Origin of the sequence: Soehngenia longivitae, from assembly GCF_004684055.1 — a bacterium.
GTDB lineage: Bacteria > Bacillota > Clostridia > Tissierellales > Tissierellaceae > Soehngenia > Soehngenia longivitae.
This window is the reverse complement of sequence record NZ_SRIB01000004.1, coordinates 57672-115342: the sequence shown is the minus strand read 5'-3', so window position 1 is coordinate 115342 and position 57671 is coordinate 57672. Positions and strand designations below refer to the sequence as shown.

Annotated in this window: 56 protein-coding genes (2 of these 56 cut by a window edge); 47 read left to right on the top strand and 9 right to left on the bottom strand. The window is 30.7% G+C overall.

Annotation, left to right across the window (positions count from 1 at the left end):
* From E4100_RS04270 to E4100_RS04245, 6 genes are all read left to right on the top strand, one after another.
* On the top strand, positions 1–473 hold the end of the coding sequence (locus E4100_RS04270) for a tryptophanase (protein ID WP_135270805.1). 907 nt of this gene lie to the left of the window's left edge; the window shows 473 of its 1380 coding nt (coding positions 908–1380); the start codon falls outside the window, past its left edge; the stop codon is at positions 471–473.
* A 171-nt stretch (positions 474–644) separates the two neighbouring features.
* Entirely contained in the window at positions 645–1247 is a 603-nt protein-coding gene (locus tag E4100_RS04265) for a superoxide dismutase (RefSeq protein ID WP_135270804.1), read from the top strand.
* A 114-nt stretch (positions 1248–1361) separates the two neighbouring features.
* Entirely contained in the window at positions 1362–2357 is a 996-nt protein-coding gene (locus tag E4100_RS04260; protein ID WP_135270803.1) for an S-layer homology domain-containing protein, read from the top strand.
* Positions 2358–2372: 15 nt separating this feature from the next.
* A complete protein-coding gene (locus tag E4100_RS04255; protein WP_135270802.1) occupies positions 2373–3266 on the top strand; it encodes a DMT family transporter in 894 nt (297 codons plus the stop codon).
* 117 nt (positions 3267–3383) lie between these two features.
* Positions 3384–4319: a class II fructose-1,6-bisphosphate aldolase gene (gene fba, locus E4100_RS04250; protein ID WP_135270801.1), complete on the top strand. Its 936-nt coding sequence runs from the start codon at positions 3384–3386 to the stop codon at positions 4317–4319.
* A gap of 89 nt (positions 4320–4408) precedes the next feature.
* Positions 4409–4789: a metallopeptidase family protein gene (locus tag E4100_RS04245; RefSeq protein WP_135270800.1), complete on the top strand. Its 381-nt coding sequence runs from the start codon at positions 4409–4411 to the stop codon at positions 4787–4789.
* Positions 4790–4956: 167 nt separating this feature from the next.
* On the opposite strand, the gene E4100_RS04240 is transcribed toward E4100_RS04245, so the two are convergent.
* The gene (locus E4100_RS04240) at positions 4957–6156 is read right to left on the bottom strand and encodes an aminotransferase-like domain-containing protein (protein WP_135270799.1); all 1200 of its coding nucleotides are present in this window, start codon (positions 6154–6156) and stop codon (positions 4957–4959) included.
* Between the two features lie 165 nt (positions 6157–6321).
* Here E4100_RS04240 and E4100_RS04235 point away from each other — a divergent pair, with 165 nt between their 5' ends.
* The 4 genes from E4100_RS04235 to E4100_RS04220 all read left to right on the top strand — a co-directional run bounded on the left by E4100_RS04235 (position 6322) and on the right by E4100_RS04220 (position 10076).
* Positions 6322–7209 (top strand): DMT family transporter, encoded by an 888-nt coding sequence (locus E4100_RS04235; RefSeq protein ID WP_135270798.1) that lies wholly within the window; start codon positions 6322–6324, stop codon positions 7207–7209.
* A 69-nt stretch (positions 7210–7278) separates the two neighbouring features.
* The gene (locus E4100_RS04230; protein ID WP_135270797.1) at positions 7279–7566 is read left to right on the top strand and encodes a phasin family protein; all 288 of its coding nucleotides are present in this window, start codon (positions 7279–7281) and stop codon (positions 7564–7566) included.
* A gap of 48 nt (positions 7567–7614) precedes the next feature.
* On the top strand, positions 7615–9204 hold the full coding sequence (locus E4100_RS04225; RefSeq protein ID WP_135270796.1) for an ABC1 kinase family protein: 1590 nt from the start codon (positions 7615–7617) through the stop codon (positions 9202–9204).
* Positions 9205–9206: 2 nt separating this feature from the next.
* Positions 9207–10076, top strand: coding sequence for a DMT family transporter (locus tag E4100_RS04220; RefSeq protein WP_135270795.1), 870 nt, complete (start codon positions 9207–9209; stop codon positions 10074–10076).
* On the opposite strand, the gene E4100_RS04215 is transcribed toward E4100_RS04220, so the two are convergent.
* Positions 10069–10608, bottom strand: coding sequence for an HD domain-containing protein (locus E4100_RS04215; protein ID WP_209315260.1), 540 nt, complete (start codon positions 10606–10608; stop codon positions 10069–10071). The two genes, E4100_RS04220 and E4100_RS04215, sit on opposite strands and share 8 nt — an antisense overlap.
* A 93-nt stretch (positions 10609–10701) precedes the next feature.
* Entirely contained in the window at positions 10702–11469 is a 768-nt protein-coding gene (locus E4100_RS04210) for an SDR family NAD(P)-dependent oxidoreductase (protein ID WP_135270794.1), read from the bottom strand.
* 237 nt (positions 11470–11706) lie between these two features.
* Between E4100_RS04210 and E4100_RS04205 the strand changes: the two genes are divergently transcribed.
* The gene (locus E4100_RS04205; protein WP_135270793.1) at positions 11707–12468 is read left to right on the top strand and encodes a putative ABC transporter permease; all 762 of its coding nucleotides are present in this window, start codon (positions 11707–11709) and stop codon (positions 12466–12468) included.
* A 12-nt stretch (positions 12469–12480) separates the two neighbouring features.
* Here the strand turns inward: E4100_RS04205 and E4100_RS04200 are convergent, their stop codons facing one another.
* Positions 12481–13836, bottom strand: a complete 1356-nt coding sequence (locus tag E4100_RS04200) for a radical SAM/SPASM domain-containing protein (protein WP_135270792.1) — start codon at positions 13834–13836, stop codon at positions 12481–12483.
* A gap of 114 nt (positions 13837–13950) precedes the next feature.
* A complete protein-coding gene (locus E4100_RS04195) occupies positions 13951–14400 on the bottom strand; it encodes an Hsp20/alpha crystallin family protein (protein ID WP_135270791.1) in 450 nt (149 codons plus the stop codon).
* A 193-nt stretch (positions 14401–14593) separates the two neighbouring features.
* On the opposite strand from E4100_RS04195, the gene E4100_RS04190 reads away from it, so the two are divergent.
* The 11 genes from E4100_RS04190 to E4100_RS04140 all read left to right on the top strand — a co-directional run bounded on the left by E4100_RS04190 (position 14594) and on the right by E4100_RS04140 (position 28595).
* Positions 14594–16417, top strand: a complete 1824-nt coding sequence (locus E4100_RS04190) for an alpha-amylase family glycosyl hydrolase (RefSeq protein WP_135270790.1) — start codon at positions 14594–14596, stop codon at positions 16415–16417.
* An 85-nt stretch (positions 16418–16502) separates the two neighbouring features.
* Entirely contained in the window at positions 16503–17759 is a 1257-nt protein-coding gene (locus E4100_RS04185) for an ABC transporter substrate-binding protein (RefSeq protein ID WP_135270789.1), read from the top strand.
* Between the two features lie 51 nt (positions 17760–17810).
* The gene (locus tag E4100_RS04180) at positions 17811–18716 is read left to right on the top strand and encodes a carbohydrate ABC transporter permease (protein ID WP_135270788.1); all 906 of its coding nucleotides are present in this window, start codon (positions 17811–17813) and stop codon (positions 18714–18716) included.
* On the top strand, positions 18716–19576 hold the full coding sequence (locus E4100_RS04175) for a carbohydrate ABC transporter permease (protein ID WP_135270787.1): 861 nt from the start codon (positions 18716–18718) through the stop codon (positions 19574–19576). Before E4100_RS04180 ends, E4100_RS04175 begins: the two co-directional genes overlap by 1 nt.
* Before the next feature lie 18 nt (positions 19577–19594).
* Positions 19595–20617 (top strand): LacI family DNA-binding transcriptional regulator, encoded by a 1023-nt coding sequence (locus E4100_RS04170; RefSeq protein WP_167792069.1) that lies wholly within the window; start codon positions 19595–19597, stop codon positions 20615–20617.
* Between the two features lie 7 nt (positions 20618–20624).
* A complete protein-coding gene (locus tag E4100_RS04165) occupies positions 20625–21545 on the top strand; it encodes a carbohydrate kinase family protein (protein ID WP_135270785.1) in 921 nt (306 codons plus the stop codon).
* A gap of 12 nt (positions 21546–21557) precedes the next feature.
* Positions 21558–22643, top strand: a complete 1086-nt coding sequence (locus E4100_RS04160; protein ID WP_135270784.1) for an ABC transporter ATP-binding protein — start codon at positions 21558–21560, stop codon at positions 22641–22643.
* A 12-nt stretch (positions 22644–22655) separates the two neighbouring features.
* Entirely contained in the window at positions 22656–24923 is a 2268-nt protein-coding gene (locus tag E4100_RS04155) for a glycoside hydrolase family 65 protein (RefSeq protein ID WP_135270783.1), read from the top strand.
* Positions 24924–25577, top strand: coding sequence for a beta-phosphoglucomutase (gene pgmB, locus E4100_RS04150; protein WP_135270782.1), 654 nt, complete (start codon positions 24924–24926; stop codon positions 25575–25577).
* A gap of 55 nt (positions 25578–25632) precedes the next feature.
* Positions 25633–26976 carry a hemolysin family protein gene (locus E4100_RS04145; RefSeq protein WP_135270781.1) on the top strand — a complete coding sequence of 448 codons (1344 nt, stop codon included), beginning with the start codon at positions 25633–25635 and terminating at the stop codon, positions 26974–26976.
* A gap of 209 nt (positions 26977–27185) precedes the next feature.
* Positions 27186–28595, top strand: coding sequence for a sodium-dependent transporter (locus E4100_RS04140; protein WP_135270780.1), 1410 nt, complete (start codon positions 27186–27188; stop codon positions 28593–28595).
* A gap of 40 nt (positions 28596–28635) precedes the next feature.
* Here E4100_RS04140 and E4100_RS04135 read toward each other — a convergent pair whose 3' ends face one another.
* Positions 28636–29520, bottom strand: a complete 885-nt coding sequence (locus E4100_RS04135; protein WP_135270779.1) for a peptidylprolyl isomerase — start codon at positions 29518–29520, stop codon at positions 28636–28638.
* 153 nt (positions 29521–29673) lie between these two features.
* Here E4100_RS04135 and E4100_RS04130 point away from each other — a divergent pair, with 153 nt between their 5' ends.
* The 7 genes from E4100_RS04130 (at position 29674) to ftsH (ending at position 40652) form a co-directional block, all read left to right on the top strand.
* Positions 29674–31422 (top strand): bifunctional diguanylate cyclase/phosphohydrolase, encoded by a 1749-nt coding sequence (locus tag E4100_RS04130; protein WP_135270778.1) that lies wholly within the window; start codon positions 29674–29676, stop codon positions 31420–31422.
* 26 nt (positions 31423–31448) lie between these two features.
* A complete protein-coding gene (locus tag E4100_RS04125; RefSeq protein WP_135270777.1) occupies positions 31449–31988 on the top strand; it encodes a GNAT family N-acetyltransferase in 540 nt (179 codons plus the stop codon).
* Positions 31989–31990: 2 nt separating this feature from the next.
* Positions 31991–34075 carry a glucosaminidase domain-containing protein gene (locus tag E4100_RS04120; RefSeq protein ID WP_135270776.1) on the top strand — a complete coding sequence of 695 codons (2085 nt, stop codon included), beginning with the start codon at positions 31991–31993 and terminating at the stop codon, positions 34073–34075.
* Positions 34076–34158: 83 nt separating this feature from the next.
* A complete protein-coding gene (locus E4100_RS09535; RefSeq protein WP_135270775.1) occupies positions 34159–34389 on the top strand; it encodes a glutaredoxin family protein in 231 nt (76 codons plus the stop codon).
* A 112-nt stretch (positions 34390–34501) separates the two neighbouring features.
* A complete protein-coding gene (locus E4100_RS04110; protein WP_135270774.1) occupies positions 34502–38206 on the top strand; it encodes an efflux RND transporter permease subunit in 3705 nt (1234 codons plus the stop codon).
* On the top strand, positions 38196–38804 hold the full coding sequence (locus E4100_RS04105; protein ID WP_135270773.1) for a TetR/AcrR family transcriptional regulator: 609 nt from the start codon (positions 38196–38198) through the stop codon (positions 38802–38804). Before E4100_RS04110 ends, E4100_RS04105 begins: the two co-directional genes overlap by 11 nt.
* Positions 38805–38813: 9 nt before the next feature.
* Complete coding sequence (gene ftsH / locus E4100_RS04100) at positions 38814–40652, top strand: ATP-dependent zinc metalloprotease FtsH (protein ID WP_135270772.1); 1839 nt, start codon at positions 38814–38816, stop codon at positions 40650–40652.
* On the opposite strand, the gene mnmH is transcribed toward ftsH, so the two are convergent.
* Positions 40649–41680 carry a tRNA 2-selenouridine(34) synthase MnmH gene (mnmH, locus tag E4100_RS04095; protein WP_135270771.1) on the bottom strand — a complete coding sequence of 344 codons (1032 nt, stop codon included), beginning with the start codon at positions 41678–41680 and terminating at the stop codon, positions 40649–40651. The two genes, ftsH and mnmH, sit on opposite strands and share 4 nt — an antisense overlap.
* A gap of 86 nt (positions 41681–41766) precedes the next feature.
* Here mnmH and E4100_RS04090 point away from each other — a divergent pair, with 86 nt between their 5' ends.
* The 5 genes from E4100_RS04090 (at position 41767) to E4100_RS04070 (ending at position 45105) form a co-directional block, all read left to right on the top strand.
* Positions 41767–42615: a DMT family transporter gene (locus tag E4100_RS04090; protein WP_135270770.1), complete on the top strand. Its 849-nt coding sequence runs from the start codon at positions 41767–41769 to the stop codon at positions 42613–42615.
* Between the two features lie 15 nt (positions 42616–42630).
* Positions 42631–43383: an acyl-[acyl-carrier-protein] thioesterase gene (locus E4100_RS04085; RefSeq protein ID WP_135270769.1), complete on the top strand. Its 753-nt coding sequence runs from the start codon at positions 42631–42633 to the stop codon at positions 43381–43383.
* Positions 43373–43879, top strand: coding sequence for a methylglyoxal synthase (locus E4100_RS04080; protein ID WP_135270768.1), 507 nt, complete (start codon positions 43373–43375; stop codon positions 43877–43879). The genes E4100_RS04085 and E4100_RS04080 overlap by 11 nt, the downstream gene beginning before the upstream one ends.
* A gap of 208 nt (positions 43880–44087) precedes the next feature.
* The gene (locus E4100_RS04075; RefSeq protein WP_135270767.1) at positions 44088–44285 is read left to right on the top strand and encodes a cold-shock protein; all 198 of its coding nucleotides are present in this window, start codon (positions 44088–44090) and stop codon (positions 44283–44285) included.
* A gap of 73 nt (positions 44286–44358) precedes the next feature.
* The gene (locus tag E4100_RS04070; protein ID WP_135270766.1) at positions 44359–45105 is read left to right on the top strand and encodes a peptidylprolyl isomerase; all 747 of its coding nucleotides are present in this window, start codon (positions 44359–44361) and stop codon (positions 45103–45105) included.
* Between the two features lie 50 nt (positions 45106–45155).
* On the opposite strand, the gene namA is transcribed toward E4100_RS04070, so the two are convergent.
* Positions 45156–46172, bottom strand: coding sequence for an NADPH dehydrogenase NamA (gene namA / locus E4100_RS04065; protein WP_135270765.1), 1017 nt, complete (start codon positions 46170–46172; stop codon positions 45156–45158).
* A 182-nt stretch (positions 46173–46354) separates the two neighbouring features.
* Between namA and guaD the strand changes: the two genes are divergently transcribed.
* Complete coding sequence (guaD, locus tag E4100_RS04060) at positions 46355–47611, top strand: guanine deaminase (protein WP_135270764.1); 1257 nt, start codon at positions 46355–46357, stop codon at positions 47609–47611.
* Positions 47612–47677: 66 nt separating this feature from the next.
* Complete coding sequence (locus E4100_RS04055) at positions 47678–49342, top strand: PucR family transcriptional regulator (protein ID WP_135270763.1); 1665 nt, start codon at positions 47678–47680, stop codon at positions 49340–49342.
* A 32-nt stretch (positions 49343–49374) separates the two neighbouring features.
* Here E4100_RS04055 and E4100_RS04050 read toward each other — a convergent pair whose 3' ends face one another.
* A complete protein-coding gene (locus tag E4100_RS04050) occupies positions 49375–50070 on the bottom strand; it encodes a cyclase family protein (protein WP_135270762.1) in 696 nt (231 codons plus the stop codon).
* A gap of 206 nt (positions 50071–50276) precedes the next feature.
* On the opposite strand from E4100_RS04050, the gene allB reads away from it, so the two are divergent.
* The 11 genes in view from allB to ade are tightly spaced (at most 50 nt apart) and all read left to right on the top strand, a layout consistent with a single transcriptional unit that may run on beyond the window.
* Positions 50277–51875, top strand: coding sequence for an allantoinase AllB (gene allB, locus E4100_RS04045; protein ID WP_245196356.1), 1599 nt, complete (start codon positions 50277–50279; stop codon positions 51873–51875).
* Positions 51876–51925: 50 nt separating this feature from the next.
* Entirely contained in the window at positions 51926–52537 is a 612-nt protein-coding gene (locus E4100_RS04040; RefSeq protein ID WP_135270760.1) for a cysteine hydrolase family protein, read from the top strand.
* Between the two features lie 50 nt (positions 52538–52587).
* Entirely contained in the window at positions 52588–53145 is a 558-nt protein-coding gene (locus E4100_RS04035) for a UbiX family flavin prenyltransferase (protein ID WP_135270759.1), read from the top strand.
* Between the two features lie 4 nt (positions 53146–53149).
* Positions 53150–54499: a UbiD family decarboxylase gene (locus E4100_RS04030; protein ID WP_245196355.1), complete on the top strand. Its 1350-nt coding sequence runs from the start codon at positions 53150–53152 to the stop codon at positions 54497–54499.
* Between the two features lie 16 nt (positions 54500–54515).
* The gene (locus E4100_RS04025) at positions 54516–54779 is read left to right on the top strand and encodes a BMC domain-containing protein (RefSeq protein ID WP_135270758.1); all 264 of its coding nucleotides are present in this window, start codon (positions 54516–54518) and stop codon (positions 54777–54779) included.
* Positions 54780–54791: 12 nt separating this feature from the next.
* The gene (locus tag E4100_RS04020; RefSeq protein ID WP_135270757.1) at positions 54792–55031 is read left to right on the top strand and encodes a hypothetical protein; all 240 of its coding nucleotides are present in this window, start codon (positions 54792–54794) and stop codon (positions 55029–55031) included.
* Positions 55032–55033: 2 nt separating this feature from the next.
* The gene (locus E4100_RS04015; RefSeq protein ID WP_135270756.1) at positions 55034–55399 is read left to right on the top strand and encodes a BMC domain-containing protein; all 366 of its coding nucleotides are present in this window, start codon (positions 55034–55036) and stop codon (positions 55397–55399) included.
* A complete protein-coding gene (locus E4100_RS04010) occupies positions 55400–55678 on the top strand; it encodes a BMC domain-containing protein (RefSeq protein ID WP_135270755.1) in 279 nt (92 codons plus the stop codon).
* 17 nt (positions 55679–55695) lie between these two features.
* Positions 55696–56442 carry a hypothetical protein gene (locus E4100_RS04005; protein ID WP_135270754.1) on the top strand — a complete coding sequence of 249 codons (747 nt, stop codon included), beginning with the start codon at positions 55696–55698 and terminating at the stop codon, positions 56440–56442.
* Positions 56439–56702, top strand: coding sequence for a EutN/CcmL family microcompartment protein (locus E4100_RS04000; protein ID WP_135270753.1), 264 nt, complete (start codon positions 56439–56441; stop codon positions 56700–56702). The genes E4100_RS04005 and E4100_RS04000 overlap by 4 nt, the downstream gene beginning before the upstream one ends.
* A 25-nt stretch (positions 56703–56727) precedes the next feature.
* On the top strand, positions 56728–57671 hold the 5' portion of the coding sequence (ade, locus tag E4100_RS03995) for an adenine deaminase (protein ID WP_245196354.1). Its footprint extends 865 nt past the window's final position; the window shows 944 of its 1809 coding nt (coding positions 1–944); it begins with the start codon at positions 56728–56730; its stop codon lies off the right edge, out of view.

Here is a 57671-nt window from a genome sequence, read left to right as displayed (position 1 = left end):
CATTAGCAATAGGATTAGAAGAAGGCATAGATATTGATTATTTGAGGTATAGAATTGGTCAAATGGAATACATGGCGGAAAGACTAGATGAAGCAGGGATTGCATATCAATACCCAGTAGGTGGACACGCAGTATTTATAGACGCAAAAAAATTACTACCTCATATTCCATATTATGAATTTCCAGCACAAGCATTAGCTGTAGAAATGTATATTGAAGCTGGAATCAGATGTTGTGATATTGGATCTTTTATGATGGGCAATGATCCAGATACAAATGAGCAAATCGAATCAGAATTTGAATTTACTAGATTAGCAATACCTAGGAGAGTTTATACTAAATCTCATCTTGACGTAGTAGTAGATGCTTTAATAGCTATAAATGAGAGAAAAGAAAGCATAAGAGGATACAGAATCACATGGGAGCCTCCTGTTTTAAGACATTTTACAGCAAAGTTAGAACCAATTAAATAAGAAATATAATATAAATTATACTTTCAACCTAATATTATTTATTAAATATAAAAATATTCGGGGAGAAAGTATTTTTTATTTTTTCTAAATGATAATGTTTATCATTTAGAAACTTGGGTAAAATATGAATAGATAACAATACATTAATATATAAATGAGGAGTGATTTTAAATGAGTTACAAATTACCAGAATTAAATTATAGTTATGATGCTTTAGAACCATTCATAGATGCTAGGACTATGGAGATTCACTATACAAAACATCATCAAACTTATATAGACAATTTAAATAAAGCACTTGAAGGAAGAGATGAATTTAAGGATATGCCAATTGAAGATTTGATTGCTTCATTAAATACTTTGCCAGATGAAATTAAAACTCCAGTAAGAAACAATGGAGGAGGGCACCTCAATCATACGATGTTTTGGCAAATCATGGGGCCAAATGCTGGAGGAGAACCAAAAGGAGAATTAGCTGAAAAAATCAAAGATACATTTGGTGGATTTGACAAATTTAAAGAAGAATTTAAGAAAGCAGCTCTTGGAAGATTTGGAAGTGGATGGGCATGGCTAGTTGTTGATGGAGAGGAATTAAAGATCGTTTCTACACCAAACCAAGACAATCCAATAACAGATGGATTAAAACCAATTCTTGGGATTGATGTATGGGAACATGCTTACTATTTAAAATATCAAAACAGAAGAGCTGATTATATTGATGCTTGGTTTAATGTAATCAATTGGGAAAAAGTTTTAGAATTTTATAACAAATAGCAAATAAAAAAGGCAAGATTTCTTGCCTTTTTTATTTTCGTGAATTCTTTATTACATATCCATTAAATGATATAATAATATAAATATTTTACCAATTTATAATGGAGGTTAAAGTTGAAAAAAATACTATTTTTAGTAATTTCGGTTGGTTTAATGATATCTTTTTTCCCAACTAATTCTCATGCAAGTGCGATTAAATTAGGGGAACCTAAATCTTTATCTGTAAATGTAGAAGATACAAGCGACTTAAAAGTTAAATTGAAGTGGAAAAATGACGATTTATTAAAACAATACATAAAGCAAAACGGGTCAAAGAATATTATTTATCAAGTAAATGTATATGTGAGAAATGGCAATTATATTGCATCAAAGAATTTGAATTTTAAATACCCAGATATTGTAATCAATAAGGACGGTTATGCTGAAGTAATTTTAAAGCTATCCAATTTAAAACTCAACATTAATTACAATGATCTTAATAGTACTTCCTATAATTTTAAAGTTAGATACGGTGTGAATTTAAAAGATATATTAGGTAGCTATACTTATTATGGAAATTTTAGCCCTCATGCAGCTATAGGATTAATCTATCCATATAATTACGCTAGCTCATGGGCTATTAAAGAATTAGACAAAGCTTTGAAATATAATTTAATTACAAGTAGAATTTCATCTGACATGGGGGAAATGATATCAAGGGAAGAGTTTTGTGAATTAGCTGTTAGATATTATGAGAAGAAACTTTCTACTGTAGCAAAATATAGTGATAACCCATTTAAAGATGTAAAGAATATTGAGATATTGAAAGCATATCAATTGGGAATAATTAAGGGATACCCAGACAAGACTTTTCGCCCAAATCTTCCAATTACAAGAGAAGATATTGCCGTAATGACAGAAAGACTTGTGAAATTGACTAAGCCAAACATTAAATTAGACTATAGTAAAATAAAAACAAGTGAGAAAATATCTAAGTATGCTATTAATAGTTTTACATCTTTATATAACGAAGGTATAATTAAAGGTAGTAATGGAAGATTAAACCCATCAGACCACACCACAAGGCAGGAGGCAGTAATTATAATTCTTAGAGCATTTGAAAAATTCTAATAAGAGAGGTCTAAAATGGATATTGTTGGACAATTAGCAGCACTAGGTACTGCATTGAGCTGGACATTGGTAGGTATTTTTTTAGGTAAATCATCTCCTAGAATTGGCAGTTTTAGTGCTAATTTTTTAAAATTGATCTTTGGATTTGTCTTTTTAAGTATTGCAGCATTGCTAACTCGTGGAATCATGCTTCCCATAGATGCTAATGCTAAGAACTGGATTTATTTATTATTATCAGGAGCTGTTGGATTTTTCATAGGGGATTACTTCATGTTAAAAGCTTATATTGAGATTGGAGTTAGAGTTTCGATGCTAATGATGGCTACAAGCCCTCCATTGACAGCACTTCTTGAATACATTATATTTGATGAATACATATCTTTAAAAAGTATTTTGGGAATGATGCTCACAATATTTGGCATATCAATTGTAATACTCAGTAAAGATGTAAGTGATGAAAAAATAAAGGTAAAATATTCATTTAAGGGGTTATTATTTGCCTTTATTGGGGCCTTTGGGCAGGCTATTGGTCTTATATTGAGCAAAGTAGGTATAGAAAATCTAAATGTTTTCGCAGCTACTCAAATAAGAATAATTGGAGGATTTTTGAGCTTTTTAATATTTGCTATTTTCAGTGGAGGATTTTATGAATTGAAGAATGCATTCAAAGATAAGCAAGCAATAGGATATACAGCATTAGGTGCTTTTTTTGGGCCATTTGTGGGAGTTAGTTTATCATTAGTGTCACTGAAATATATAACAGCTGGTATTTCTTCAACTATAACATCTATTACCCCTATAACTATAATACCTTTTTCTATAAAAATTTTTAATGAAAAAATATCTTTCAGAGAAATAGTAGGGGCAGGCATATCTGTTTTAGGAGTAGCTATACTATTTATCAACTAATTCTTTGGATATGCTGTAGTAATATGTTAAAATGTGATAATATAGTAATAACAAATAGTTTTTCTTAACCCATTTAATGGGTATAAACTAAATAATTAAATTAAAGGAGTGAATAATATGGCATTAGTAACATCAACTGAAATGTTTAAGAAAGCCCAAGCAGGTGGTTATGCAATTGGCGCTTTTAACGTAAACAATATGGAAATAATTCAAGGTATTGTAGAAGCTGCAAAAGAAGAACAGTCTGCAATAATACTACAAGTTTCTGCGGGAGCAAGAAAATATGCAAATTCTATTTATTTGAGAAAATTGGTAGAAGCAGCAGTAGAAGATAGTGGGTTGGACATTGTTTTACATTTAGATCACGGTGAAAATTTTGATATTGTAAAACAATGTATTGAAGATGGATTTACATCAGTAATGATAGATGCTTCGCATTATCCTTTTGAAGAGAATATACGAATTACCAAAGAAGTAGTTGACTATGCACATGCTCATGGAGTAGTAGTAGAGGCTGAATTAGGTAGATTAGCAGGTGTTGAGGATGCTGTGAAAGTAAAGAAAGAGGATGCTACCTATACTGATCCAGATGAAGCAGTTGAATTTGTCGAAAGAACAGGAGTAGACTCCCTTGCTGTGGCTATAGGTACAAGTCATGGGGCATATAAATTTAAAGGAGAACCAAGATTAGATTTTGAAAGGTTAGAGATTATTGGCAAAAAATTGCCTAATACACCTCTTGTTCTTCATGGAGCATCAACAGTTCTTCCAGAGTTTGTAGAGCTTTGCAATAAATATGGCGGCAATATTCCTGGAGCACAAGGAGTTCCTGAAGAAATGCTTAGAAGAGCAGCAAGTATGAATGTAGCTAAGATAAATATAGATACTGACTTAAGACTTGCTATGACTGCTGCTATTAGAAAGTTTATGTATGAAAATCCTTCAGAGTTTGATCCAAGAAAATATTTAGGGCCTGCAAGAGAAGCAATAAAAGGAATGGTTAAACACAAAATCAAAGATGTATTGGGATCAAGCGGATCAAATTTAAAATAAGTTATGAAATTTGGCATTCAAAGTTTATTTTTGAATGCCTTTTTAAAACTAAGATTTTAGTTTAAAATATTAAAATGAGGAAAAACAAAATGAATGGCTTCCCGAGCATTGAAGAAATTAATGAAATCCTTGATGAAATAACTTTAGAAATACCTAATGAATTATTTAGGGACTTAAATGAGGGAATTGTACTATTGCCTGAGCATAAGCTTCATAAAAAGAGTAAAGAGGGTTCTCCGCTTTATGTTTTAGGAGAATACCATAGTAGTATTACTGGGAGGCACATTAGAATTTACTACGGTTCATTTAAGAAAGTTTATGATAATTGCACTGTTGAATTTATACGTGAAAAATTAAAAGATACGCTTTTACATGAATTCACTCATCATTTAGAGTCACTGGCTGGAGAATCTGATTTAGAGAAGAAGGACATGAGTGATTTACAAAGATATTTACGTAGATGGCAATGATTTTTTGACTTAAGTAAAGATTATACGACTGAGAATAATTTATATATTAACCCTACCAAGCTTTGTAAAAGCGAGTGCTATTACAATAATAAGCTTAGTAGGGTTTTTTACAATGATTGTAATGATTTTATTTGTGGTCATCATACAGTGGATTGGGAATTATATCATTAAAAAGACAAGCCACTGATATAATCTTTAAAAACCATACTCAATCTTTTCATACCAAGCTCGATTGTGGATTCATCATTTGAAGAGAAATTGAGTCTAATATAATTTTTACATTCTGATTGATTTATGAAAAAAATAGAGCCGGGAACATATGAAACTTTATATTTTTGAGATGATATTTGAAGTAATGCTTGTGTATCAATTTTATTGGGTAGCCCTAGCCAAATAAAAAGTCCTCCTTCTGGTTTAATCATTTGTATATTCTCAGGGAAGAACTGTTCTATGCAGTCCACCATTTTGTTGAGTCTATTTAGGTACAGTGGAAAAATTTCAGTTAAATGCGACTCATAGAACCCACTTTCTAGAAATTCTGAGCATATACCTTGAGATAAAAGACTTGTATTTGTATCTGCGCCACTTTTAGCTAGAACCAATTTTTCAACTATCTCTTTATTGGCAACGATTACTCCAACTCTAAGTCCTGGTGCTAGTATTTTAGAAAAACTACTCAGGTATATCACATTATCATATTTGTCAAAAGATTTAATTGGCAGTACAGGCTCTCCAATAAATCTAAGATCGTAATAGGGATCATCTTCTAGTATTACAGTTTTGTATTTATCAGCTAATTCACAGATGTCAATTCTTCTTTCTTTGGATAAAGAAATGCCAGTTGGATTTTGAAAAGTGGGTATTATGTATAATAGCTTAGGATTATATTTTTTTAATTTAGTCTCTAAATCATTTAAGTCAATGCCTTCATAATCCATCTTCACGGGAATTACTGTTGCACCATATTTTTTAAATACAGGTAATGCAGCGAAAAAAGTTGGAGATTCAACTAATACTACATCGCCATCTTGAATAAAAGTTTGAGACACAAGCTCAATTCCCTGTGTAGCTCCTGTAGTTATTAAAACATTTTCTAACTTTGCATTTATATTTCTTTTTTTTGCAATATGTTCAATGAAATTTTTTCTCAATGGCACATATCCTTCTTGAAGGCCATAAGATAATATACTCACAGGATCTTCGGTAAGAAGCTTATTTGTAGCGTTTATTATAAATTGTGTCGGGTATGCTTCTTTTGAAGGGCTACCTAAGCTAAATGATATGACATCTCTATCTGATGACAATTTCATAATTTCATTTAGCGGATCATCAGGTATTTTTAGAATTCTGTCAGCAAATTTTACCATAGTATCACCTCTGTTTAAAATATACTTAATATTATATAAATTCTATATATTAATACAAATATTGTCAATCCTATTGATGTTATGTATAAAAGTGCTAAAATTATTAATATAATATTATAATGATTATATGTAATTTTATAGAAAATCTTAAATAGGGGGGAACAAATGAAGAACAAACAGATTCAGTCTAATTTATTATTGCTTTTAACAGCAGCAATTTGGGGATTAGCATTTGTCGCACAAAGAGTAGGAATGGATTATATTGGGCCATTCACATTTAATGCAGTTAGATTTTTATTAGGTAGTATTTCGTTAATACCTGCCATAAGAATTTTTTATTCTAATGAGAGCGATAGGAAAATTGATAAGAGAGTAATAAAATACGGAATAATTGCAGGAATCTTTTTATTTGCTGGATCTAGTCTTCAACAAGTTGGTTTAATATATACAACTGCCGCAAAAGCAGGTTTTATTACGAGTTTATACATAATATTGGTACCAATCATAGGAATTTTCATTGGACAAAAAACAAGTAAAAATATATGGATAGGTGCAGTTATTGCGGTTATTGGATTATATTTGTTAAGCGTGAAAGAGGACTTAACTATTGGGTTTGGAGATTTACTACAACTTATAGGAGCCTTTTTTTGGGCTATGCATATAATATTAATTGGAGAATTTTCAAATAAAGTAAATCCACTTAGGCTATCACAGATACAATTTGCAACATGTTCATTGCTCTCATTTATAGTAGCTTTGCTATTTGAAAATATAGAGGTTTCATCAATAGTTTCGGCTTATGCACCGATACTTTACGGTGGGATTCTTTCTGTTGGAGTAGCATATACCTTGCAAGTTGTAGCACAAAAAAATGCAAAAGCAGGCCCAGCAGCTATAGCATTGAGCATGGAGGCGGTTTTTGCAGTAATTGGAGGGATATTATTTCTTAACGAAAGTTTGGATATAAGAGGATATGTTGGCTGTGGATTGATGTTGGCTGGAATGCTCATATCTCAATTAGATGCGTTTAAACTGAATAAACAATATCAATGAGGGTTTAATGCATATAAAACTTGACAGAGTATTTTTTTGAAAGTAAGATATATGAAAGGAGGCGATATTATGGAATTTAATTTAAGTAATATTTTGCTAGCTGGGATTGGGAGTTTAGCTTTTACTTACGAAAAAGCTACTGAGATTATTGATGAACTTGTAAAAAAAGGTGAGTTAACTGTAAAACAAGGCAAAGAACTCAATGAAGAGCTAAAAAGAAAAATGACAAAGAACATTACTAAAGATGCTTTATTGACAAAGGAAGACGTAAAAGAAATAATAGCTGAACTTAATTTAGCTACGAAACTAGATATTGAAGAATTAAAAACTAGACTTGATAAGTTAGAAAACAAATAATAGAATACCCTGCATTTTGCAGGGTATTCTTCAAATGCAGGTGATAAAATGGATAACACTAGGACAACTTCTAGGCTTAGAGAGATCATAGCAGTTTTTGTTAAACATGGTTTAAATAATGGAATACAGGGGTTTAATAATCCTTATGAGTTGAGAAAAGCATTTGAAGAACTTGGCCCAACTTTTGTTAAAATTGGCCAAATATTATCAACACGACCAGATTTAATCCCAGGTCCATATATTGAAGAGTTTAATAAACTGCTAGATGATGTGAAACCTGAAGAGTTTAATTATTTAAAACCAATCATTGAAGAAGAGCTTAATAAGAATATAGAAGATATTTTTATAAAAATATATGAAATTCCTTTAGCTTCAGCATCAATGGCACAAGTTCATCTTGCTTTACTCCTTACTGGAGAGGAAGTAGCTGTTAAGATTCAAAGACCTTACATTAAAGAAAAAATGCTTGGGGATATACATATTTTAAAGAGAATATCGAGATTTATTAAGAGAGTAATACCTGAGGATTTAGTAGATATTGACAATGTAATTGAGGAACTTGAAAAAAGCGCTATAAACGAGTTGAATTTTTTAGTTGAAGCTGAAAATATGGATAAGTTTAGAAATTATAATAAAGATGTAAAATATATATATTGCCCTGAAGTTTATAGAGATTATACAACTGAGAAGATTTTGACAATGGGATATGTAAAAGGCATTAAAATATCGGATATAGATAAGATAAATTCAGAAGGTTATGACTTGAATGATATAGCTGTAAAACTAGTCCAAAATTACATGAAACAGGTACTGGAAGATGGATTTTTTCACGGTGATCCTCACCCAGGAAATTTGATGATTTATAAAAACAGGATAGCATACCTTGATTTCGGTATAATGGGATTTTTAGAAATTAGTTTGAGAAGAAAGTTCAATGCCCTAATAACCGCTATTGCAATGAAGGACTTGGATATGATGACAAATGCTGTTATCAGGATAGGGGATTTTAATTCAGATATAGATAAATTAAATTTAAAAAAAGACATTTCAATGATATATGACAAATATATTGAGAGTTCACTTGAAGAGATTGAGTTATCTAAAGTTATGGAAGAAATTTTTAATGTAGCAAAGAAAAATCATATAAAAATGCCAAAAGATATGGTAATTTTTTCTAAGAGTTTACTCACGGTAGAAGGACTTGTGACTATTTTAGATCCAACTATAACAATGATGGATATAGTAATTCCATATGTAAAGTCGAAATTAATGAATAGTGATAATTTAAAGAAAGAGTTAAGGGAAAATTTATTGGAAAGTTATTTGGCATATAAAGCAGGTCTAAAGATACCGGTGTCTTTGCAGAAATTGATAGAAAAGATAAATAATGATGATACCAAGTTGGGATTAAATGTTAAAGATCTTGATGAAATAATTAGCGAAACAAATAGAATGATAAATAGAGTTGTTTTTGCTATCATAGTTTCTGCAATAATCCTTAGTTCTTCACTTATACTAAATAGAAATTTAGGGCCAAAGATTATGGATATATCGATATTGGGCTTAGGCGGTTATTTATTCGCAGGTGTTCTAGGGTTTTGGCTTTTGATTTCAATCTTAAAATCTGGGAGAATGTGAAAATGGACAAGAAGAAGATAATATCTATTGTATTTTTATTAATAACAGTGTTAGCGTGGGGAATATCTTTTTTGAGCATTAAAATATCTCTTACAGTTTTTCCGCCGGTTAGTTTAGCGTTTTATAGATTTTTAATTGCAGGTGTTATACAATTTTTATTAATTAAAATGTTAGGTATAAATGAGAAAATAGATAAAAAAGACCTGCCATTGTTAATTGTAGCAGGACTAACAGGTATAACTATTTATTATATTTTAGAGAATAACGGTTTGATGAGAATAAGTGCAAATGATGCATCGATCATAGTCGCTATGTTGCCAGTTTTTGCAGCTATAATTGAAAAATTAATACTAAAGAAAAAAATGAATTTTATTGTTATAAGCGGCATAATATTGTCTATAATTGGTGTATTTCTAGTGATTGGGGCAAAGTTAGAAGGAGGCAGTTTAGTTGGTTATTTATTGATGTTTTTATCTGCAATTTCTTTTGCAATTTACATTGTAGTAACTAAGCCGTTATTTCAAAAATATTCTGATATAACAATCGCATTTTATCAAAGCATTATTGGGTGTATAGGCTTTATCCCATTTTTATTTTTTGAAGAAGTTAAATGGGAACTAATGGATTTCAATATATTAATCAATTTCTTGTTTTTAGCAATAATTTGTTCTGCCATAGCAAATTATATTTATCTGTATGCTTTAAATAATACATCAGTTTCAGTAGCTTCGATATTTCTAAATTTAATACCTGTGGTAACTTTTATCAGTAGCTTTATAATCTATGATGAAAAATTAAGCGGCATTCAATTATTTGGAGCTCTAATCGTAATTGCATCAGTAACTATGGTTACGAGTTCAGAGTCTAGCTAAATTTTAGCAAATTTTTTACAAATGACTTTTTAACTAAGCTCCAATGGTAAATTCTATTTAAGTTACTAATGACAATTTCTGTTAACGAACAGTATTTGTCTACGAAACACACTATATATGATTCTTTATGTCTGGGCAACTTTAAAGTCAATGGCCACATATGTTTTATTATTATATCTTTTTCTAATTCATTTAATTGAAAATTTTCTTCAGCATTTCTTAATGCTATGAGTGGATGAGCAAATCCATGGAGTGTATCCATGGGTTCATGATTATGCCAATCATACAAGAAAAAATCATGTAGAAGACCAGCTCTAGCACATGAATTACAGTCTAGATTTAATTTTTTGCTTATCAAAAAACTTTTATAAGAAACGTTTAAACAGTGATTTAGTGTTGTTATATCCCCATGCTGAATATATTCATTCATAGATTTTACTTTAGGGTGGTTAATCAAGTCATAAACTGTATCGACATAATCAAAATAATCTTCATTAACTTTGTTTATTTTTAGAATGGAAATTAAATTCATTTTAATTCTCCTATGCAATAATTATTTTCAATTATATTTTATCCATCATTACGAAAGATTGCAATAGGAAAAAAGCACTGCAAAAGCAGTGCTTTATTTAGCTCCCATACCACCATCTACTCTGTAAATGCCTCCTGTCAAAAATGAGGCTTGATCTGATGCTAAAAAGATTATCATATTAGCGATATCTTCATTAGTAGCATATCTACCTAGAGGGATATTTTTTTCAAACTCTTTTTTAGCCATCTCACCCTTACCGCCAGTAATTGCATCTTCTATTGATCTCATCATTCTGTTATCGACTGGAGAAGGAGCAACAGCATTAACTCGAATTCCGAATTGTGCAACTTCTAGAGCTGCTGTTTTAGTTAAACCTACGACTGCATGTTTACTTGCAGTATATGCAGCAAGCCCGGGAGAACCCATTAAACCAGCAACAGAAGCAGTATTTACAATTACGCCTGATTTTCTAGGAATCATATGTTTAAGAACATATTTCATCCCATTGAAAACTCCCTCTACATTTATTCCAATTACCCTTTTAAAGTCATCGATTGGTGTGTCAACAATTGGCGTAACTTTGCTTTCATAACCAGCATTGTTTATTAATATGTCTATTTGGCCAAAAGCTTCAATAGTTTTTTCTACATAGTTTATTACATCTTCTTCTTTTGATACATCAGCAGGAACGGCAATAAATTGACCTTCCTTCAAATTTAAATCTTTTGCTAATTTATCTAACTTTTCTTGACTTGTTCCTACAAGAGTAAGTTTTGCACCCTTCTCACTTAATTGTTTTACAACCGCACTGCCTATGCCACCACTAGCGCCTGTAACAATAGCTACTTTACCTTCAAACATAATTATACACCTCCATGTATATTTATTTATATTATGTATACCCAAAATTTAATACAATAAGCTATCATGTATTAAACAAAAAGAGAATACTATTATAATTTATAGTTATTTAATGTATTGATAATATTTACCAAATGCTATAGTATTATAAGCAGACTGATATGATAATTCTTAATAGGGATAAAAGAAACAATATGGAAGGTATATTAAAAACTACTAGATTTAAAGAGGTGTAATATGAACTACAGGGAGATATTTTTTAATTATTTTTTATATTTTATTATTTATTCAATGCTTGGCTGGGTTGTAGAAGTATTATTTCATATATATACTGAAAAAAAGCTTGTCAACCGCGGCTTTTTAAATGGTCCATGGTGCCCTATATATGGAGTAGCCGCAATTATTATGATAACTTTATTAAATAGATTACCTCAAAATCCAATCTTAATTTTTTTAGCTGGGGCAATATTAGCTTCATTAATTGAATTTATAACTGGGCTAATACTAGAAAAGGTATTTGGCAATAAGTGGTGGGATTATAGTGATGATAAATTTAATATAAAAGGCTACATATCACTCAAATTTTCAATTCTATGGGGAATTGCTACAATAATCTTAATAAAGTTCTTACAGCCAACCATAGAAATGTTTTTATCAATCTTTAGTTTACCTACACTTGTAATTATTCATAATATAACACTAATTGTGTTTGTGGTAGATGTAACTTTAACTATTAGTTCGCTTATAGAGCTAAAGAATATTCTAGCTGAATTAAAAAATATAGCAGGTGAATTAAATTTGCAAAAAATTCAGGATGAACTATTAAACAATAAAATTTTAAATTTAGCTACAAGAATTAAAAATAGACAGATATATTTAATTAAAATATATCCTAAATTAACAAAAGACAAACTAGAAAGTTTGATAGATCAAGTTATTGATATTAAACAAAAAATATATGAAAAACTTGATGAACAAAAAAACAACCCTGTACAATAGGGTTGTTTAAATTTATCTATTTTGTTTTATTTTTTTATCATACCATATATCATCCGCTACACTTGCCCAATTATCAGCTATAATGGAACATTTTTCAAAAAGCTCCTCAGGCTTTTCTTTATCAATTGGTTGAGTTGAGATTGCACCACTTTCATTAACAATCTCTACTATATAATTCGGATTATCAAGAATAGGACATGGTCTTAAGTGATTTTCATTGAATGGTTGTCTTTTTTGATAAGCTTTGAATATATTACTATTTAAAGCTTCAATTAAAGATACATTTTTAATATTTGTATCTGAGTAATGAACAAATGCACAAGGTTCTACATCTCCATGGGCATTTATGTGGAAATATTGTCTTCCTCCAGCTATACACCCATTTACATATTCACCATCATTCCAAAAATCCATTAAAAATATTGGTTTTTCATTTCTAAGAGCATGAACTTTTCTATACATATAAGCTCTTTCATCTGGTCTTACGCAAAGATCAATATCAGCATCCTTTCCTATTGGCATATATGTGAATAACCATACAAAGTAAGCGCCTTTATCTATTAGAAAATCAATAAATTCTTCTGAAACAATTTCTTTGTAATTATAATGATGATAACACATAGATGTACCAAAAATTACCCCAGCCTCCTTGAGATTGTCCATCCCTTGAAGGACCTTTTTATAAGTTCCGTTTCCTCTTCTAAAATCTGTGTCCTTTTCAAAACCTTCGATTGAAATTCCAGGTGCAAAATTACTTACTTCTGCAATTTTTTTAGCAACTTCTTTTGTAATCAGTGTACCATTAGTAAAACAAGTAAAGTAACAGTCTTGATGTTCTTCACATAATTTGAGAATTTCATCTATCTTAATAAAAGGTTCACCACCAGAGAAAAGGTAAACATAAATTCCTAATTCTTTTCCTTCGTTTATGATTCTATTCATTGTTTCATATGAAAGATCATCTTTTTGGTCATAGCTTGCTGCCCAACATCCAGTGCATTTGAGATTACATCTAGAAGTAGGATCCATCAATATTGCCCATGGTATTGATATTTCTAACTCAGCTTTTTTTTCATTTCTCAATTGAGTTCCATATATATTTGAATTGATTAAAAAATTATTGATAAATTTTTTTTGACAATTCAAGGTAGTCTGTTCAAAGAACCTGTCTGTTAATTGTTTCCAATTACTATCTTCATTGCTCACTGCGTTTCTTAACATATACAGCACTTTTATATCTCTTGGATTTGTTAAGAACTTTTCACTAAGATTTAATATCTTGTTAAGGTTTTCCTTAGGGTTTTTATCTATGTAATTTATAACTTGATTAACAGCGATGTTTGATGCAAACTGTTTTAAAGAAGTCATTTTAGTACCTCCTATAATTGATATCTTTAGTTAATTATATACACATAATTATCACAATTTAATCATATTTATGTAATACAAAAAATAATGAAAAGAGCATAAATGCTCTTTTCATTATTCGATAGCTACTTTTACTTTATTCTCTTTTATTTCTTCTTTAGGGACGGTTATTTTCAATACCCCATTCTCTAATTTTGCTTTTAATCCTTCATTTTTAGCATCAGCTAGATATATAGATCTAGACATTGAACTGTAATATCTTTCTTTGTGAATATAGTTTTTATCTTTTTCTTCTTTACTTTCATCTTTTGTAACAGATATTTCTAATCGACCATCAACCATTTCAATATTTATGTCTTTTTTATCTACACCTGGCAATTCTGCTTCTATAAGATATTCATTTCCGTTATCAACAACATCTAACTTAAAGGTGTCGCTTTCAAGGCTTCTTCTAAATGGCCAATCACTTGTGAAGAAGTCATCTAACATATTGTAGAATTCATCAATTCCTGAACCTCTTGTAGCTAAATCTCTTCTTCTGTTGAAAGGAATTAAGCCAGCCATAGTAACAACCCCCTTTAATTTTATTAATATTTTATTTTTATTAGCACTCTCACTTCCTGAGTGCTAATTATTATATATCATATAAGTTATAAAATGTCAATATTTTTTTACAAAAAAATTTATAAAAGTTGAGTAAAAATGTATTGACATCATGAAACCGGTTACATAAAATTATTATAAAGGAGGAAGAGATTTGGCGCTAAACATTGATAAATTAAAAGAACTTATATTAGATGATTATTTGAAGTTATATCCAGATAGGATTTCTGATTTCAATAGCCTTTTAGAAATGATAATAAAAAACTACTCATTACGAGAAGAAAATCAATTGATATCTAACTCACCAGAATGGATACATTCAGCTAATACAGTAGGTATGATGCTTTATGTAGATTTATTCAATAATGACATTGAAGGACTAGTGAGTAAAACAGAATATTTCAAAAATCTCGGAATTACCTTAATTCATTTAATGCCTTTAGTTCAACCTAGAAATGGAGAAAATGACGGTGGGTATGCTGTCCGTGATTATAGAGAAGTAAATCCAAAATTAGGAAACGTAGAATCTTTAAAGAAAGCAATAAAAATTTTTCATGATAATGGAATTAGAATTTGTATTGATTATGTTATAAACCATACTTCCGATGATCATGAATGGGCAATTAAAGCTAAATCTGGAGATAAAAAGTATCAAGACTATTATTTTATGTATGATGATTATACGATACCAAGACAATATGAAGCTACTATGAATCAAGTTTTTCCTAAAGTTGCACCTGGAAATTTCACCTACGTTAAAGACCTTGATAAGTGGGTAATGACGACTTTTTATGATTTTCAATGGGATTTGAATTATCGAAATCCTAAAGTGCTTGAAGAAATGACTTCTATATTATTATACTACACTAATTTGGGTGTAGATATGATAAGATTAGATGCTATTCCATATATATGGAAAACAATAGGCACTTCATGTAGAAATTTACCAGAAGTACATATAATATTAAAAATATTTAGAACTATTTTGGCTCAATATTCTCCATCTACAGTTCTATTAGGTGAGTCGATAGTAGCCCCAGAAATAATTACTAGATATTTCGGCAGTGAAGCTAGTTTAGAATGCGATCTTTTGTACAATGCATCATATATGGTTGAGATTTGGAATTCTTTAGCAACAAGAGATGCAAGACATATATCTAAAATGCCAATCGTTAACAACAATTTGCCTACTGAATGGATAAATTACGCAAGGTGTCATGATGATATAGGATGGGGCTTAAATGAAGATAATTTAAGGAGACTCGGGTTTGATCCATTTTTGCATAAACAATTTCTGATTGATTTTTACTTGGGGAGTTATAAAGACAGTTTTTCTATTGGAGAGCTATATGAGTATGATCCTGTCACTAAAGATGCCAGAAATTGTGGAACGCTTGCTAGTTTAGCTGGTCTAGAAAAGGCATTGTTAGAAAAAGATAATTATAAGTTGGAATTAGCACTAAAACGAATAAACCTAATAAATTCACTTATTATTTTAAGAAAAGGTATTCCAATGATATACAGTGGCGATGAAATAGGCTTATTAAATAATTATGAATATAAGAATGATCCTGATAAAAAACATGATTCTAGATGGATTCATAGACAAAAATTCAATTGGGAAAAATCATATAATACTGAAAAATGCGATTCATATGAGAGAGTAATTTTTAATAATCTAATAAAGCTAATTAATATCAGGAAAGAAATCAATTTAGACAGTAGCATAAAAAACGAAAGAGCAATCCAAGTTGATAACAAACATATTTTAGTTATTCAGCAATTAAAAGAAAATGATGATAACTTACTATTGATATTTAATTTTTCGGAGGATAGACAATTTTTAAGCACATCACAGTTAATAAGGCATGGCATAAATGCTCATATGGTCGAATTATTACAAGGAAAGGAGTTGAATTTAACAGATGATTTTGTGCAAATTGGACCATATGAATTTCTTATATTAAAAAATAAATAAAAAATAGTTGCAATTATGTAACCGGTTACATATAATGTAATTAAGGTACCGTTGCAGCACACTCAATTATTAAAGGGGGATAATAATGAAAAAAGGTTATGTATTATTACTAATGAGTTTAGTGTTAACGATTTCACTTTTAGCAGGATGTACAACATCTAGTAATGAGGAAGATATGTCAGTTGTAATTTATCAGAACAAAGTAGAAATAGGTGAACAATTAACTGCATTTGCTAAACAATATGAAGAAGCAACAGGTAATAAGATTATTGTAAAAACAACAGGAGGAGACACACCTTATCAGGATAGCTTAAAAGCAGAATTTCAATCTGATAGAGAACCAGATATTTTTGTAATAGAAGGTATGGGTGGTTATAATACTTGGAATTCAAAAATTATTGAATTTACAGACGACGAATGGATTGATTTAACTGATCTTGAATTTACTGTAGATGGAAAAGTTTACGGATTTCCAGTATCGGTTGAAGCTTGGGGTTTAGCTTACAATAAAGATTTACTTGATAAAGCAGGGGTAGACCCAGCAACTTTAACAAGCCAAGATGCTTATAGAGAAGCATTTGAAAAAATTGATAGTATGAAAGAAGAATTGGGAATTGATTCAGTAGTAGCTATGGCTGCTGGACCTGATATGAGATGGGTAACAGGGCTTCATAATTTCAATGGATATCTTTCTGCAGGGCTTCCATATGGAGATAGAACAGTACTTGATAAGCTGAACAATGGCGAAGTTGATATGCAACGCTTGACAGAATATGCTGATTGGGTTGAGTTGTTATTCGAATATGCAGATGAAACGGTTCTTATTACAGGGAATTATGACTCACAAGTTGGGCAATTTGCAACTGGTAAGTCCGTATTTATTCATCAAGGCAACTGGATAGATCCATGGTTTGTACAAAACGGTGTAGATTTTCCAATGGGTTTTGCACCTCATGCTTCTGTAAAGGGTGAGCATAATGCGATATTTATTGGGGCACCTTCATTTTATGTAATTAATAAAGACAGCAAAAATATAGAAGCAGCAAAAGACTTCTTAAATTATATGGCAACAAGTGAAGAAGGGCACAACTATATGGTTAATGAAGCAAAAATGGTGCCTGCTTTTAACAATGTAACTTTAAAGCCAACCACACCATTATCAGCTAATGTCACTGAATGGATGGCTAAAGAAAATGGATCTTATACTTGGTTACAAAATGATATGCCTGATGGTTTTGGAATGGGTACTCTTGGACCAATATATGAAAGTTATGCAAAAGGAGATCTTGATAAAGAAGGTTTTATTGAACAAATTGCTAAAGCAATCGAAGCATTAAAATAAATATGAAAGGGTTTAATACCCTTTCATATATTTATATAAGAGGTGGAATTTATGAAAAGACAAACTAAAGATAAATTGGTTTTTTGGTTATTTTTATCACCTGCTTTGATTTCTTTCATTATAGTAGTAATAGTTCCATTTTTTATGGGAATTTACTATTCTATGACTGATTGGCAAGCGGTTCCAGGAATCCCAGTAAATTGGGTAGGACTTGGAAATTATAGATCTATGTTTTCAGATATAAAATTCCAATATTCATTGTTTAGAACTTTTACATTTACATTGATAAGTGTGATAACTATAAATCTAGTAGCACTAATATTTGCTTTCTTAGTTACACGCGAGATAAAATTTAGAAATTTTTTTAGAGCAGGATTCTTTATACCAAATCTAATCGGAGGGTTAGTACTTGGGTATATATGGCAGTTTATTTTTAAGAGTGTAGTACCACAAATAGGGGGAAGCCTAGGTATTGATTTTATCGAAAATTTGTTGATATTAGCGAATCCAGATTTAACACTTATTGGGTTAATCACTGCTTATACTTGGCAATATGCTGGATATATTATGATGATTTATGTGGCAGCTTTATTGAATGTTCCTCAAGAGTTGCTTGAAGCAAGTGAGATTGACGGTGCAAACTCATGGCATAAATTCAAAAGCATAACCATGCCAATGATTGCTCAGGCATTTACTATAACTTCATTTTTAACTCTTGTCACTTCATTTAAACAATACGATATCATTGTAGCATTAACCAATGGAGGACCAACGGATATATTTAAAGGAGAAGTTGTCAATTCAACAGAAATGCTTGCTGTTCACATATATAACGTAGCTTTTAAATATAATAATATGGCTGAAGGACAAGCAAGAGCAGTAATTTTCTTTTTAATACTTTCAGTTGTTTCTATTGCACAAGTATACAATAATAAAAAGAAGGAGATTGAGATGTGATGATTACAAAGAAAAGAGTATCGAAGTTATTGCTTGGATTAATAACTGTAGTATTATTCTTAATAGTACTATTTCCGTTTTTTATAGTTATTATTAATTCGGCCAAGTCTTCATTGGAAATAATCACAAATCCTATTGCTCTTCCAGCTAGATGGGGTCAATTAATTGATAACATAGCTAATATTTGGACAAACCCTAGCATTAACTATGCATCGAGTGTTTATGCTTCAACAATAATCACTGTCTTGTCATTGTTGTTTATTTCGGTATTTTCAGCAATGGCTGCATGGGTACTTGTGAGAACTAAAACTAAATTATCTAGTTTTATATTCTTAATATTTATCAGCGGCTTAGTAATACCTTTTCAAGTTGTAATGTTTCCATTAGTATCTCTATTTAGAATTATTGGTAACAATTTAAATATTCAACTACTAAGATCTTATCAAGGGATGATTTTTGCTTATATTGGTTTCGGTGCACCATTAGCTGTTTTTATGTTTCATGGTTTCATAAAATCAATTCCCTATGAGCTAGAAGAAGCTGCTTTAATAGATGGCTGTTCTAAACCTAGAATATTTTTTTCAATCATAATGCCAATATTAAAACCTATATTTGTTACTATCTGTATACTAAATGCAATTTGGATTTGGAACGATTTTCTACTTCCTTCTTTAATATTAGGCATAGGACAACCGCTGCAAACTATACCACTAGCTATATCAGCGTTTGCAGGATCATTTGTAAAACAATGGGACTTAATTATGACTGCCGCATTAATGGCAGCAGCACCAATTATAATAGGATTTTTATTTGGGCAAAAACACATAATAAAAGGCATGGTATCTGGGTCTATTAAGTAGTTATAAAGGAGTGAAATGATGAAACTGACGATTAGAGAGATCGCTGAGGCGGCAGGTGTATCAAAAGCAACTGTATCAAGAGTCATAAACGATTCTGATGCAGTTAGTGAAGAAACTAGGAAAAAAGTACTAGAAATCATAAAAGAAACTAATTTTAAGCCAAGTTCAGTCGCGAGAAGTTTGTCAATGAAAAAGTCACATCTGATTGGGATTATACTTCCGGATTTATCAAACCCAGTATTCTCTAAAATAATCGCAGGAGCTGAATCTTATATTAGAAATAAGGATTATTCATTGTTAATCACTGCCACTGACTTTGATATTGACATGAAGATAAAGCATATTAATATCATGAAGGATAAGGGTGTGGATGGACTAATATTGGTTACGGATCACGGGAGTGAAGAATTTCAAAAGACATTGATTGAATTTGAAAAGCCAATCATAATGATAGGTTCAGATAGTTCTTTGCCTTATATACCGACAATAAAAATAGATAATTATAAAGCAAGTCAAGATGCTACTCAGTATTTAATAGACCTAGGGCATAAAAATATTGCAATGATAAGAGGGCCGCTTTCAGATTATCATTCAGGGAAACAAAGATTTCTGGGTTATAGGGATAAGCTAAATTGTTATGGGTATTATTCTGAACGGTTGGTTGAAGAAGGCTGGTATACATTTGATGATGGGTATTCTGCAATGGAGGCATTGATAAAAAAAGGGAATTTGCCGACAGCGATTTTCTGTGCTTCTGACTTACTTGCAATTGGAGCAATCAAGTGTTGTATAGAACATGGCATAAATGTACCAGATGATATTTCTTTTGTAGGATTTGATGATGTTGACATAGCAAGAATGTACAATCCATCACTTACAACAATAAGACAACCATTTGAAGAACAAGGGGATTTAGCTATAAGAATTATGATAGATATGATTGAAAATAAAAATTCAATTCCAAATGACGAAGACAGTAAATTCACGACATCAATGAAATATAAACTTGTTATTAGAGAAAGTACTAAAAATATAAAGTAGGTGTATTATGGACAGCATTCTTTGTGTTGGTGAAATGTTGATTGATTTTATTGAGGATAAAACATCAGAAGAAAAAAGATTTATATTAAACCCTGGAGGAGCTCCAGCAAATGTTGCACAAGTTATTGGGGCTCTTGGAGGGATAGCTTTTATCCTCGGGAGTGTAGGGAAAGATGCTTTTGGTGATGAAATTGAAAAAACTTTGATTAAAAACAAAGTGTTTACTGAATATTTAGTAAAGGTTGAAACTCCAACTACAATTTCGTTTGTAACGATAGACGATAGTGGCGAAAGAGATTTTATTTTTTACAGAGGGGCAGACAGAGATCTTAATTTATCCCAAGTTGGAATAAGTGAATTAAAAAAATTTGATATAGTTCATTTTGGTTCAGCGACTGCCTTTTTAGATGGAGAGTTAAATAATAGCTATCATAGATTGTTAGAACTAAGTTTTAAGGAAAATAGATTTATATCATTTGATCCAAATTACAGGAGCTTTTTTTGGAGTAAAGATAAGGATAAGTTTAGAAAATATGCAATACCTTTTATTGAAAAATCAGATTTAGTAAAATTTAATGAAGAAGAGTTATTAATTATTACACAAAGTGAGTCAATATCAGAAGCAATTAATTTTTTAAGTAAAGAATATGATGCAACTTTTGCTATAACGCTTGGGAAAAATGGAAGTATTGTTTTTAATAAGAATTATAAAATTAATATTGAGGCTGAAAAAGTTAATGTTATTGATACTACTGGAGCTGGAGATGCGTATATTGGGTCATTTCTGTACAAAATCTCTCAGTTTGAAAATAAAAAAATGTTGTTAGGGGATAAAGATGAGATTAGAAGAATTACATATTATTCTAATAACATCGCAGGTAAAATTTGTACTAGATACGGAGCGTTGACTGCTCTAATTGATTTATAGGAGAGGATATATATGGCAAATGTAAAATTGATAAATGTCAATAAAAAATATCCTAATGGATACCATGCTGTTAAAAATGTTAATTTGGAAATTGCAAACAAAGAGTTTATGGTATTGGTAGGGCCTTCAGGGTGTGGAAAAACAACAACTTTGAGAATGATTGCAGGACTTGAAGAAATAACAGAGGGTGAAATATTTATTGGTGATAAAATGGTTAATGATGTTTCTCCAAAAGACAGAGATATAGCTATGGTGTTTCAAAATTATGCACTGTATCCTCACATGAGTGTTTACGATAATATGGCTTTTGGGTTAAAACTATCTAAAACACCTAAAAAAGAAATAAATGATAGAATAAATTGGGCATCAGAAATTCTTGGAATAACAGAGCTTTTAAAGAGAAAGCCAAAGCAATTATCAGGCGGACAAAGACAAAGGGTCGCATTAGGACGGGCTATCGTTAGAAAACCACAAGTATTTTTAATGGATGAACCTTTATCAAACTTAGATGCAAAATTAAGAGTTCAAATGAGAACTGAATTAATTAAGTTGCATAAAGATTTGGAAACAACATTTATTTATGTAACTCATGATCAAACTGAAGCAATGACCATGGGGACAAGAATTTGTGTAATGAATAATGGCGAAATACAGCAAGTAGATGATCCGCGGGTAATATATAATTCGCCTGCAAATTTATTTGTTGCAGGATTTATCGGAGCTCCTCAAATGAACTTTTTCAATGGAAAGGTAGTAGAAGGAAAAGTTTTAGATGTATATGGTTTAAAACTTGAATTGCCTGAAAGATTAAAACAAGCAGTTAAAAATAAAAATAAAGAAAATTCAGAAGTTATTGTGGGAGTACGCCCTGAGGATGTATTTATTTCTGAAGGTGAAGATGGTCTAAAGACTGTAGTAGAATTTACTGAATTGCTTGGTAGCGATTTAAATATCTATTTTAAAATTGATGGGAAACAATATGTTTTAAGGACTCAACACACTTCAAATTTAAAAATGGATGATGAAGTTAAAGTTATATTTGATAAAGAAAAGATACATCTTTTTGATATTGAAACAGAAAAATCATTGACATATTGAAGGTGATGGCATATGTATAAATATGAAGATAATAACTATGATCCATCATTTCAACTGAAGAATGAAAGTATATTTATGGTTGGAAATGGATATGTTGGCATAAGGGGAGCTTTTGAAGAAGGGTATCCAACAGGTGATAGTATCAGAGGAAGCTATATAAATGGCCTTTACGATAGAGTTGAAATGGTTCACGCAGAAAGCGCTGTAGGATTCCCTGAAGAGTATGATAAACAGCCTAAGATAGCCGACACACAGACTTGTATGGTTTTTTTAGATGGGGAACCTGCACAATTGGTAAATACGAAGTATGAAAACTACAAACGTTATGTAGATTATAGTAACGGGGAGACTGTAAGATCATATGAGTTCATAACAAGATCTAATAAAAGAGCATATCTAACTTTTAGGAGATTAGCTTCCTTTGTGTATTATAATGTTGCATCCTATAGAATCGAGATAACATATGATGGAGAGATAGAGCTATTAAGCGTGCTTGACGGTGATGTTAGGACATATGCAAATCCCAATGATCCTAGAACAAGTAATGAGCAAAAACAATTATTGAAAGTAAAGGATCTAGGGGAAAACTTAGATACAACTTTTCTACTCATGGAAACTGGCAGAACAAATTTAAGTCAAGCAACATTGGTTAAACATATTATTATATCAGAAAACGAATATACTCTTGAGAATTCGATTAAAGATACAAAAATTGAAACTAAAATAACATCAAATCTTCATCTTGTACTTGATAAAGTTTGTGTTTTTACTGATAGTTTAAGGTATACTGAGCCATTAAGATCAGCATACGAAACATTAGAACATTTGGCATACGAAAATTATGAAACTCTTTTAGAAATACAGAAAAATTATTTAAATGATTTTTGGACAAATTCTGGAATTGAAATTTATGGTAATGACAATGATCAAAAATCTATTAGATTTATGCAATACCAATTATTACAAAATGTAGGTATTGATTCGTATTCCAATGTATCAGCAAAGGGATTATCTGGAGAAGGCTATGAAGGACATTATTTTTGGGATACAGAAATATATATATTTCCTGTTTTAGTTGTAAATCAACCCCAAAGAGCGAAAAGCCTTCTTGAATATAGATATAATATCCTTGACAGTGCGAGAAAAAGATCATTAGAACTTGGGCATACTAAAGGAGCTGCTTACCCTTGGAGAACTATCTCGGGTATAGAATGTTCTGGATATTTCCCTGCTAGTACAGCTCAATATCATATAAATGCTGATATTGCATATGCTTTTTATATGTATTATCAATATACTAATGATATTTTGTTTATGGTTGAAAAAGGTTTGGAAGTTATTTTTGAAACAGCTAGAATATGGATTCAAATTGGTAATTTCTTCAATGGCGAATTTCACATTCATGAAGTAACTGGGCCTGATGAATATACAGCTATAGTAAGTGATAATTACTTTACAAATATGATGGCTAAGTTTAATCTAGAGATTGCTTATAAGCTTTACAATTATTTTTCTAAGATAGAAGACGAGGTCATCTTAGAAAAATTTAGAGTTCTAGTAGACAAAATTAATTTATCTGAAGAAGAAATAGAGATTATGAAAAAAGCTTCAGATAATATGTTGCTTTTATATGATAGCAATCTAGACATTTATGCACAAGATTCTACATTTTTGAGTAAGCCAATGTGGAATTTAGACTTTGATAAAAGACCATTGCTATTATATTATCACCCATTAACTATATACCGTTATCAAATCTTAAAGCAAGCAGATGTAGTTTTAGCTCATCTTCTGCTTGAAGAGTATGCGGATCTAAAAAAGATGGAAAATAGTTACAACTATTATGAAGAAATAACGACCCATGATTCTTCACTATCATACTGTATTTATGGAATAATGGCTTGTAGATATAAATTTTTAGACAAAGCTTATTATTATTTTATACAATCTATTTCTTTGGATTTACATGACACTCATCAAAATACAAAAGATGGATTACATTTGGCAAATATTGGAGGTACTGTATTAAGTATTATTCAAGGTTTTGCTGGGTTAAGGTTACAAAATGATAAGCTTATAATTAGGCCTTCTGTGCCTGAGCAGTGGGAAGGATATAGTTTTAAAATTAATTTTAGAGATTGCGTACTTGATGTCAAAGTTGAAGAAGAAATTATAATAAGACTGATTGTTGGAGATAAAATGAATTTACTTGTTTATGATAAAGAATATAAAGTAGTAAAAGATAAAGAATTACGAATACCTTTAGCGGAGGATTTTTAAATGATTAATTTTGATGCAGCTATATTTGATTTGGATGGAGTAATTACTGAAACTTCAACAGCTCACTTCTATGCTTGGAAAGAATTGGCTAATGAGATGGGGTTTGATATTCCCTTAGAAGTTATGGATAAAGTAAGAGGAATTCCACGAATGGAAGCTTTAGATATAGTTCTAAGCTACAATAAAAGTAATAATGACTTTGATTTAGACTATAAAGAGAAATTAGCAAATAGAAAAAATCAAATATATCTTAATAAAATATCAAATTATGATAGATCAAATTTAAATGATGGCGTAATTGAACTATTTAGTTTTTTAAAAAAACATAATAAAAAGATAGCATTGGCATCTTCAAGTCGCAATGCAGAGTATTTGTTAAAAGCACTTAAAATAGAAGAATATTTTGACGCTGTCGTAGATCCTAGTACTATAAAAAATGCAAAACCCGCACCAGATATATTTTTGAAAGCGTGCGATCTATTAAATATTCCACCTGAAAAAAGTATTGGAGTGGAAGATTCTCAAGCTGGGATTGAGAGCATCATAAAAGCAGGCCTGACACCAATTGGAATTGGCGAAAATATTCAATGTGAAATAAAATTTAAAAATATAAAAGAATTTTACGAGTATATAATTAAGCACTCCATTGATTAGTAATTTTTAATTATGGGAATATATATAGCGAATATATGTTAAAGGAGTGTTGAATTTGTCAGAAAGTGAAGCCAATATAGTTGGAAGACTTATATTAATATTATTTTTAACATTAGTAAATGCTTTTTTTGCGGCCTCTGAAATGGCAATAGTTTCTGCTGATAGATATAGGTTATCTTCAAAAGCTGATGAAGGAGATAATAAAGCAAAATTAATACTTGATATTTTGAATGAACCATCGAAATTTCTATCATCGATCCAAGTGGGAATAACTTTTGCTGGATTTTTTTCATCAGCTTCTGCAGCGGTTAGCATTTCAAAAGTATTGGGAGATTTCCTAGCAGAGTTTTCTATACCATTTGCACAAGATTTATCTTTCATAGTAATCACTTTATTGTTATCGTACATAACATTAGTATTTGGGGAGCTTGTACCAAAGAGAATTGCCCTAAAAAATCCTGAAAAATTTGCAATGTTTGTTGTTAAACCAATATCAAGTTTTTCGAAAATCATGAAACCATTTGTAAATTTTTTATCTTTTTCAACCAATAAAATACTTCAAATTATTGGTTTTAACCAAGAAAATATTGAGCAAAAAATCACAATAGAGGAAATCAGTTCATTAATTGAAGTTGGCCATGAACAAGGAGTTATAAACCCGATTGAACGGGATATGATAAAAAGTGTCATAAGTTTTGATAATAGTAAAGCTTCTGAAATAATGACGCCGAGAACAGAAGTTTTTATGATTGACATTAATAGAGATATTAAAGATTACATCGAGGAATTATTGAATTTAAAATATTCAAGAATACCTGTTTATAAAGAAGATATTGACAATATAATAGGAATTCTGTATTTAAAAGATTATTTACTTGAGGCATACAAATATGGATTTTATGATGTAAATATATTAAATATATTGAGAGAACCTTATTTCGTTCCTGAAAATAAATCTATAGACGAATTGTTTATAGATATGAAACGAAAGAAAATCCACATGGCAATACTTATTGATGAGTATGGAGGTTTTTCTGGAATTGTAACTATGGAGGATTTGATTGAAGAAATTGTAGGAGACATTGATGACGAATATGATTACGATGAGCCAGATATTTTGCAGTTGAGTAACAATTCATATTTAGTGAGAGGATCTACTTCAATTAGAGAATTAAATAATTTATTAGATTTAGAGATAATAGATGAAGAAAATGAATTTTATGACACTGTGGGGGGTTTTTTGATATATAAATTAGGATATATTCCTGAGGACAATAGTAAGGTATCAATTACAGAACAAGACGTTATTTTTACAATAGAAGAAATAAAAGAAAAAAAGATTGAGAAAGTAAAGATTGAATTGACAAAACAATTTGAAAATAAGAAACTAGAGAGCTAAATTGCTCTCTAGTTTCTTTATAAAGCAAATTATTTTTTTCTCTTTATCTTTAAGTTAAGATATTGAAACATAGTGAAATAACTAACAAACATTTCAAAATAATCAGAAAAATATATAGACAAAACCAAAAAATTGTATTAATATATTTTCATAGCAATGTAATACTATAAAACAAAACAGTGCTAAATAATAATTAAGGAGGAAAAAGGATGGAGGGTAAACAAAGAGATAATTGGAGTAGTAGAATTGGATTTATATTTGCTGCAGCAGGTTCAGCCGTAGGATTAGGAAATATTTGGAGATTTCCATATTTAGCTGCAGAAAATGGCGGTAGCGCATTTATTTTTATTTATTTGTTATTTGTACTTGGAATTGGTTTAAACGTAATGATTGCAGAATTTGCTATAGGAAGACGAACTCAATTGGCAGCTGTAGGAGCATACAAGAAATTAGACAAGAGATTTACTTTTGCGGGTGTTATTGGTGTTTTGAGTGCATTTCTTATAATGGGATTTTATCCAGTTGTCGGCGGATGGTCTGTCGCGTATATTGTTAAATCATTTACTGGACTTTTATCTGATCAAGCATTGATTGCTGATGCTTTTGGTGGCTTTATTACAAGTTCGTATGAACCACTTTTATGGATGCTCTTATATATGGCTATTAATATATATATAGTAGCAAAAGGTGTAACAAGTGGTATTGAAAAAGCAGGGAAGATCCTGATGCCTACATTGTTAGTTCTATTTATTTTTGTAGCTATAAGGAGTGTAACTCTTGATGGAGCATTTGAAGGATTAAAATTCTTATTTAAACCTGATTTTAGCAAAGTTACAGGGGAAACTTTTTTAGCCGCTTTAGGTCAACAATTTTTTTCATTGAGTTTAGGCATGGGCTGCATGATAACATATGGTAGCTATATAAGCAAAAAAGAAGCATTGCCAAAGAATGCTCTTATAATAACTCTTATTGATACATCAGTAGCTATATTGGCAAGTATAGCAATAATTCCAGCTCTTTTCGCATTTGGGTTAGAAGTAAACCAAGGCCCTGGACTAGTATTTATAGTAGTTCCTCAGATATTTGCTGGAATGGGGGCTTTAGGGCCTATAATATCTGCAATATTCTTTATCGCACTAGCGATTGCGGCATTAACATCATCAATATCATTATTAGAAGTAGTAGTTGCTTACTTAATTGATGAGAGAAAGATGAAAAGAAAGAATGCTGTTGCAGTTACTGGTCTAGTAATGACCGTTATGTCAGTTTTATCATCTTTATCTTTAGGTGCATTTCCTAGCTTAAAGCTTTTTGGCGTAGCAGTTTTCGATTTCTTTGATATAATAACTGATAAAATATTCTTAGCAATTGGTGGGTTATTGATAGCTTTATTCGTTGGTTGGTTCATGAAGAAAGAGGATATGAAAGATGAACTAACAAACGGAGGCACACTAGAATTTGGACTATTCAATGTCTGGTATACTCTTATAAAATATGTCGTTCCTGTTGCGATAGCATTGGTAGCAATCTTTGGAATCATAGCAATAGAGCAAACAAGTCTGATGATATTTGGATTACTAGTAATATTAGTATTAGCGATATTTTCTAAGAAGCTATAAAAAAAATCACCCTAATGCATTAGGGTGATTTTTTTATAGTCTAATTTGTTTTTAAGTTATTTTTTATCGTGTATTTTGTTTGTACATTTTGATACCAAGTTGGATATTGTTCTTGAATTTTTTGATCTTTTAATATTTCTCTTATTTCTTCTTTGGAATCTTCTAAAGTTGCTACCTTAGCTTCTTTTTTATCTGTTACTTTTATAATATGATATCCATAAGTGGTTTTAATTGGTTCACTAATTTCATCTTTATTTAATGAAAATGCTGCGTTAGAAAATTCTTCAACCATTTCATCTTTTGTAAAGTAGCCTAAATCTCCACCATTTGTTGCAGTTGCTGTATCTGTTGAATATTCTTTAGCTAGGTCCTCAAAAGAATCGCCAGATTGAATTTTCGCCAATACATCTTTTGCTTCTTCTTCAGTATCTAAAAGAATATGACTGGCTTTAACTTGTTCAGCTTCATTAAAATCATCTTTATTCTCTTCAAAATATGCTTCTATTTCCTCATCTGTAATTGTTATAGATGGTTCAATTAAAGCTTCTATGCTAAGATTCATTTTTATATTTTTTAAAAATTCATCTTTTGTATACCCATAATATGCTAGAGCTTGCTCCATAGTAGCTTCATCGCCATAAGATTCAACAGCTTTTTGATATTCAGCATCTATTTGGTCTTGCGTAATCTCTATATTGTTTTCTTCTAGCTCTAATTCTATTATTTTGTCTAGTATTAAAGCGTTTAATGCCTCATCCCCATTTTGACTAACTAAATAGTCATAAAACTCTTCTTTTGTAATTTTAACATCATTTACCTCAGCCACTATCTCATCTGAACTAGAGCTACTACAACCTATAAGTAAAATACTAGTTATACTAATTAGAAGTAGCAAAACAACTAATTTTTTTGCATTAAATTTCATTATATTTCTCCTCTCATCAATTAATTACTATGTAAGTATAACACAAAAACAATTTAAATTCATAACATATTTGTGAAATTTAGATGAAAATTCTTTATAAGATGGAAATTGGGTATATAAAATAAAATAAATAAACTTTAAGGGGTCCTAATTATGGATAAATTAGGTGAAAGAACAAAGAATAATAAATTTGAATACGCATTAATACAAGCCCTATTAGATAAAGATACTATATGTGGGTTTGATTTAATTGAATCAAGTATAGGATTTGATGATGTCTGTAAGGTCTTTTTTAAAACTTGTAATTCAGAATTAAACTATTCGGACAATATAGATTTTTATGACTTATATAATTACATAAGTGATAATTTAAAATCAAATTACATTATAAAGGATAACATGGTTTACATCATGAAATTATTACCATTGCAAGCGTATAAATATATGATTATTATTGAAATCTATGATTTAATCAATACTATTAATGAGATCATAGATATGAAAATTAAAGAATTACCATTTGCATTTTACATTATAGACTTAGATACAAAAATTCCTTTCTATTTTTCAGAAAATTTTAATAGTTTTTTTGGAATTAACAAGAATCATGAGAATATAGATTTAATGTATTATTTAGATGAATTGGAAGATAAGGAAAACAGAGAGTTTAGAGAAATTAGAGTTGCAAATGCAATTAAAAATGAAGAGCATTATATGATAAAATATCAAATTTTAAATGATTCTAATAAATATAAGTATTTATTAGAAATAGGATTTCCAATAGTAGACAAACAACATCATATAAATTACATGGTTACTATTTTAATGGATTTGTCAAAAGTAGAAAAATCTAAATTAGATGAAGAAAGTTTTGTAAATATAGATAAATTATCAAATGTTTATAATAGAAACTATCTAGACATTATAACAAAAAGTATAAATGAAGATAGGTTTATACCATTATCCATTATTTTTGCAGACATAGATGGACTTAAATTTGTAAATGACGGGTTTGGACACGTATATGGTGATAAGTTAATAAAAGACGTTGCTCAAATATTAAAGAATTCTACTAGAAATAGTGATATAATTATAAGATATGGAGGAGATGAATTTATAATTTTTCTTCCAAACACTGACAAAAAAGAATGCAATAAAGTAATTGAGAGAATTAAAAAGAATATTGAAGGATTCAATAGTTCTAATCAATTAAACCCTATAAAAATTAGTTTGTCAATTGGTGGGCATACTATGGATTCGTTTGAATCCGGTATAGAAGAAAGTATAGAAATAGCAGAAGATTTAATGTATACTGAAAAATTAAATCGAAGAAAAAATCTACAGAAGACTTATATTGAAGCGATCAGAGAAGTATTAGAATATAAAGAGCCGACACCATATGATTTAAGTGAATTTTTTGATGACTTAATTTTAAAACTTGGAATAAAACTTGGTTGGGAACAAGACTTAATAGATATGATTACTACACTTTGCTCAGTAAATGATGTTGGGAAAATAACCATAGATTCTGAAATATTGAATAAACCTGAAAAACTAACTGACGATGAGTGGGAGATTATTAAAAAACATCCAGAGATGGGATATAGAATAGCAATGGCATCTAAGGAATTATCCAATATAGCAGATTATATTTTGTACCATCATGAAAGATGGGATGGAAAAGGATATCCAAGGGGGATAAGTGGTGAATCAATACCCCTATATTCAAGGATAGCATCTATAATTGATGCTTTTGATTCTATGATTAAAGATAAACCGTACAAGAAAAAGCTTACTATTGAACAAGCAATTGAAGAAATACGTAAAAATTCTGGTACGCAATTTGACCCAAATTTAGTAGATATCTTAATAGATATTATCAAAGAGGATTTTAGGAGATAAAAACAATATAGTAAGGATGTGGTAAATTGAAAGATATAGAGACGGATAGATTAATACTTAGGAGATTTAAATTATCAGATTTAAGCGATTTTTATGAATATGCTAAAAATCCAAATGTTGGGCCAAATGCTGGTTGGGATTTTCATAAATCAAAAGAAGAATCATTACTGATTTTAAGAAATTTTATTTTAAGTGATGAAGTATGGGCAATTGAATTGAAAACTGAAAAGAAAGTCATTGGCTCCATTGGATTACATAGAGACAGAAAAAGGGATAACAAAGAAGCAAAAATGCTAGGGTATGTCTTAAGCGAAAATTATTGGGGAAAGGGTTACGCTACTGAAGCTTCAAAGGCTCTTATAGAATATGCTTTTATGGAATTATCTACCGATATTCTTTCTGTTTACCACTACCCTTTTAATGAAAGATCAAAAAATGTTATTTTAAAATGTGGATTTGTTTATGAAGGAACTTTGAGAAAAGCTACAGTTAACTATGACGGGAATATCTATGACGATTGTTGTTATTCAATGACAAGGGAAGAATTTTTTATGCAAAGGGGATAAGGATGAATAAATATAATAAACATAATAAATATTTAGTTATAATTACAATGTTTTTAATACTAGCATTTACTGGTTGCAATGAAAGCCAAGCAGCTGAATTAAAAATACTAATCGATGGTAAAGATTATACACAATTAGCACAACCAATCATTAGAGATGACAGAACTTTAGTCCCAATAAGGTTTATCACAGAAAATTTAGGCGGGGATGTTGAGTGGGATGAATCAAATAGACGTGTTTTTGCAAAGATGGGTGAAAGATCAATTGGCTTAGTGATAGATAGCCAAATTGTAAAATATGACGATTTGGATTATGAAGTAATTGATACTAAACCAATAATACACAATAATCTTACTTATGTACCTATTAGAATTATGGGAGAAGCTTTTAACATAGGCATTAAATACAATGAAGCCACAAAGACCGTTGAGATAAATTCGCAAAATAGCTCTAATAGAAATAAGTATTATGATTTAGATATATTGTCTATTAAAAATAATCAAATAATTAATGGAAGAACCAATATTACTTATAAAATAGGGGGAAATATCAAAAATGATACTAGCTACATCAGACTACTAGTTCTTGATCCTAATAACCATACAGGACATGTGGCTTTTCAGTCAAAATTAATCGACGATATGATAGAATTTCTTCCATATACAGAACACAATGGAGAAAAAATACTAGTCTTAGCTGCATATGATGCTAATAACAAGTTATTAGCTGCTTCAGCTGAAAAAGTAATAATTGATGTAAATCCCCAAATATCGATATTGGAGTTAGAAAATAATAATGAATTTAGAAATCAATTAAAATTAACTCCACAGACTAATTTTTCATTATTAAAAGTAGAATATGTTCTTACTAATATAACAACTGGGAAAATTAAAACTTTAGATAATTTTGATCCATACGGGACTACTACTTGGGCACCTAATTATAATGAAAAGGGTGATTATTTAATAACTGTAAATGCTTACGATTTAAATTCAAATATAGTGGCAAGCAAAGATTATGATATCTCTATTGGTGTAGATAAGTCTTTGTCTTTAACGGGGGTTAAAGAAAATTCTATCGTAAATAAACCAATTACACTTAATGCAGTAAGAAATTTTGATTGTATAGAAACACAATATGTTTTAAGAGCTCCAAATACGAATACAGAAAAAATATTAACTACGATTCCTTATGGGAGTTTTAAATACATTCCTTCACCAAGTGACTCTGGAGAAAAAGAATTATTAGTGAGAGTAAAAGATACTTCTGGAAAACAAATAAATTCTAAGCCTATTAAAGTTGTCATAGATGGCAAGCCAAGTCTTTATTTGAACGGAATTGGACCTAATGAAGTTGTACTTTCTAATGGCAAGTCCATTAATGTTTTAAGCAATGTAAAAGTTAGTGATGTAAAATTCGTTTTCATCAATAGCGAAAAAAATATTAAGAAAATAATAACTGCAAATAATTTTGAAAGTCAATTTAAACCATTAGCTAATGAAACTGGAAATTGGTATGTATATGCTACTGCAAACTATAATGGGAATTTAATAGAAAGTGAAAAAATTAATTTCAAAGTATACACTGGTAATGTTTATGGACCATATAGCATTACAGAAAAGAACAATTACATCAATTTTGTCACTAATTTAGCAAAAAATTCAAACAATAAATTAATTTCTCAGTCTTTTAAAATAGCACAATCTATCTTAGAAACTGGTTGGGGACAAAGTGTTCCTTCGGATAAATACAGTGGGCAAAAGTCTAATAATTTATTTGGAATAAAAAGTAAGAATAATGAACCTTATATAATTTCAACAACTTGGGAAGTATATAATGGAGTAAGATATGTAGTGGATGCTAAGTTTAAAAAATACACCTCTCCACAGCAAAGTTGGGATGATCATATAAAGTTCTTATTAGATAATGATAGATATAATCCATTTGAAGATGTAATGAATGATCCTTATAAAGCAGCTTGGGCAATCAGGAGATCTGGTTATGCGACGGATCCATTATATTCTCTTAAAATTATTGATCTCATTCATAGATATAATTTGGATGAATTTGATAAAAAGATTTTTTGATTTTATAATTTATATTACATCAGAAATGTTTGAACATGCTAAAATGTTGGTATAATAATAAAAAGATAAACGGGGGGATTATCATGGATATTAAAATTTATTCAACTCCAACTTGACCTTGGTGTACTAAAGTAAAGGATTACTTAAGACAAAAAGGTATAAATTTTACTGAGTATGATGTTACAAAGGACTATGAAAAAGCTGTTGAAATGGTTCAAAAATCTGGGCAAAGAGGAGTGCCAGTAATCGACATTGGAGGCAATATCATAGTCGGTTTCGATAAAGCTAGGATTGATGAATTATTAGGTTTATAGAAAGTGGATTTCCACTTTCTATAAATTTTTTTATTTTCGTTGACAAACAAAAGATTAAATTTTATAATTAAGCATGACCGACCAGTCAGTCAAAAAATAAAGGAGGACTAAAATGCTACCAAAATCAAGTGTAAAAAGGCCTTATACAGTAATTGTTGCAGTAATACTCGTACTTGTGTTAGGGGCCGTTTCATTTATGAACTTAAAGACAGATTTATTACCTAATCTAGAACTGCCTTATGTTGTAATAATGACGGTGTATCCAGGCGCAAGTCCTGAGGAAGTAGAAGTAGCTGTGACTAGACCAATTGAACAGGCAGTTTCTACAATTAATGATGTAAAAAATGTTGAGTCAACATCTAATGAAAACCAGTCAATGGTAATAATTGAATTCAATTCTACTGTGAATATGGATTCAGCTATAATAGAAATAAGTAGTAATCTTGATATGGTGAAAGCTGGATTTAATGATTATGTACAAAGCCCTATGGTAATGAGATTAAATCCTGATATGTTACCTATTATGGTTTCTTCAGTAGATATTGAAGGTAAGGATACAAGAGAAATTTCAAAGATTGTAAATGAAGAGATTATTCCTCAATTCGAGAGCGTTGCTGGTGTAGCATCTGTTACTGGTCAAGGATTGATTGAGGAAAATGTTGAAATTATGATTGATCAATCAAAGATTGATAATCTTAATAGCGAGATATTAAAAAAAGTAGATGCAAAATTAGCGGAAACAGAAAGTAGTTTAAATGATGGAAAGAAAGAAATAGAAAATGGATTAGCTCAAATAGACACAGAAAGAGAGCAACAATTAACTCAAATCAATCTTGGGTTAGAAACTGTTGTGAGTGCAAAAACAGAAATCAATAAGGCTGAAGAATCCATTAACAATGGCCTTCAAGAGCTATATTCTAATAAGAAAGTAATTGTAAATAGCATTGATGAAATTGATAATCAATTAGATAAATTAAAAATAATTGAAGCTGCGTTAATTGCTGGAGGGGGAACGAGTCCAGAGTATCCAGGACAAACTTTAGATTCTATTAGGGCTCAGAAAGATATACTAGAAGCTCAAAAAACTGAGCTAAGAAATTCTTTAGATACTATAAATGATAAAATTAGCGAATTAGATAAACAAAGTAAAGAGATACAAAATCAAAAAATGGATCTAATAGCTCAAGAAGCAAACCTGAATAATGCAAAATTGGCATTAACTACGCAACTTGACAATGCAAAGACAAACTTATTAAATGCTCAAAAAGAACTAGATGAAGGATATGCAGAATTTGAAAAAGCGCGAGAAGATGCCTTTAAACAAGCATCTTTAGACGGTGTGATTACTAAGGATATGATTTCCCAAATTCTATCAGCTCAGAATTTCTCAATGCCAGCAGGATACGTTAGCGACGAGGATCAGGAATATGTAGTTAAAATTGGGGATAAACTCTCTGATATTGAAGAAATTAAAAATCTATTGTTATTTGACACTGGCGATGACATGATAGGGAAGATATATTTAAGTGATGTTGCTGAAATAAATATGTTAAATAATTTAGACGAAAATTATACCAAGGTAAATAATAATGACGCTGTTATGCTAACAATGCAAAAGCAAAGCGATTATTCAACCAGTGAAGTTGCTAAAGGCATAAGAGATAAAATGGAAGAAATTTCAGCAAAGGATCCTTCTATTCATTTTACTCCGTTATTAGATCAAGGTATTTATATTGACATTGTAATAAATTCAGTATTAGATAATATCATTTATGGTGGTATATTAGCTATATTTGTGCTGTTTATATTTTTGAGGGATATAAGGCCAACTTTGATCATTGCGTTGGCGATACCAATTAGTATTGTGTTTGCAATTGCACTAATGTATTTTGGCAATATTAGCTTGAATGTTATCTCTCTTGCAGGATTGGCACTTGGTGTTGGAATGCTCGTTGACAATTCAATTGTTGCTATAGAAAATATTTATAGACTCAGAGGCGAGGGATATTCTTCTATAAAAGCTTCTGTTATTGGGGCTAATGAGATTGCTGGAGCAATAACTGCATCAACCTTGACAACTGCTGTAGTGTTTTTACCAATTGTATTTACTCAAGGGATTTCAAGACAATTATTCACTGATATGGGTTTAACAATTGCATTTTCGTTATTTGCTAGTTTGTTAGTAGCTTTAACATTGGTACCAACAATGTCATCAACAATATTAGCTAAGTCAAGCAGCAAAGAATCAAAGCTTTTTTATAAATTCATAAATATCTACGAAAAAATTCTAAGATGGACTTTAAAAAGAAAAGCTATAGTTTTGATTGTAGTAGCATTGCTGTTGGCTTTAAGTGGTGTTTTATCATATTCTAAGGGAACTGAATTTATTCCTGCAATGGAATCACCTCAGATGCTTGTCACTTTAGATGCTCCAAGTGAATATGATACAGATGAAGTCAAAGAACTTGGTAATTCTGTGGTAGCTGAAATTCTCAATTTAGAGGGAATAGATACTGTAGGAGCATTTTTAGGTGGCATACAAGGGTTTGGACAAAATACAAATCAAATTTCACTATACGTTCTCTTAGATGAGGAAAGTGGAGTTAAAAATAGTGAAATAAAAGCTGAGATAGAAAAAATAGCTAATGATATGGGCGTAAAATTGAATGTTTCTGAATCAAATATGGATATTTCTGCAATTGCAGGGTCAGGTATGGAAATTATAGTAAAAGGTCCTGAACTAGATACTTTAAATACTATATCTGAAGAAGTTATGGAAGTTATGAATTCTGTTGAAGGGATATCTAATGTTTCAAATGGACTAGATGATCAAAACAAAGAAATAAATATTACGGTAAATAAAGAATTAGCTATGGAAAACAATTTAACTGTAGCACAAGTATATGCTCAAATTTCTAATATAATATCAACACCTCGAGCAGCTACTACACTTTCAAATATTCAAGATGAATATCCGGTTATCGTAGTGGAAAGTGCAAGTAAAAATTTCACTAGATCTGATTTAGAAAATCTTGAATTAGAAATAACAAATTCTGATGATAAGATTAAACTTACTGAAATAGCAACCATAACCGAGTCTGATAGTATGAACTCAATTAATAGATCTAATCAATCGAGATATATATCTGTTACTGGGGATATTAAAACTGGCTACAATATTGGGATTTTAAGTAGAGAAATCGAGCAAAAATTAGACCAAATAAATGTTCCTGATGGATATGCAGTACAAATTGCTGGACAACAAGAGTTAATTACAAGCTCTATGCAAGACCTTGTAAATATGCTGATATTAGCAATAATATTCGTATATTTAATTATGGTAGCACAATTTCAATCACTTTTATTACCATTTATCGTCATGTTCACTGTACCGTTAGCTTTCACAGGAGGATTGTTTGCTTTATACTTTACAAATAAACCTATTAGTTTGATAGCAATGCTTGGGTTATTGATTTTGACTGGAGTGGTTGTAAATAATGGTATTGTGTTTGTTGATTACACTAATCAATTAAGAGATAAGGGCTTGGAAAAGAAAGAAGCTTTGGTTTTAGCTGGTAAAACACGTATGAGACCAATATTGATGACTGCGATTACTACCATTTTAGGCCTTATCACTTTATCGTTTGGAGTGGGAATGGGAGCAGAAATTTTACAGCCACTTGCACTAGTCGTGGTTGGAGGATTAAGTTACGCAACAATTTTGACTCTATTTGTAGTTCCATGTATGTATGATATTTTAGTAAGGGATAAGAGAAGAAAAGTTGCTGAATTAGAGGAGGAGCTAAATGAGATCTAATCAGTACTCGGATAAAGAAATTGCTGTATTTAACGGTTTAGTCGGATTGTTAAAACAAGGTAAAAGTCTGTACAAAATAAAAGTATCAGAAATAGCCAAAGCAGCAAATATTGGTAAGGGTACTATCTATGACTATTTTAGCAGTAAAGAAGAGGCCATATATCTGGCTCTTCTTTACTATTTAAACAATGAAATGACAAGAGTTGTGTCTGAGGTTGAAAGTACTTCTAGTTTTAAAAATAAAATCTATAAGTTATTAGACATAACGGAAGAAAATATTGAAAGCAAATACTCTTCACTTAAGACTGTATTATCAGCAAAAGATATTAGCTCTATGTATGATTTAATAGAAGGCAATGAAAATTTAATTGATTCATTTATTAACTACATGGGTAAAATAATGGAGTCTATTGTAACTGCAGGAGAAAATGAAGGGTACATCAATAAGTCATACTCATCTTATTATAAGAAATCTGCAATAAGATGTATTTTAATTGGATTTGCACAGTTTGTTAGTCATAAAGAATGTTATAAAGATGTAAATGTTGACTTAGCTAAAGAAGTAGCTTATACTCAATTGATAAAGATGTTAAGATAGGGTGAAAATATGAAAAAACCAAATAAACCTAAAAATCCTAAAAGACCGATTATTTTTTATTATTTAATTGCTTTAATAATTATAATAGTAATAAATTCCATCGTTCTGCCAAGGGTTTTAGGACCAGATGTGAAAGAAATTGATTATGGCAGTTTCTTAGATAAATTAGAAAAAGGCGAAATAGAAGAGGTAGAGGTAACAGACACAGAAATTTTTATTAAAGAGAAAACTGATCAAGATACAGTTTATACTACAGGATTAATAAATGATCCGGATTTAGTTAACAGGCTGTATGATTCAGGTGTCAAATTCACAAAGATAGTTTCTAATACGACTCCATCGATTTTTACGACAATAATCTCATGGACCATTTCCATTTTATTTTTTGTTTTACTAGGGAGATTATTAGGTAGAATGATGCAGAAAAGAATGGGTGGCGGAGATGTACTATCTATTGGCAAAAGTAATGCAAAGATATATGTGGAATCAAAAACTGGAAAGACTTTTGAAGATGTTGCAGGTCAAGAGGAAGCAAAAGATGCACTTAAGGAAATAGTAGATTTTTTGCATAATCCAGGGAAATACAAATCAATAGGTGCAAACCTTCCAAAAGGAGTTTTGTTAGTTGGCCCTCCTGGCACTGGAAAAACTTTACTTGCAAGAGCTGTGGCAGGTGAAGCAAATGTACCTTTCTTCTCAATCTCTGGTTCTGAATTTGTTCAAATGTTTGTTGGAATGGGTGCTGCGAAAGTTAGAGATTTATTTAAACAAGCTCAAGAAAAGGCCCCATGTATCGTATTTATCGATGAGATAGATACAATTGGAAAGAAAAGAGACGACTCTGGATTTAATAGCAATGATGAGAGGGAGCAAACATTAAATCAACTTCTGTCTGAAATGGATGGATTTGATGGGAAAGAAGGAGTAGTAATTTTAGCTGCAACAAATAGACCTGAGTCTTTAGATAAAGCACTATTAAGACCGGGAAGATTTGATAGAAGAATTCCAGTAGAACTTCCAGATTTAGCTGGTAGAGAAGCGATATTAAAAGTGCATGCTAAGAAAGTGAAAACAGACGATAACCTTGATTTTAATGCAATAGCAAGAGCTACTGCAGGAGCATCTGGTGCTGATTTAGCTAACATAATTAATGAAGCTGCTTTAAGGGCAGTGAGGATGGGCAGACAAAAAGTATCGCAAGAAGATTTAGATGAATCAGTAGAAGTTGTAATTGCGGGTTATCAGAGGAAAGGTGCTGTTATTTCAACGAAAGAGAAACGAATTATTGCATTTCACGAAATAGGACATGCTCTAGTTGCCGCTTTGCAAACTAATTCTGATCCGGTTCATAAAATTACTATTATACCAAGAACATCTGGTGCATTGGGCTATACTATGCAATTGGCAGAAGAAGAGAGCGTATTGATGTCTAAAGAAGAATTATTTAATAGAATTGTAACTATTACAGGAGGTAGAGCCGCTGAAGAAATTGTATTTGGCAGTATTACCTCAGGAGCCTCAAATGATATAGAGCAAGCGACTAAAATCGCTAGAGCAATGGTTACAAGATTTGGAATGAGTGAAGAATTTGATATGATGGCTTTAGAAACCGTAACATCAAAATACCTTTCTGCAGATCCAGCTTTAGCTTGTTCAGAGGAAACTTCTTCAAGGATAGATTCTGAAGTATTAAGAATTATAAAAGAAGCGCATGAGAAAGCAAAGGCGATTCTTAAAGATAATATGGAAAAGCTCATAGAGCTTGCTAACTATTTATTGGAAATGGAGACAATGACTGGAACTGAATTTATGAATATATTAAATAAAAAAGATGAAAGCTTTGCTTAGCTTTCATCTTTTTTAATATAGTCATATAATATTTTTGCAGTATCAGATGGGTTGTTATTTTCGAGAGTTAATGCGTATTCTTTTTTGTTTTTTTGGTAAAGCGGATCATAATAATATAATATTAAATCTTTAATAGCATCTTTGTAATTTTTGCTTTTAACTAAGTTGATTTTTTGATCAACCCAATAATTTCCCATACGATTTCTTAAGTTTTCCAAAGATTTTATGATATTCTCATCATCTCCACATATATAATCTTCATAGATGTTATCAATTCTATCTTCAATAGATGATGTAATATTAACGTGAATTCCATTTTTGATTTTATCGAATAACTTATCTGGTATTGTAGACTTTCCGATAGTTTTACTTTCACCTTCAACAAATAGTAAATTCGATTTACGATTATAAAGAATATCAAATATAAGCGATTCAAACATTTTTTGGCTATTTGGTTTATCTAAACCTACGCTTCCTAAAACAGAACCCCTATGATTTGCACAATACTCTAGGTCTAACACATCAGCACCTAATTTTTTCAATTCATTTAATACTTTTGTTTTGCCAGTACCTGTATTCCCATAAAGTACAACAAGTTCAATAGGTTCTATTAGGGAATTCAGGTTTTTATTGATGTAATTTCTATACCCCTTATACCCACCGATTAATTTATTTGCATTTATACCTATGCTTTGCATTAGAACTGTAATACTGGAACTTCTATACCCGCCTCTAGCACAAAAAAATATGAGGTTAGTATATTTATCTTGTAAAGAAAGTATTTCTTTAAAAATTGTAGGAAGTTTCCTAGACACATACTCTATACCTAATATTTTTGCTTCTTCCTTACTTACCTTTGTATAAGCATAGCCAACAGCTTCTCTTTCTTTGTCTGACAATATTGGAATATTTATTGAACCTGGTATTGTGTATTCTGAGAACTCAGACTCTGATCTCACATCAATCATTATATAATTTAAATTCTTATATTTACACAATAATTCTTCATAAGTTAAAGATATTTGCATAATTTACCTCTTTCAACTAGAAATTTCGCAATTAATATTATATACTTATTTTATTATTAGTAAAGTAATTTTAATTGGAGGACAATATGAAAGACATTCACAAAAAATCAGTACTTTACATAATATTATCTGCTGTTTTATTAAGCACAGGAGGAGTATTATTAAAATATGTTGATTTAAAGCCAATGGAAATCGCAGGAGCTAGAGCTATAGTTTCTTCTATAGTAGTATTTGCATATGTGAAAAAACCAAAATTCACATTTTCTAAAGCACAGGTAGCTGGTGCTATAAGTTATTCTATGATGGTTATAGGATTTATAGCAGCTAATAAACTTACTACAGCAGCAAATGCAATTGTACTTCAATATACAGCTCCTATTTGGGTAGCGATATTAAGTTACTTTATACTTAAGGAGAAAATACACTACTATGATGTGATGTCAATAGTATTTATTATTGTAGGTATGGTGTTAGTATTCTTTGATGACGTGGGAGGAGGAAACATAAAAGGAGATATCATAGCGATTATTAGTGGAATTTTCTTAGCTATAGTAACTATATCTTTAAGGTTTCAAAAAGATGAGTCCCCAGTTGAAACTACACTTTTAGGACATTTATTGACAGCTTTTATAGGAATATTTTTCTTATGGGGAGTACATTTTTCCCTAACAGATTTAATAGGGATATTATTATTAGGGATATTTCAATTAGGGATATCATATATATTATATTCAGAAGCTATAAAACATGTAAATGCTATTGAAGCTAGTGTTCTCATGTTTATTGAACCTATATTAAATCCTGTGTGGGTGTATTTGGCATTTGGAGAAAAACCTGGTAGTTTAGCTTTGATTGGCTGTCTTATTGTATTGGCAACAATATTAGTAAGATCCGTAATAGCTAGTAGAGCTAATAGACAAGATATAATTAATTAATATTAGGAGCTATATATGAAAAAATACTATAAGAATTATGTTATACCATATTATGATACAGGAACTAATAACTATTTAAAGCCAGAAATGATTTTATCATACATGGCAGAAACATCAACATGGCACATTGATTCACTTGGATTAGGTAATGATACTTTGGACAAATACAATTATGCATGGTTATTAAATAGGTGGGAAGTAGATATATCCGATTACCCTAGAGCAAAAGAAGAAGTCATAGTGTCTACGTGGACTACGGGATTTAATAAATTTTATGCTTATCGTGAGTTTATCATGAAATCAAGTGACAATATGGAATTAGCAAGAGCATCTACTATATGGATATTAGTTGATTCGATCACAAAAAAACCAAAGAGAATTCCTACCGAAATGATTCATATTTTTTCAACAAATAATGAAAAAATGGTTGAAAGAAAAGTAGATTTTAAGCATTACAATGATTATTTGTATTCAGAAGAAAAGAATATTTATATTAGAAAGTCTGACATAGATAATAATAATCATGTGAATAATGTTAAATATTTAGAATGGATGCTAGACTCAACTGATGATGATATATTAAATAATCATAATATAAAAAGCATATCTATTGAATACAAGAAAGAAGTTTTATATATTGATAAACCTTCAGTTCATTCACTTTTTAAAGTAGATAATAGCGAGATAACATCTAAGTATAAGATAACAACTGAAAATATTGACCATGCATATGGACAAATAATATGGAGGGAAATAGATGTTAAATAAAGAATTAGAAACAAAGGAAGAAATAATTAAAATGATGTCTAAAAAAAATATTGCTTTAATAGCACATGATAATATGAAAGATGATTTAATCAAATGGGTGAAAGCAAACAGAGATGAACTTTCAAAGCATAATTTATCTGGGACTGGAACTACTGCATCATTGGTCGAAAAAAATACTGGTTTAAATGTGAAAAAATATAAATCAGGGCCACTTGGGGGTGATCAGCAGATAGGTGCGAGAATAGCAGAAGGCGATATAGATTTTATGATATTTTTTTGGGATCCACTTGAAGCGCAACCACATGATCCTGATGTAAAAGCATTACTGAGAATAGCTGTTTTATATGATATTCCAGTAGCAAATAATAGAGCAACAGCTGATTTTTTGCTGTCATCATCTCTTATGAGTAAAGAATATGATAGGCACATATTAAGCACTGAGTATATTGCTGAGAGAAGGATAAACAAATTTAATAATGAGATAAAGACAGAATAATCAGAATAACATATTTAAATAATTATAAAATAATTTAATAAAATAGTTGATTTTTGAATGAATAGGTGTTACAATAATATTGAGCTTTAATTCAGGAGTAATAAAGAGTAACAATAATTCGGTTTACCTTTTGTGTGTATAACTAGAAATTTATTGTTTTAGGTTACATGAATTAAAGAAATATTAATAAATTTTTGGAGGTTGTACAATGAAAGGTACAGTAAAATGGTTTAACGCAGAAAAAGGTTTTGGTTTTATTACTACTGAAGAAGGCAATGATGTTTTTGCACATTATTCACAAATCAAGAAAGATGGTTTCAAAACATTAGAAGAAGGCCAAGCAGTTGAGTTTAACGTAGTAGAAGGTCAAAAAGGATTACAAGCTGAAGAAATAGTTATAATATAATTAAAGCTTCTAAAACCTCTTAGATATCTAAGAGGTTTTCTGTTAATTAAAAATAATTATTTGGAGGATAGCTATGTATAATGAGAATGTTGTTGCTATTGTAAATGGCAAAGAGATAACTACAAATGACATATTGAAATTCTTAAATGAAATGAATCCACAGACTGCGGCACAATTTCAATCCGAAGAAGGCATTAAAAAGATCATAGAGGAACTAGTCAATCAAGAACTCCTTTATTTGGATGCTATAGAAAATAGCTATGAAAACGATTTAGAATTTAAAGAAGTTTTAAAAACTGTTAAAGATAATTTGTTAAAAGGATATGCCTTTAATAAGATTGTAGATGGAGTTAAAGTGACAGATGAAGAGATAACCACATACTACAATGAACATTTAGAGATGTTTAGAAAACAGGAGACAATGAATGCTAGTCATATTCTAGTTGAAGATGAAGAGAAAGCATATGATATCATAGATATGATAAATGAAGGATTGGAGTTCGAAAAAGCTGCAGAACAATATTCTACTTGCCCTTCTAAAGAAGTAGGTGGCAATTTAGGAGAATTTGGAAAAGGCCAAATGGTTCCTGAGTTTGAGAATGCTGCTTTCAATTTGGAAATTGGAGAAATTTCAGAGCCAATTAAGACACAATTTGGCTATCATATTATTAAAGTAAATGAGAAATTTGCGGAAAATGTTTATTCTTTAGAAGAAGTTAGAGATGAAATTGAAAAACAATTATTAATGGCAAAACAAGAAGAAAAGTACTTAAATAAAGTAAATTCACTAAAAATTAAATATCCCGTTGAAATACTATAGCTATAAAAATAAGTCACAAATAGGTGGTAAGCCCGTTTGTGACTTATTTTTTATTTATATGCTCGTAAATATTGTGGGGGATATTGAATTTTAACATCAGATGAATTTGCATTGTTTAAAACCCAATTCGGATTTCTCAATAGTTCTCTTCCTAAAGCAACTAAATCTGCCCTATTATTTCCTAATATCTCTTCGACTTGTTCAATATTTGTTATTAATCCAACAGCAATAGTAGGTAAGCCTGTTTCTATTTTAAGATATTCTGCAAATTTAACCTGGTACCCAGGGAATATATTTATATGAGCTAAAACAAGCCCTCCTGAACTTACATGTACGATATCAATTAGATCCTTGATTTGATTTATAATATCTTTCATCATATAAACGTCAATACCATCTTTTACATAATCGCTCGCTGATACTCTTAATATAATCGGTCTATCATTAGGCCAAACTTGATGCACAGAAATCAGTATTTCTTTGAGTAATTTAACCCTATTGGTTAAGCTCCCACCATATTCATCACTCCTATGATTAGTTATTGGAGAAAGAAATTGATGGATCAAATAACCGTGGGCTGCATGTATCTCTAATGCATCATAATCTGCTTCTAAAGCTCTTATCGCAGCTAATTTGAAAGATTCGACTACTGTCTTTATGTCATCAATTGTCATTTCACGTGCTACTTTATAGTCATCATTGAAATTAATAGGAGAGCACGATATTATATCTTCATTTTTAACTCCACATTTTCTCCCTGCGTGAGCAAGTTGAATAGCAACTTTTGAATCATGTTTCTTGATACCACTTACTAATTCTTTTAGTCCTTCTACTTGATCATCTTCCCAAATTCCCAAGTCGTTTTCTGATATTCTCCCTCTTTTTTCTACGCTCGTGGCTTCTTGAATTATCAGACCAACTCCTCCTATAGCTCTCGAAATGTAATGAACTTTGTGAAACTCATTTACGAAACCACTGTCGTCACTTGAGTACATGCACATAGGGGGCATTACAATTCTATTTTTTAAAGATAGATTACTTATTTTTATTGGTTGAAAAGTTAACATTATATCACCTCTTGTAATATATACCACAATAATACATAAATTATCACCAAATAGTTTAAATATGATAAAATAATATTTGATGCTAAGTTTGTTTTGTAGTAGATATACATACTATGATGATATTAAAGAATATATAATATATAATAATTGTAACAGTCAATAATAATTCAAGGAGAGAGATTATGAAAAAAATATTTAAAGGGGATATTATCTATACTAAAAATTCAAATTCGTTTGAAGTTCACAAAGATTCATATCTCGTTGTAGAGGATGGAGTGGTAAAAGACATATTGCATTACATAGAAAGTATTCCAAGTGATTACGAATATTTAGATTATACAAATAAATTAATTATTCCAGGATTTGTTGATATTCATCTTCATTCATCTCAGTTTTTAAACATGGGTTTAGGTATGGATAAAGAACTAATACCATGGTTAAACACATACACATTTCCAGAGGAAGCAAAGTTTAGAGATTTAGAATATGCCAAAACAGCATATACTAAATTTGTATCTGATCTCATAAACAAAGGGACAACCAGCTCAGTAATCTATTCAACAATTCACAAAGAAAGCACAATGTTTTTAATGGATTTATTGGATAAGGCTAAATTAAGAGCATATGTTGGGAAAGTAAATATGGACAGAAATACAATTGATGAATTATGTGAGAACACCAATTATTCTATTGAAGAAACTGAAGAAATAATATTGAGTTCAAAAAGTAACAGAGTAAAACCTATTATTACACCAAGATTTGTGCCATCCTGTTCACCTGAATTGATGGAAGGGTTGTCAAAACTAGCTATTAAGTACAATGTACCAGTTCAATCGCATTTAAGTGAAAATACAAATGAAGTCAAGTGGGTTAAGGAATTGCATCCTGATATTGAGAACTATGCTAGCGTTTACAATAAGTTTGGGTTGTTCGGGCAAACCAAAACTGTAATGGCTCATTGCATATACACTTCTGATGAAGAAATTGAATTGATGAAAAAGAATGGAGTTTTTGCTGCTCATTGTGCAATATCTAATTTCAATTTATCCAGTGGCATAATGCCTGTTAGAAAATATTTAGATTATGGTGTAGATGTTGGTTTAGGGAGTGATATTTCTGGCGGAAACACTTTAAGCATACCCCAATCAATAGTAAGTACAATTCAAGCTTCTAAGATTAAGTGGTTAGAATCTAATAAGGAATTATATCCTCTTTCATTTTCTGAAGTCTTTTATATGGCAACTAAAGGTGGAGGTAAATTTTTTGAACACGTTGGTAGTTTTGAAAGAGGTTATAATGCAGATTTATTGATAATAGATGATAGTAATTTATCAGACATTAACAAATTTGATGTTTTAGATAGACTACAAAAGTACATCTATTCAGGAAATGAAAATAATATTATAGGAGTATATGTAGATGCTGATAAGGTAAGCTGATAGACTTCTACTTATCGCTGTGCTATACTTAAAAAAAAGTATAGAAAATTAAGAGGTGGTAGTAATATGCCTAGGCAAAATGGTATTAGTTTAGAAGATGTTTTAAACTTACCTTTGATGAGTAAATGTAAATTGATATCAGGTTTTAAAGGAATAAGAAATACTGTTTCTAGAGTGAATATAATTGCAGACCCAGACATTTTTGATTGGGTAAAAAGCGGAGAACTTCTATTGACTACTGCTTATTCTTTCAATAAAGCTGATAAAGACTATCAAAAAAGTATAATATTAAATGCTAAAGAACAGAACTTAGCTGGTATTGGCATAAAAATATCTCCTTACTTGACAAATATGAGTGATGAAATATTAGCATATGCAGAAGAATTAAATTTTCCAATTATCGAAATAGATCCTTCTTTACCACTATCTGAAATTCTTATGGAGGTTATGAAACAAATATACAATAAGCAAACATCTCTCCTTGAAAGGATCGAGAAAGCTCATGAAAAGTTCATGGAAATAATGCTTGATGGCAAATCGATGGAAGATGTTTTAGATGTTGTTTATAACAATATTAAAAATCCAGTTGCGCTTAAAATGAAACATCAAGACGTTGCTTATGAGTTATTTCAAGATATTCCAGAGAACACGACAATAGATTTAAAGAAAGATTTAAAAAAATTTTCCGATAATAGCATTAATTTTAGATCCAAAAAGATGTATGAAGATAAGGTTATTATATCAGGTAAGTATGTCGATAGAATGGCTATTCCAATAATATTAAAAGAAGAGGTACATGGATATATTATATCTTGGTCTATCAATACTCCACTTGGAGGATTTGACTTATCCATTATGGAATCAGCTTCTACAATTATTTCATTATTTATACTTCAAGAGTTAAATGTAAAAGAGGTAGAAATAAACTATAGATCAGAATTTTTTGAGGATTTAATTTCATCTGACACGAAGAGAAAAAGGAAAGCACTAGACAGAGCACACTTTTTCAATTTAGCGCCTAATGATTATTATGTTGTAGAAGTTATGAGTTTTAAATTTCCTAACTTAGATAATGAAGATGATGATTTTTTATTTGATTATTTGAGAAAACATTCTAATCAAGTAGTCTCATCTATTGAGGAAGCTATGAAGAATTTCTACTTAAATGGCATAGTATCAACTAAACTAAATGGGATACAGATACTATTAGAATTTGTTAATACTAACGATTATAAGAAAAAACTCAATGATTTTAATTTAAATATATATGAAGCTATAAAGAAAAGACTAGATAATGTAGACTTGAGAATAGGTGTTGGAAGGATATATCGAGGATTGGATAATGCGAATAAGAGCTTTTCTGATGCTTTAAGGACTATAAGAACTGGTAAAGAGTTAACGAATAGGACAATAATAACATATGAAGAACTTGGAGTGTTTAAAATACTTTGTCAAGATTCTTTAACTGAAGAATTATATGATTTTTACAATACTACTCTTAAACCACTTGTAGATTACGATGAAAAGAAATCTACTGAACTGGTAAAAACTCTTAATTGTTATTTTGAATGCAATGGAAATTTAACAAAAATGTCAGAAACCTTATACACGCATTATAATACTATTCTATATAGAATTAATCGCATACAAGAAATAACAGGAACTAATTTAAACGATTCAAATGATAGGCTAAATCTTGAAATTGCGTTGAAAATAAAACAAATGATATAAAAGTATTTTATTAGAAGAATAAGACTTAAGTCTTATTCTTCTAATACAGCGATAGCTCTAATTGGAGAACCGGAACCATCTCTGATTTTTAATGGTAATCCAATATAAAGAAATCTCTTGTTAACTAACTTGTCGAGGTTACATAAATTTTCAGTATTTGTTATATCGTATTCTGCACAGATCATATGACCTGAAAAATTTATATCATCTGGTGTCAAATCAATGGCAGGTGAATCAACTCCAATATTTATAACTCCACTTTCAGCTAAAAACTTTGCAGCTTCATAGCTAAGGCCGGTATATTGTTTTTGGTAGTTTTCGGTACCGTAAAAACGGTCATAATGGCCAGTATAAAGTAATACAATGTCATTCTTTCTTATTTCTTGTTTTGATTTTTCCAAAGCTTTTCTTAAATCTTTAACTTCAATATAATCTGGATATGTTACACTGCTTAAGTCTAAGCATATGGCAGAACCAAAAAAGTAATCTAAAGACATCTTATCAATAGTCAAAGCATTTTCTTTAAATTCACTTATTCCGTCACTATGTGTACCACAATGTTCACTGATAAGTAAATTTCTTGCTGAAAACCCCAACGTTTTACTCCCCGTTTCCATCATGTTTTCTTCATATGTCATATTGGTCATAATAAAAGTTTTTTGGTGCATTGGAAAAATTGACATTCCTTGAAAAATCTCTTGGGATAAATCTACAATTTTAAGGGCCATAAAATCACCTCTTTCATATGTTAATAATATTATATGATATTTATTTTTTTTATCTATATAAATGTTTTACAAATCATTATAATAAATCAACAAAGTAAAAATATATTATACTGTTTTTATTATAAAAATTTATTAAATATTCACAAAGTTTATTATATGTAATTGTGATAGTATAAATATGTAAATATATTTTAGGAGGGATTATGATGTATGATGTAATTATCAAAAATGCAAGAATACCACAAGCAGATGAAACTACATTGACAAACATATTGGTAAAAGATGAGAAGATTGCTGGGTTTATTGATAACATCGACGGAATAGATGCGAAAGAAATAATTGATGCAAATGGTCACTTGACATTACCTGGATGTATTGATTCACACACACATTTTATGTATCAAGGGTTTCCTCACAGAGAAAATTTTCTAACAGGTACTGCTTCTGCAGCTGCTGGAGGAGTGACAACAATTATTGATATGCCTTGTTGTTCTGTGCCATCAGTTAGATCAGTAGAACAATTAAAATTGAAGTTAGATGCTGTCAGCCCGCAAGCTCTGGTAGATTTTGCATTTTGGGGTGGGGTCACTGGTGAGGATGTTAGAAACGGGTGGCTACATAATGTTGAAGAACAAGCAGAGTATGGCGTGGTTGCATATAAAGCCTATATGACACCTTCTGTTCCAACATATCCTAGAGTTGATGATCCAGAGATGCTAGAAGCATTCACAGAAGTTGCAAAGACAGGATTACCTATAGGGATTCATGCAGAAAATTATGCTATGTGCGATTATTATGTAAAAAAATTACAAAGAGAAGGAAGGACAGATGGGCCAGCATGGGCTGAAGCAAGGTTAGAACTTGCTGAAAAGGTTGCTATAGAACTAGGAATTAGCTTTGCTGAACATACAGGTGCTAGACTCCATATAGTTCATATGAGCACAGGAATAGGCGCAAAATTGATTGGTGAAGGTAAGAAAAGAGGACTCAATGTAACAAGTGAGACATGTCCACATTATTTAACCTTAAACTATCAGGAAGCAATGACAAAATACGGTCCATTAGCTAAAATTGCTCCACCTCTTAGAACTAAAAAGGACAATGAAGAGTTATGGGAGGGTTTAAGAAACGGCAGCGTTGATTTTATGGCTACTGACCACGCTCCCTACGAGTTAGAGAGTGAGAAATTTAGCAAAGGAATGAACATATGGACATCTTTCCCTGGGATTCCTGGTGTTGAAACGATGGTGCCAGTATTAATTAGTGAAGGCTACAATAAAGGTAGATTATCATTAAGTAAATTAGTAGAAGTATTATCAACAAATGCAGCAAAACATTATGGAATTTATCCTAAAAAGGGAGCAATGAATATAGGCTCAGATGCAGATTTCACAATCATTGATTTGGATAAGAGATGGAAAGTTGATCCTAAGAAACTTGCTTCAATGTGTGGATATACTCCTTTGGAAGGTATGGAACTAAAGGGTAAAGTTGCTAAAACTATTTTAAGAGGGACTTTAATTTATGAAGACAATGATGAAAGCGAATTAGCAAAAATGACTGATGAAGATTTACAAAGAATTGTTCACAATTATCCTGAAGGATTAGAGGAAAGATACAAAGACATATTAAAAGAATATCCACACTTGCATAGTAAAGAATATGAAAACAGTTACAGGAAAAACCATCCAGAAGTAATTGATAAGCACATAAGAGGTATAAGAGGTATAAAAGTAAAACCGGGATTTGGTCAATTTGTTAAGAGACAAAGCATACAGGTGCTTCCAAGAAGATTGACTTTTTAATATATTATTGAATAAATCTCTAAACTAAAATATAATGGAGGAAGAATAAAATGGCTAAACACGCAATTTTAGTAATAGATATGCTTAATGATTTTGCTGACCCAAATGGAGTTTTGTATTGCCCTAATAGCAGAAAAATAATACCTACAATGCAAAAATTATTTAATTGGGTAAGAGAGAGAAATAAAAATGGAAATGATGATATTCAACTTATTTTCATCCAAGAAGCTCATAGAAAAAATGATGCTGATTTCAAAGTTAGACCAGTTCATGCTGTAAAAGGTACATGGGGCTCTGATTTTATAGATGAATTAAGACCATTAGAAAATGAATACATTGTACAAAAAAGAAGACATAGTGCATTTGCTCACACTGACTTAGATTTATATTGCAGAGAAGAAAAAATTGATACAATTGTCGTCACAGGAACATGGACAAATGTATGTGTTAGAAGTTCTGCTTCAGACGCATTGTATTATGCTTATAAAGTCATTACTCTAAGTGATGCAGTACAATCTAAAACTGAAGAAATGCATCAATCTGGATTAAGAGATTTGAGCATATTTACAAAAGTTATGACAGTTGATGAATATATGGAAGCGTGGGATAAAGGACTTGATCCATGGGAAGGTGGAGGAGACAAAGAGAATAAAGTTGAATAACTAAGGCGAGCAATTGCTCGCCTAGTATTTAAACGAAAGTGGGGACAGAAATGCGCGTTATAGTTGGAATTACAGGAGGAAGCGGAGCTATATATGCAGTATCTTTACTTAAAGCATTAAAAGAACTGAATATCGAAACACATTTGGTTGTCTCAAAGATGGGGGAATTCGTTTTAAAACACGAATGCGATTTAAGCATTGAGGAAATATCCAAATTAGCAAATTATTATTATAATAATGATGACTTTAGAGCTCCTATTGCCAGCGGATCATTTAAAGTAGATGGAATGGTTGTTGTACCGTGTTCAATGAAAACTTTGTCTGCTATTGCTAACGGATATTCTGACAGCTTATTAACTAGAGCTTGTGATGTAATTATTAAAGAAAGTAAGAAATTAGTGTTGGTTCCACGTGAAACGCCTTTAAGCCCTATACATCTAGAGAACATGCTAAAACTTAGTAAACTAGGGATTAAAATATTACCCCCTATAGCTAGCTTCTATAATCATCCTAGCACTATCGAAGATATAATTATACAGTTTACTGGTAGAATTTTAGATAATTTAAATATTGAGAATAATTTAGTAAACCGATGGGATGGGAGGTGATATTGTGGAAACACAAATGCTTAGAGCAACTCTGGAAAAACTTAAAGCTTCAAAGGATATGCTCATATGTCAGCAAAATGTATCTTCTGAATATGAACTTGGAGCTATATTAAAACATTTCAACAATAAAACACCTATTTTATTTAATAGTGTTGATGGAGCTAAAAAAAGAGCAATAGGTGGTTTATACGGGGATAGGAATATAATATATAATTTAATGGGAATAGATAAAGAGACGCGAATTGATAAATTTATTAGTGCGTTGGTAAATCCAAGGGATTACAAGATAGTCAATGATGGACCTGTCAGAGAAAACATTGTCAAGCATAACATAGACTTAAAAAGGTTTTTTCCTATTCCTAAATTCAATGAAAAAGATTCTGCAAGATACATAACAGCAGGGGTATTAGTTGTTAAAGATAAAGAAAAAAACAATTATTACACCTCCATAAGAAGATTCCAATATCTAGGAGGCAATAAACTATCGGTATTAATTGCATCGAAGAAATTAATGAACGATTTTTTAAAAATGGAAAAACAAAATGAATCCATGGAAGTTGCAATAGTACTTGGATATGATGCTGAATTTCTATTATCAAGCCAATATAGCACAGATTTATATGGTGTTGATAAATATAGAATAGATAGTGCATTAAGAGGTGAACCGTTGGAGCTCGTAAAATGCGAAACCGTCGATTTATTAGTTCCAGCTTATTGTGAAATAGTCTTGGAAGGCAAGATCATATCAGGTAAAAGAGAACCAGAAGGACCATTTGGTGAATTAATGGGATACTATGGCATTGAAAAACCACAGCCTGTTATTGAAATAAATTCAATAATGTATAGAAACGACCCTATTTTTCAAATTGCTTTTCCTTGTAGAGAGGAGCATGTTTCTAATGGGCTGATTAGGGAGATTGAACTATACACAAATTTAAATAAGATTGTAGATGTATCAGATGTATACGTGACAGAAGGAGGAGGATATAGGTTCAATGCTGTAGCTTCAATTAAAAAACACAACGATGGAGATGGAAAATCTGCAATAATATCAGGGTTAGGGTATAACAGCGAATTAAAACAAATAGTGATTGTTGATGATGATGTAAATATTTATGATCCTCAAGAAATTGAATGGGCGATAACAACTAGAGCACAAGCAAGCAATGACTTTGTCATCATTAAATCTGCACTAGGGTCAGCTTTAGAACCATCACATACGATAAGCGGTACATCTGACAAAGTTGGGATAGATGCTACAAAACCTATAACAGGAGATATAGAAAGATTTGAAAGAACAAAGATACCAGGATATGATAAAATAGACATAAATAAGTACTTTCCAACTATATAAATAAGAAGGTGATTAAATGTTACAAGCCATGGGGATAGTTGAAGTTAAATCCTTAGTCGGAGCGATTGAAGCTGCTGATGCAATGTTAAAGGCAGCTAACGTAAATTTAGCAGATTTTCAAATTGTTGGTTCTGGGATAGTATGCGTTACAGTAACTGGTGACGTAGGTGCAGTAATCGCATCTGTAGAAAGCGGGAAAGAGCATGCGCAAAAGATTGCTGAGATAATATCTGTAAATGTGATTCCAAGACCACACGACGAAGTAGGAAAGATTATATAGGCGGTGAGATAGGTGGTAAATCCATTAGCGAGAGTCATCATGAGCAATATGACAAAAGATAATTTGATAGACAAAAGTCCATCAGAAAGCATAAGAAATACTGATTTTCTAGAAGCTAAAGATGAAAAAATAATAAGAGATTTAATTAAAGGCAACACAAAGCAATTTAAAGTGAATGAAGAATCAGAAAGCGTTTTATCAGAAACTATTACATTAGAACAATTGGCTGATAAACAAGTTAGGGAGGAATAATAATGGAAAATGCCCTAGGACATATTGAAACATTGGGACTTGGAACTGCAATAGCTGCTTTAGACGCTTCGTGTAAAGCTGCTGATGTTACATTGATTGGATTTGAGAAAATAATAGGAGTAGCACAAGGTGTTGGAGTAAATATCCAAATAGCAGGTGAAGTGTCAGCTGTAAAAGCTGCTGTTGAAGCTGGTGTTGAGGCTGGGAACAAAGTTGGCAGAGTTATTTCAAGCAATGTAATTCCTAGACCTCATGAAGAAGTAGATAAATTGATAGAGAAATTCAAAATATCTATAACTGAGGATAGTTTATTAGAGGGTAAAAATAATAAACCTGAAAAAAAAGATATTAAAAAGGAGGAAAAATAAATGAGTCAAGCACTAGGTATGGTAGAAACAAAAGGGTTAGTAGGAGCAATTGAAGCTGCAGATGCTATGGTTAAAGCAGCAAATGTAACAATAGTAGGATATGATAAGATTGGATTTGGATTAGTTACAGTAATGGTAAGAGGAGATGTAGGTGCTGTTAAAGCAGCAGTAGATGCTGGAGCAGAAGCAGCAAGAGCAGTTGGTGAGTTACATTCCGTTCATGTAATACCAAGACCACATGCAGAGGTAGAAAGAGTCATTTTATCAAAATACGAGTAACCATTGGAGTGTTTTAGATGCCAAAAGACAATTTGGTCTCAAATATTTTAAATCAAATAGGTTATAAACTAAGTACTGAACAACCTAATGGATTAACTAAAAATATATTGGTTGCTATAAATGGAGCTGATGCTAATTTAGAAAGAAAACTTTCTAATATATACTCCCATTTTTCAAAAGAATATAACTTTATTTTGGGATATTCTTTCACTGCCTCAAAAATCTTCGACAAAGGGTCTATAAGTCAAATACTAAAGCCAAAATATGTTTTTACTGAAGAAAGTTTATTTGATCTTAATGAAAATATAAAACTATTTGATTTATTGATTTGCCCAAACATAACTATAAACACACTATCAAAAGTGGTATCTGGAAATATAGATACATATATTTCAAATGTTATATGGGCTGCTCTTTATTTTAATAAACCTGTTTATATAGATTTTGAGAATTGCAGGAAGTTTATGTCACATGAAACCAAAAATAAAGTTATGAGTAACCAAGTTGTAGAGAAAATAAAAGAGATAATAACCATGGGAGCAGTTGAGATTGAGTATCCTACGTATAATTTTAAAAATTCAAAAAACAAAATATTAGTAAATGACATTCAATCAAAGATAGTGTTAACCGATAAAGATGTTGATGGAATAAATAAAGGAGAAGAGTTGCATTTGCCATATGGAAGCATTATAACTCCTCTTGCTAAAGATAAAATAAGGGAAAAAAACATTAAAATTGTTTTTGATCTGGAGGCTAAAAAATGAATTTAGGGAAAGTAGTAGGAACTGTAGTAGCTACTAGGAAAGATGAAAAATTAATAGGAACTAAGTTGATGTTAACTCAGCCTCTAAATATTGATTTAGAACCAATAGGGGAAGCTATTATAGCTGTAGATACTGTAGGGGCGGGAATTGAAGAATTGGTTATTTATGTAAAAGGTACAGCAAGCAGAATTGCAGCTAGAAAAACGGATTCACCAATAGATGCTGCTATTGTTGGAATTGTAGATGAAATATCAAAGTGATTAAAATCATTAGGTGGTGAACCGAGTGTATACAGACTATTTAAAAAAATCATTAGAATACAGAAAAATGATAGATGTTTTGATGGGTAAAAATTTTGCTGATTTAGTTTTATTAAATGGCAATGTAATTAATGTTATAACTAAAGAGATTTATAAAGCAGATATAGCAATAAAAGGCAAATATATTTTGTTAGTAGGTGATTGTAGTAGCCTTATTGGGCCAAATACAGTAAAAGTAGATGTTAAAGATAAGTATTTATCACCAGGGTTTATAGATTCTCATATGCATTTTGAATCTAGTATGCTTACAATTACTGAGTTTTCAAGATTGTCTATTCCATCGGGGACAACAACTCTTGTAGCTGATCCTCATGAAATTGGTAATGCGTTAGGCCCAGTAGGTATAAAAGCTATGGCTGACGAAATAGATAATGTACCAAATAAAGTTTTTTTGGTAGTACCTGCTTTAACTCCAGATAGTCCAAGCCTAGAGACGGCTGGATGCGATATAAATTCTAAAGACATGGAAGATTTACTAAATTATAAACATATAATTGGAATTGGAGAACTACAAGGGTTTAGCAATGCTAGACATGTTTTTAATAACACACCTGAAATAATAGATGATTTGTTGTCATCAACTATGTATGCAAAGTCTAAAAACATGGTTGTTGATGGGAATGCTCCAGAATTATTTGGAAATGAATTAGCTGCTCATATTTTAGCTACTGGTGGAAAATGTTCATGCCATGAAACAACAACAAAAGAAGAAGCAGTTGAGAAATTGAGACAGGGAGTATATCTCTTCATGAGAGAAGGATCAACTCAGAAAAACATGAGTGAATGTATAAAGGCTGTAACTGAAGAAAATATGGATTCTAGAAGATGTATACTTGCTACAGATGATATGTTAGCAAATGATTTAGAAACACTAGGTCATATGAATGAAATAATTCGTCGTACAATATC

Coding starts and splice junctions, on each gene's coding strand:
- namA (WP_135270765.1), bottom strand. CDS start 46,172: ATGTTAACTTTTCAACCAATAAAAATAAGTAATCTATCTTTAAAAAAT.
- pgmB (WP_135270782.1), top strand. CDS start 24,924: ATGATTAATTTTGATGCAGCTATATTTGATTTGGATGGAGTAATTACT.
- E4100_RS04040 (WP_135270760.1), top strand. CDS start 51,926: ATGGCTAAACACGCAATTTTAGTAATAGATATGCTTAATGATTTTGCT.
- E4100_RS04015 (WP_135270756.1), top strand. CDS start 55,034: ATGGAAAATGCCCTAGGACATATTGAAACATTGGGACTTGGAACTGCA.
- E4100_RS04140 (WP_135270780.1), top strand. CDS start 27,186: ATGGAGGGTAAACAAAGAGATAATTGGAGTAGTAGAATTGGATTTATA.
- E4100_RS04155 (WP_135270783.1), top strand. CDS start 22,656: ATGTATAAATATGAAGATAATAACTATGATCCATCATTTCAACTGAAG.
- E4100_RS04230 (WP_135270797.1), top strand. CDS start 7,279: ATGGAATTTAATTTAAGTAATATTTTGCTAGCTGGGATTGGGAGTTTA.
- E4100_RS04080 (WP_135270768.1), top strand. CDS start 43,373: ATGTTAAATAAAGAATTAGAAACAAAGGAAGAAATAATTAAAATGATG.
- E4100_RS04105 (WP_135270773.1), top strand. CDS start 38,196: ATGAGATCTAATCAGTACTCGGATAAAGAAATTGCTGTATTTAACGGT.
- E4100_RS04070 (WP_135270766.1), top strand. CDS start 44,359: ATGTATAATGAGAATGTTGTTGCTATTGTAAATGGCAAAGAGATAACT.
- E4100_RS04235 (WP_135270798.1), top strand. CDS start 6,322: ATGAAGAACAAACAGATTCAGTCTAATTTATTATTGCTTTTAACAGCA.
- E4100_RS04035 (WP_135270759.1), top strand. CDS start 52,588: ATGCGCGTTATAGTTGGAATTACAGGAGGAAGCGGAGCTATATATGCA.
- E4100_RS04195 (WP_135270791.1), bottom strand. CDS start 14,400: ATGGCTGGCTTAATTCCTTTCAACAGAAGAAGAGATTTAGCTACAAGA.
- E4100_RS04220 (WP_135270795.1), top strand. CDS start 9,207: ATGGACAAGAAGAAGATAATATCTATTGTATTTTTATTAATAACAGTG.
- E4100_RS04210 (WP_135270794.1), bottom strand. CDS start 11,469: ATGTTTGAAGGTAAAGTAGCTATTGTTACAGGCGCTAGTGGTGGCATA.
- E4100_RS04265 (WP_135270804.1), top strand. CDS start 645: ATGAGTTACAAATTACCAGAATTAAATTATAGTTATGATGCTTTAGAA.
- E4100_RS04200 (WP_135270792.1), bottom strand. CDS start 13,836: ATGACTTCTTTAAAACAGTTTGCATCAAACATCGCTGTTAATCAAGTT.
- E4100_RS04255 (WP_135270802.1), top strand. CDS start 2,373: ATGGATATTGTTGGACAATTAGCAGCACTAGGTACTGCATTGAGCTGG.
- E4100_RS04170 (WP_167792069.1), top strand. CDS start 19,595: ATGAAACTGACGATTAGAGAGATCGCTGAGGCGGCAGGTGTATCAAAA.
- E4100_RS04025 (WP_135270758.1), top strand. CDS start 54,516: ATGTTACAAGCCATGGGGATAGTTGAAGTTAAATCCTTAGTCGGAGCG.
- E4100_RS04000 (WP_135270753.1), top strand. CDS start 56,439: ATGAATTTAGGGAAAGTAGTAGGAACTGTAGTAGCTACTAGGAAAGAT.
- E4100_RS04160 (WP_135270784.1), top strand. CDS start 21,558: ATGGCAAATGTAAAATTGATAAATGTCAATAAAAAATATCCTAATGGA.
- mnmH (WP_135270771.1), bottom strand. CDS start 41,680: ATGCAAATATCTTTAACTTATGAAGAATTATTGTGTAAATATAAGAAT.
- E4100_RS04245 (WP_135270800.1), top strand. CDS start 4,409: ATGAATGGCTTCCCGAGCATTGAAGAAATTAATGAAATCCTTGATGAA.
- E4100_RS04055 (WP_135270763.1), top strand. CDS start 47,678: ATGCCTAGGCAAAATGGTATTAGTTTAGAAGATGTTTTAAACTTACCT.
- E4100_RS04075 (WP_135270767.1), top strand. CDS start 44,088: ATGAAAGGTACAGTAAAATGGTTTAACGCAGAAAAAGGTTTTGGTTTT.
- E4100_RS04185 (WP_135270789.1), top strand. CDS start 16,503: ATGAAAAAAGGTTATGTATTATTACTAATGAGTTTAGTGTTAACGATT.
- E4100_RS04110 (WP_135270774.1), top strand. CDS start 34,502: ATGCTACCAAAATCAAGTGTAAAAAGGCCTTATACAGTAATTGTTGCA.
- E4100_RS04175 (WP_135270787.1), top strand. CDS start 18,716: ATGATTACAAAGAAAAGAGTATCGAAGTTATTGCTTGGATTAATAACT.
- E4100_RS04010 (WP_135270755.1), top strand. CDS start 55,400: ATGAGTCAAGCACTAGGTATGGTAGAAACAAAAGGGTTAGTAGGAGCA.
- E4100_RS04050 (WP_135270762.1), bottom strand. CDS start 50,070: ATGGCCCTTAAAATTGTAGATTTATCCCAAGAGATTTTTCAAGGAATG.
- E4100_RS04130 (WP_135270778.1), top strand. CDS start 29,674: ATGGATAAATTAGGTGAAAGAACAAAGAATAATAAATTTGAATACGCA.
- E4100_RS04215 (WP_209315260.1), bottom strand. CDS start 10,608: ATGAATTTAATTTCCATTCTAAAAATAAACAAAGTTAATGAAGATTAT.
- fba (WP_135270801.1), top strand. CDS start 3,384: ATGGCATTAGTAACATCAACTGAAATGTTTAAGAAAGCCCAAGCAGGT.
- E4100_RS04225 (WP_135270796.1), top strand. CDS start 7,615: ATGGATAACACTAGGACAACTTCTAGGCTTAGAGAGATCATAGCAGTT.
- E4100_RS04005 (WP_135270754.1), top strand. CDS start 55,696: ATGCCAAAAGACAATTTGGTCTCAAATATTTTAAATCAAATAGGTTAT.
- E4100_RS04205 (WP_135270793.1), top strand. CDS start 11,707: ATGAACTACAGGGAGATATTTTTTAATTATTTTTTATATTTTATTATT.
- allB (WP_245196356.1), top strand. CDS start 50,277: ATGTATGATGTAATTATCAAAAATGCAAGAATACCACAAGCAGATGAA.
- ftsH (WP_135270772.1), top strand. CDS start 38,814: ATGAAAAAACCAAATAAACCTAAAAATCCTAAAAGACCGATTATTTTT.
- E4100_RS04135 (WP_135270779.1), bottom strand. CDS start 29,520: ATGAAATTTAATGCAAAAAAATTAGTTGTTTTGCTACTTCTAATTAGT.
- E4100_RS04085 (WP_135270769.1), top strand. CDS start 42,631: ATGAAAAAATACTATAAGAATTATGTTATACCATATTATGATACAGGA.
- E4100_RS04090 (WP_135270770.1), top strand. CDS start 41,767: ATGAAAGACATTCACAAAAAATCAGTACTTTACATAATATTATCTGCT.
- E4100_RS04180 (WP_135270788.1), top strand. CDS start 17,811: ATGAAAAGACAAACTAAAGATAAATTGGTTTTTTGGTTATTTTTATCA.
- guaD (WP_135270764.1), top strand. CDS start 46,355: ATGAAAAAAATATTTAAAGGGGATATTATCTATACTAAAAATTCAAAT.
- E4100_RS04165 (WP_135270785.1), top strand. CDS start 20,625: ATGGACAGCATTCTTTGTGTTGGTGAAATGTTGATTGATTTTATTGAG.
- E4100_RS04120 (WP_135270776.1), top strand. CDS start 31,991: ATGAATAAATATAATAAACATAATAAATATTTAGTTATAATTACAATG.
- E4100_RS04240 (WP_135270799.1), bottom strand. CDS start 6,156: ATGGTAAAATTTGCTGACAGAATTCTAAAAATACCTGATGATCCGCTA.